The sequence below is a fragment of the Streptomyces albospinus genome (genome assembly GCF_014648695.1).
Taxonomy (GTDB): Bacteria; Actinomycetota; Actinomycetes; order Streptomycetales; family Streptomycetaceae; genus Streptomyces; species Streptomyces albospinus.
Genome location: NZ_BMRP01000045.1, coordinates 1 through 55,512 on the forward strand (window position 1 = coordinate 1; position 55,512 = coordinate 55,512).

The 55,512-nt window shown below is 68.8% G+C and carries 48 protein-coding genes and 11 pseudogenes; 34 read left to right on the top strand and 25 right to left on the bottom strand.

Translation table 11 applies throughout. The features are described 5' to 3' along the window. Positions 1-189: 189 nt before the first annotated feature. A pseudogene (locus IEZ17_RS43285) lies at positions 190-372 on the bottom strand (helix-turn-helix domain-containing protein); the annotation flags it as partial. 1 nt (position 373) lies between these two features. Here IEZ17_RS43285 and IEZ17_RS34575 point away from each other — a divergent pair. After that, a pseudogene (locus tag IEZ17_RS34575) lies at positions 374-728 on the top strand (transposase family protein); the annotation flags it as partial. A 5-nt stretch (positions 729-733) separates the two neighbouring features. On the opposite strand, the gene IEZ17_RS34580 reads toward IEZ17_RS34575, so the two are convergent. The 3 genes and pseudogenes from IEZ17_RS34580 to IEZ17_RS34590 all read right to left on the bottom strand — a co-directional run. Then, complete coding sequence (locus IEZ17_RS34580; protein WP_229852928.1) at positions 734-1,495, bottom strand: alpha/beta hydrolase family protein; 762 nt, start codon at positions 1,493-1,495, stop codon at positions 734-736. A 133-nt stretch (positions 1,496-1,628) separates the two neighbouring features. Further along, the gene (locus IEZ17_RS34585; RefSeq protein WP_189307218.1) at positions 1,629-3,173 is read right to left on the bottom strand and encodes an FMN-binding glutamate synthase family protein; all 1,545 of its coding nucleotides are present in this window, start codon (positions 3,171-3,173) and stop codon (positions 1,629-1,631) included. A 155-nt stretch (positions 3,174-3,328) separates the two neighbouring features. Beyond that, positions 3,329-3,560, bottom strand: a pseudogene (locus IEZ17_RS34590) (IS5/IS1182 family transposase); the annotation flags it as partial. 113 nt (positions 3,561-3,673) lie between these two features. Between IEZ17_RS34590 and IEZ17_RS43290 the strand changes: the two are divergent. Beyond that, positions 3,674-4,269: pseudogene (locus tag IEZ17_RS43290) on the top strand (Rossmann-fold NAD(P)-binding domain-containing protein); the annotation flags it as partial. Here the strand turns inward: IEZ17_RS43290 and IEZ17_RS44280 are convergent. From IEZ17_RS44280 to IEZ17_RS34600, 3 genes and pseudogenes are all read right to left on the bottom strand, one after another. After that, positions 4,260-4,406: pseudogene (locus IEZ17_RS44280) on the bottom strand (IS630 family transposase); the annotation flags it as partial. The pseudogenes IEZ17_RS43290 and IEZ17_RS44280 overlap by 10 nt on opposite strands. Positions 4,407-4,846: 440 nt before the next feature. Continuing rightward, positions 4,847-5,209 (bottom strand): DUF6299 family protein, encoded by a 363-nt coding sequence (locus IEZ17_RS34595; protein ID WP_229852929.1) that lies wholly within the window; start codon positions 5,207-5,209, stop codon positions 4,847-4,849. A 652-nt stretch (positions 5,210-5,861) separates the two neighbouring features. Beyond that, positions 5,862-6,029, bottom strand: coding sequence for a hypothetical protein (locus tag IEZ17_RS34600; RefSeq protein ID WP_189307222.1), 168 nt, complete (start codon positions 6,027-6,029; stop codon positions 5,862-5,864). A 398-nt stretch (positions 6,030-6,427) separates the two neighbouring features. Here IEZ17_RS34600 and IEZ17_RS34605 point away from each other — a divergent pair. The 6 genes and pseudogenes from IEZ17_RS34605 to IEZ17_RS34630 form a co-directional block, all read left to right on the top strand. Continuing rightward, positions 6,428-7,336: pseudogene (locus tag IEZ17_RS34605) on the top strand (chitinase); the annotation flags it as partial. 23 nt (positions 7,337-7,359) lie between these two features. Next, entirely contained in the window at positions 7,360-9,168 is a 1,809-nt protein-coding gene (locus IEZ17_RS34610; protein WP_189307303.1) for a pectate lyase-like domain-containing protein, read from the top strand. Positions 9,169-9,568: 400 nt separating this feature from the next. Next, a complete protein-coding gene (locus IEZ17_RS34615) occupies positions 9,569-12,034 on the top strand; it encodes a M48 family metallopeptidase (RefSeq protein ID WP_189307224.1) in 2,466 nt (821 codons plus the stop codon). A gap of 89 nt (positions 12,035-12,123) precedes the next feature. Next, positions 12,124-12,330 carry a hypothetical protein gene (locus IEZ17_RS34620; RefSeq protein WP_189307226.1) on the top strand — a complete coding sequence of 69 codons (207 nt, stop codon included), beginning with the start codon at positions 12,124-12,126 and terminating at the stop codon, positions 12,328-12,330. After that, a complete protein-coding gene (locus IEZ17_RS34625) occupies positions 12,323-13,195 on the top strand; it encodes an RNA polymerase sigma factor (protein WP_189307229.1) in 873 nt (290 codons plus the stop codon). Before IEZ17_RS34620 ends, IEZ17_RS34625 begins: the two co-directional genes overlap by 8 nt. Positions 13,196-13,261: 66 nt before the next feature. Then, positions 13,262-13,441, top strand: coding sequence for a hypothetical protein (locus IEZ17_RS34630; RefSeq protein WP_189307231.1), 180 nt, complete (start codon positions 13,262-13,264; stop codon positions 13,439-13,441). Between the two features lie 72 nt (positions 13,442-13,513). Here the strand turns inward: IEZ17_RS34630 and IEZ17_RS34635 are convergent, their stop codons facing one another. Continuing rightward, positions 13,514-13,831 carry a hypothetical protein gene (locus tag IEZ17_RS34635; protein WP_189307233.1) on the bottom strand — a complete coding sequence of 106 codons (318 nt, stop codon included), beginning with the start codon at positions 13,829-13,831 and terminating at the stop codon, positions 13,514-13,516. 376 nt (positions 13,832-14,207) lie between these two features. Here IEZ17_RS34635 and IEZ17_RS34640 point away from each other — a divergent pair, with 376 nt between their 5' ends. Beyond that, positions 14,208-16,589, top strand: coding sequence for an ATP-binding protein (locus IEZ17_RS34640; protein WP_189307235.1), 2,382 nt, complete (start codon positions 14,208-14,210; stop codon positions 16,587-16,589). Positions 16,590-17,109: 520 nt separating this feature from the next. On the opposite strand, the gene IEZ17_RS34645 is transcribed toward IEZ17_RS34640, so the two are convergent. Continuing rightward, a complete protein-coding gene (locus IEZ17_RS34645) occupies positions 17,110-17,715 on the bottom strand; it encodes a polysaccharide deacetylase family protein (RefSeq protein ID WP_189307238.1) in 606 nt (201 codons plus the stop codon). A 1-nt stretch (position 17,716) separates the two neighbouring features. On the opposite strand from IEZ17_RS34645, the gene IEZ17_RS34650 reads away from it, so the two are divergent. Further along, on the top strand, positions 17,717-18,073 hold the full coding sequence (locus IEZ17_RS34650) for a hypothetical protein (RefSeq protein ID WP_189307240.1): 357 nt from the start codon (positions 17,717-17,719) through the stop codon (positions 18,071-18,073). Between the two features lie 203 nt (positions 18,074-18,276). Beyond that, positions 18,277-18,628: pseudogene (locus IEZ17_RS43295) on the top strand (FAD-dependent monooxygenase); the annotation flags it as partial. A gap of 797 nt (positions 18,629-19,425) precedes the next feature. On the opposite strand, the gene IEZ17_RS34660 reads toward IEZ17_RS43295, so the two are convergent. The 3 genes from IEZ17_RS34660 to IEZ17_RS34670 form a co-directional block, all read right to left on the bottom strand. Next, entirely contained in the window at positions 19,426-20,340 is a 915-nt protein-coding gene (locus IEZ17_RS34660; protein ID WP_189307242.1) for an NAD(P)H-binding protein, read from the bottom strand. A 504-nt stretch (positions 20,341-20,844) separates the two neighbouring features. Beyond that, positions 20,845-20,967, bottom strand: a complete 123-nt coding sequence (locus IEZ17_RS44000) for a hypothetical protein (RefSeq protein WP_268249879.1) — start codon at positions 20,965-20,967, stop codon at positions 20,845-20,847. Between the two features lie 79 nt (positions 20,968-21,046). Continuing rightward, positions 21,047-21,235 carry a hypothetical protein gene (locus IEZ17_RS34670; RefSeq protein ID WP_189307244.1) on the bottom strand — a complete coding sequence of 63 codons (189 nt, stop codon included), beginning with the start codon at positions 21,233-21,235 and terminating at the stop codon, positions 21,047-21,049. A gap of 1,450 nt (positions 21,236-22,685) precedes the next feature. Here IEZ17_RS34670 and IEZ17_RS34675 point away from each other — a divergent pair. From IEZ17_RS34675 to IEZ17_RS34685, 3 genes are all read left to right on the top strand, one after another. Next, on the top strand, positions 22,686-22,832 hold the full coding sequence (locus IEZ17_RS34675; protein ID WP_189307246.1) for a hypothetical protein: 147 nt from the start codon (positions 22,686-22,688) through the stop codon (positions 22,830-22,832). A gap of 148 nt (positions 22,833-22,980) precedes the next feature. Continuing rightward, positions 22,981-23,058: a mycothiol transferase gene (locus IEZ17_RS34680; RefSeq protein ID WP_229852934.1), complete on the top strand. Its 78-nt coding sequence runs from the start codon at positions 22,981-22,983 to the stop codon at positions 23,056-23,058. Positions 23,059-23,384: 326 nt separating this feature from the next. Next, positions 23,385-23,744, top strand: coding sequence for a hypothetical protein (locus IEZ17_RS34685; RefSeq protein ID WP_189307248.1), 360 nt, complete (start codon positions 23,385-23,387; stop codon positions 23,742-23,744). A 397-nt stretch (positions 23,745-24,141) separates the two neighbouring features. On the opposite strand, the gene IEZ17_RS34690 is transcribed toward IEZ17_RS34685, so the two are convergent. Next, complete coding sequence (locus tag IEZ17_RS34690) at positions 24,142-24,831, bottom strand: haloacid dehalogenase type II (RefSeq protein ID WP_189307250.1); 690 nt, start codon at positions 24,829-24,831, stop codon at positions 24,142-24,144. A gap of 703 nt (positions 24,832-25,534) precedes the next feature. Between IEZ17_RS34690 and IEZ17_RS34695 the strand changes: the two genes are divergently transcribed. From IEZ17_RS34695 to IEZ17_RS34715, 5 genes are all read left to right on the top strand, one after another. Then, the gene (locus IEZ17_RS34695; protein ID WP_268249880.1) at positions 25,535-26,020 is read left to right on the top strand and encodes a sigma-70 family RNA polymerase sigma factor; all 486 of its coding nucleotides are present in this window, start codon (positions 25,535-25,537) and stop codon (positions 26,018-26,020) included. Positions 26,021-26,402: 382 nt separating this feature from the next. After that, on the top strand, positions 26,403-26,864 hold the full coding sequence (locus IEZ17_RS34700; protein ID WP_189307254.1) for a hypothetical protein: 462 nt from the start codon (positions 26,403-26,405) through the stop codon (positions 26,862-26,864). A 469-nt stretch (positions 26,865-27,333) separates the two neighbouring features. Continuing rightward, positions 27,334-27,627 carry an RNA polymerase sigma factor gene (locus tag IEZ17_RS34705; RefSeq protein ID WP_189307256.1) on the top strand — a complete coding sequence of 98 codons (294 nt, stop codon included), beginning with the start codon at positions 27,334-27,336 and terminating at the stop codon, positions 27,625-27,627. Continuing rightward, positions 27,600-28,019 (top strand): RNA polymerase sigma factor, encoded by a 420-nt coding sequence (locus IEZ17_RS34710; protein ID WP_189307258.1) that lies wholly within the window; start codon positions 27,600-27,602, stop codon positions 28,017-28,019. The genes IEZ17_RS34705 and IEZ17_RS34710 overlap by 28 nt, the downstream gene beginning before the upstream one ends. Then, complete coding sequence (locus IEZ17_RS34715) at positions 28,020-28,280, top strand: hypothetical protein (RefSeq protein WP_189307260.1); 261 nt, start codon at positions 28,020-28,022, stop codon at positions 28,278-28,280. 332 nt (positions 28,281-28,612) lie between these two features. Here IEZ17_RS34715 and IEZ17_RS34720 read toward each other — a convergent pair whose 3' ends face one another. The 6 genes and pseudogenes from IEZ17_RS34720 to IEZ17_RS34735 all read right to left on the bottom strand — a co-directional run bounded on the left by IEZ17_RS34720 (position 28,613) and on the right by IEZ17_RS34735 (position 32,237). After that, on the bottom strand, positions 28,613-29,017 hold the full coding sequence (locus IEZ17_RS34720) for a nuclear transport factor 2 family protein (RefSeq protein ID WP_189307262.1): 405 nt from the start codon (positions 29,015-29,017) through the stop codon (positions 28,613-28,615). Between the two features lie 278 nt (positions 29,018-29,295). Then, positions 29,296-29,934, bottom strand: a complete 639-nt coding sequence (locus tag IEZ17_RS34725; RefSeq protein WP_308427743.1) for a zinc-binding dehydrogenase — start codon at positions 29,932-29,934, stop codon at positions 29,296-29,298. Positions 29,935-30,025: 91 nt separating this feature from the next. Further along, a pseudogene (locus IEZ17_RS44285) lies at positions 30,026-30,253 on the bottom strand (alcohol dehydrogenase catalytic domain-containing protein); the annotation flags it as partial. Positions 30,254-30,364: 111 nt separating this feature from the next. Continuing rightward, positions 30,365-30,877 carry an SDR family NAD(P)-dependent oxidoreductase gene (locus tag IEZ17_RS34730; RefSeq protein WP_229852930.1) on the bottom strand — a complete coding sequence of 171 codons (513 nt, stop codon included), beginning with the start codon at positions 30,875-30,877 and terminating at the stop codon, positions 30,365-30,367. A 55-nt stretch (positions 30,878-30,932) separates the two neighbouring features. Continuing rightward, positions 30,933-31,121 (bottom strand): annotated as a pseudogene (locus IEZ17_RS43305) (SDR family NAD(P)-dependent oxidoreductase); the annotation flags it as partial. A gap of 18 nt (positions 31,122-31,139) precedes the next feature. Then, a complete protein-coding gene (locus IEZ17_RS34735) occupies positions 31,140-32,237 on the bottom strand; it encodes an alkene reductase (RefSeq protein WP_189307264.1) in 1,098 nt (365 codons plus the stop codon). Between the two features lie 122 nt (positions 32,238-32,359). Here IEZ17_RS34735 and IEZ17_RS34740 point away from each other — a divergent pair, with 122 nt between their 5' ends. From IEZ17_RS34740 to IEZ17_RS34750, 3 genes are all read left to right on the top strand, one after another. After that, positions 32,360-32,965, top strand: a complete 606-nt coding sequence (locus tag IEZ17_RS34740) for a TetR/AcrR family transcriptional regulator (RefSeq protein ID WP_189307266.1) — start codon at positions 32,360-32,362, stop codon at positions 32,963-32,965. Positions 32,966-34,412: 1,447 nt separating this feature from the next. Then, positions 34,413-35,888 (top strand): NAD-binding protein, encoded by a 1,476-nt coding sequence (locus tag IEZ17_RS34745; protein WP_229852931.1) that lies wholly within the window; start codon positions 34,413-34,415, stop codon positions 35,886-35,888. 33 nt (positions 35,889-35,921) lie between these two features. Next, complete coding sequence (locus IEZ17_RS34750; RefSeq protein WP_229852932.1) at positions 35,922-36,326, top strand: hypothetical protein; 405 nt, start codon at positions 35,922-35,924, stop codon at positions 36,324-36,326. Positions 36,327-36,645: 319 nt separating this feature from the next. Here the strand turns inward: IEZ17_RS34750 and putP are convergent, their stop codons facing one another. Further along, positions 36,646-40,215: a sodium/proline symporter PutP gene (gene putP / locus IEZ17_RS34755; protein WP_189307306.1), complete on the bottom strand. Its 3,570-nt coding sequence runs from the start codon at positions 40,213-40,215 to the stop codon at positions 36,646-36,648. Positions 40,216-40,776: 561 nt separating this feature from the next. Between putP and IEZ17_RS34760 the strand changes: the two genes are divergently transcribed. The 3 genes from IEZ17_RS34760 (at position 40,777) to IEZ17_RS34770 (ending at position 43,520) form a co-directional block, all read left to right on the top strand. Further along, complete coding sequence (locus IEZ17_RS34760; protein ID WP_189307273.1) at positions 40,777-41,370, top strand: TetR/AcrR family transcriptional regulator; 594 nt, start codon at positions 40,777-40,779, stop codon at positions 41,368-41,370. Next, the gene (locus IEZ17_RS34765) at positions 41,367-42,203 is read left to right on the top strand and encodes an alpha/beta fold hydrolase (RefSeq protein WP_189307275.1); all 837 of its coding nucleotides are present in this window, start codon (positions 41,367-41,369) and stop codon (positions 42,201-42,203) included. The genes IEZ17_RS34760 and IEZ17_RS34765 overlap by 4 nt, the downstream gene beginning before the upstream one ends. A gap of 441 nt (positions 42,204-42,644) precedes the next feature. Further along, entirely contained in the window at positions 42,645-43,520 is an 876-nt protein-coding gene (locus tag IEZ17_RS34770; RefSeq protein ID WP_189307277.1) for an LLM class F420-dependent oxidoreductase, read from the top strand. 60 nt (positions 43,521-43,580) lie between these two features. On the opposite strand, the gene IEZ17_RS34775 is transcribed toward IEZ17_RS34770, so the two are convergent. Further along, positions 43,581-43,859 carry an SDR family oxidoreductase gene (locus IEZ17_RS34775; protein WP_308427744.1) on the bottom strand — a complete coding sequence of 93 codons (279 nt, stop codon included), beginning with the start codon at positions 43,857-43,859 and terminating at the stop codon, positions 43,581-43,583. 467 nt (positions 43,860-44,326) lie between these two features. On the opposite strand from IEZ17_RS34775, the gene IEZ17_RS34780 reads away from it, so the two are divergent. Together IEZ17_RS34780 and IEZ17_RS34785 are read left to right on the top strand one after the other, a co-directional pair. Next, positions 44,327-45,097 (top strand): SDR family oxidoreductase, encoded by a 771-nt coding sequence (locus IEZ17_RS34780; protein ID WP_189307279.1) that lies wholly within the window; start codon positions 44,327-44,329, stop codon positions 45,095-45,097. Between the two features lie 27 nt (positions 45,098-45,124). Further along, positions 45,125-45,283 carry a hypothetical protein gene (locus IEZ17_RS34785; RefSeq protein WP_189307281.1) on the top strand — a complete coding sequence of 53 codons (159 nt, stop codon included), beginning with the start codon at positions 45,125-45,127 and terminating at the stop codon, positions 45,281-45,283. A gap of 467 nt (positions 45,284-45,750) precedes the next feature. Here IEZ17_RS34785 and mhpA read toward each other — a convergent pair whose 3' ends face one another. From mhpA to IEZ17_RS34800, 3 genes are all read right to left on the bottom strand, one after another. Then, positions 45,751-47,385, bottom strand: coding sequence for a bifunctional 3-(3-hydroxy-phenyl)propionate/3-hydroxycinnamic acid hydroxylase MhpA (mhpA, locus tag IEZ17_RS34790; protein ID WP_189307283.1), 1,635 nt, complete (start codon positions 47,383-47,385; stop codon positions 45,751-45,753). Positions 47,386-47,478: 93 nt separating this feature from the next. Then, the gene (locus IEZ17_RS34795) at positions 47,479-47,775 is read right to left on the bottom strand and encodes a GYD domain-containing protein (RefSeq protein ID WP_189307285.1); all 297 of its coding nucleotides are present in this window, start codon (positions 47,773-47,775) and stop codon (positions 47,479-47,481) included. A 1,127-nt stretch (positions 47,776-48,902) separates the two neighbouring features. Beyond that, on the bottom strand, positions 48,903-49,712 hold the full coding sequence (locus IEZ17_RS34800) for an SDR family NAD(P)-dependent oxidoreductase (RefSeq protein ID WP_189307287.1): 810 nt from the start codon (positions 49,710-49,712) through the stop codon (positions 48,903-48,905). Positions 49,713-49,832: 120 nt separating this feature from the next. Here IEZ17_RS34800 and IEZ17_RS34805 point away from each other — a divergent pair, with 120 nt between their 5' ends. Next, complete coding sequence (locus IEZ17_RS34805; protein ID WP_189307289.1) at positions 49,833-50,435, top strand: TetR/AcrR family transcriptional regulator; 603 nt, start codon at positions 49,833-49,835, stop codon at positions 50,433-50,435. A gap of 181 nt (positions 50,436-50,616) precedes the next feature. Next, positions 50,617-51,033 (top strand): hypothetical protein, encoded by a 417-nt coding sequence (locus tag IEZ17_RS34810; protein ID WP_189307291.1) that lies wholly within the window; start codon positions 50,617-50,619, stop codon positions 51,031-51,033. A 30-nt stretch (positions 51,034-51,063) separates the two neighbouring features. Here the strand turns inward: IEZ17_RS34810 and IEZ17_RS34815 are convergent. After that, positions 51,064-51,378, bottom strand: a pseudogene (locus IEZ17_RS34815) (YrdB family protein); the annotation flags it as partial. Between the two features lie 209 nt (positions 51,379-51,587). Here IEZ17_RS34815 and IEZ17_RS34820 point away from each other — a divergent pair. The 5 genes and pseudogenes from IEZ17_RS34820 to IEZ17_RS44290 all read left to right on the top strand — a co-directional run. After that, complete coding sequence (locus IEZ17_RS34820) at positions 51,588-52,517, top strand: NmrA family NAD(P)-binding protein (protein ID WP_189307293.1); 930 nt, start codon at positions 51,588-51,590, stop codon at positions 52,515-52,517. 241 nt (positions 52,518-52,758) lie between these two features. Then, positions 52,759-53,763 (top strand): zinc-binding dehydrogenase, encoded by a 1,005-nt coding sequence (locus tag IEZ17_RS34825; RefSeq protein WP_189307295.1) that lies wholly within the window; start codon positions 52,759-52,761, stop codon positions 53,761-53,763. Between the two features lie 251 nt (positions 53,764-54,014). Next, a complete protein-coding gene (locus IEZ17_RS34830; protein ID WP_189307297.1) occupies positions 54,015-54,773 on the top strand; it encodes a hypothetical protein in 759 nt (252 codons plus the stop codon). Continuing rightward, positions 54,770-55,276: a DUF302 domain-containing protein gene (locus IEZ17_RS34835; RefSeq protein WP_229852933.1), complete on the top strand. Its 507-nt coding sequence runs from the start codon at positions 54,770-54,772 to the stop codon at positions 55,274-55,276. The genes IEZ17_RS34830 and IEZ17_RS34835 overlap by 4 nt, the downstream gene beginning before the upstream one ends. Positions 55,277-55,300: 24 nt before the next feature. Beyond that, a pseudogene (locus IEZ17_RS44290) lies at positions 55,301-55,512 on the top strand (carotenoid oxygenase family protein); the annotation flags it as partial.

Consider the following 55,512-nt stretch of genomic DNA (forward strand, 5'->3'; position numbering starts at 1 on the left):
TCTTCGGACCCGGACGACTCATACCCAACCAACGACGAATCTCTGACTCAGATCACTAGGGGACGAGCGATCGTCAGCCAGGGAACTTCACCCTGGCTGACGGTTGCATATTTGATCGCCGGGATCGCCCGGCGCCCGTGGCCTGCTCTGGAACTTCCGTGAGCTGGTGCTTGACCCGGTCGAGCTGGCGGCGGATTCGATCCACATGGCGGCCCGGCTTTCGGGGACGGGAATGTGGCGGCGCATGAGCGGGCGAGCGGTTTTCAGGGCGATGCCGGCGTTTCCGAAGGCGACTGCGGCGCGGAGGGCGACGTTGGTGGGGCTGAAGCCGGCCCATGCGGCGGGTCGGTCGAGTCTGAGGTAGCGGGCGACGCTGCCCCACGACATCACCGTGTGCCTGGATGCCGGCTACGACTCGGGCAGGACCCGCACCACTCTTCCACCACGCGGATTACGAGGCGGATCGGGCACAAAGGCGAGAAGGCCCCTCGCCAGGCCCCCCAGCGCTGGCAGGCGGAGCGCAGCCACGCCTGTCAGAACGCCTTCTACCGGCTCGCACGCTGTTATGAACGCCAGCCCAGCGTCATCAACGCCTGCTTCGACCTCGCGGATGCCGTCCTCACCGTGCGTAGCCTGTTCCGACGCACCTGGACCACCACCGCTGGGACGACCGCCCCACCCGACGACCCTGCCCCCGCACCTATCCGAGCGAGCTCTTCATCACCTGAGATGTCTATCCTGCGGGCCGTGACCCGTGGATGTACTGGTCGGCCCAGGCGCTGATGATGTGGGCGGCTCGCTGCGCTTGTCCTCGTGCGGTCAGGAGATGGTCTGCTCCTTCGAGCGAGACGAAGCTTCGCGGGTGTCGTGCCTCGTTGAAGATCTCCCCGGCGTTGGAGATGTCGACGGTCTGGTCGGTAGGCGAATGCAGGACGAGAAGCGGCAGGTGCAACTCGCGGATCCGGTCGCGCAGGTGAGCATGGCGGACGTCTTCGACGAAGGCGCGCTTGAGGACCAGTGTCCTCCCGCCGACGAACCACTCGTGCGACCCTTCACTGAGAACCCGATCCATGACCGCGTCGTACTGTCGCTCGACGTGGCTGGGCTCGACAGGCGCCCCGATCGTGGCGAGCGCGCGGACGCCCGTTGCCTCGGCCGCTGCGGCGAGGGCGGCGGCGCCTCCCCATGAGTGCCCCACCAGCAGGTCTGCCGGAGTTCCTCGCTCCGCCATCAGGGCTGCTGCACGGATCGTGTCCTGGACCTTGACGGTGAAGGAACCGTCCCCCCAGTCACCGTCGGAGTCCCCGATCCCGAGGTTGTCGTAACGCAGCATTCCGATCCCTTCGCGTGCCAGCTGCTTGCTGACGCGCGAGGCGGCCGGCGAGTCCTTGCCGAGTGTGAATCCGTGCACGAAGATTCCCCAGCCGCGGATCTCGCCGTCTGGCAGGTCGATTACTCCGGCCAGTTCGGGGCCGACGATGCTTGGGAATCTCACTTTTTCGGTCATGTTGTGATCACCTAGGCAGGGACTGTTCGTGGGGCAGGGGGACGAGGGCGACACCGGCGGGTGCCACGCCCATGATCCGAGCAGGAGAGCAGTGAGCGCGGTGCTTGCCGCTGTCGGCGCGTCAGACGATCGGCTTCTGCGCGGAGGCCGGCTTGGTGGTGAGCAGTGCAGTGATCTCATCGGCGAGGTGCGGGCCGAGTTCGCCCCAGCCGTCCTTGTAGCCGTAGACGCCGGCCAGGGTGCGGGCCTCGTAGTCGCCGTTCATGATCTCGATGTCGGTGGCTGTGATGAGTGCCGGGTGGGCGACGCCGACGGCCGCCGAGACCTTCATCAGCTCCGTGCGCAGGGTGCGCAGGTAGACCGCGGCCCGGGTGGCCTTCGAGGTCGGGTCGAGGCCGCGGGCCAGCCGCGGGTTCTGGGTGGCGACGCCGGTGGGGCACTTGTCGGTGTGGCACTTCTGCGACTGGATGCAGCCGATCGACAGCATCGCCTCACGAGCCACGTTGATCATGTCGGCACCCAGAGCGAAGGCGACCGCGGCGTTCTCGGGCAGGCCGAGCTTGCCGGAGCCGATGAAGGTCAGGTCGTCGGTCAGCCCCTGCTCGGCGAAGGTGCCATAGACCCGGGAGAAGCCCATCCGGAAGGGCAGCGACATCGAGTCGCTGAAGATCAGCGGCGCCGCCCCGGTGCCGCCCTCGCCGCCGTCGATGGTGACGAAGTCGACTCCACGATCACCACGCGCCATCAGCGTGGCCAGCTCGTGCCAGAAATCCATCTCTCCCACCGCGCTCTTGATCCCGACCGGCAGACCGGTCTCGGTGGCGAGCAGTTCGACGAAGTCGAGCATCGAGTCGACGTCGCTGAACGCGGTGTGCCGCGACGGGGAGGCGCAGTCCTTGCCGAGCGGGATGCCGCGGATCTCGGCGATTTCGGGGGTCACCTTCGGGCCCGGCAGCATCCCGCCCAGTCCTGGCTTGGCGCCCTGGGAGAGCTTGATCTCTATCGCCTTGACCGGGGCGCCGGCGACCACATCCTTGAGCTTGTCGATGTTGAAGCTGCCGTCCTCGTTGCGGCAGCCGAAGTACGCCGTACCGATTTGAAGGACAAGGTCGCCGCCGCTGCGGTGGTACGGCGAGAGACCGCCCTCTCCCGTGTTGTGCATCGTGCCCGCCAGCGCCGCCCCTTTGTTGAGCGCCGTGATCGCCGCGCCGGAGAGCGATCCGAAGCTCATCGCCGAGATGTTCACCACGCTCGCCGGTCGGAACGCTTTGGCACGCCCGCGCGGCCCGCCCAGCACCTTGGCCGAGGGCAGTGGGGCCTGCGGGTCGTGCGCGTCGGGCAGCGTGCCGGCGAACGTGCGCTGCTTCAGGTACGCGTGCCCCTGCATGTGCTCGACGTCGTTGTCGGTTCCGAACCCGAAGTAGTTGTTCTCCCCCTTCGCCGATGCATAGATCCAGCTGCGCTGGTCACGACTGAACGGGCGCTCCTCGTCGTTGGATGTCACTATGTACTGCCGCAGCTCCGGCCCGATCGTCTCCAACAGGTACCGGGCGTGCCCGATCACCGGGAAGTTGCGGAGCAATGCGTGCTTCTTCTGGACAAGGTCACGAGCGGCCACCAGTGCCAATGCTGTTGCGGTGGCCGTGGCGATGCTCCGGGCGCGCATGAACGTTCCTCTCCTCGATGCTCGACTCCATCGCCAGGCGGTGGACGTCGTCGTGTCGTATCGGGCGTTGGGCGGCGGGCACGACCCAGCGGGGTCGGCGTCCGTCGGAGAACGCGAAATGATATTAGGGGCTCGCTCGGATGGGTGTGGGGGCAGGGTCGTCGGGTGGGGCGGTCGTCCCAGCGGTGGTGGTCCAGGCACGTCGGAACAGGCTCCGGACGGTGATGACGGGATCCGTGAGGTCGAAGAAGGCGTTGATGACGCTGGGGCGGCGTTCGCAGCAGCGTGCGAGCCGGTGGAAGGCGTTCTGACGGGCGTGGGTGCGCTCTACGCGCCAGCGTTGATGGTCTGGCGAGAGGCCTTCTCGCCTTGGTGTGCGATCCGGCCTCCGGGTGGGCCTCACGCCCATTACTCAGTCAGGACTTCGTATGGGGCGGGTCGGTGACAGCCGACACCGGACAGTCTTGCCGTTCACCGGACCATCGTGGTCGAGTCCGGTTATCGGTACCACGCTGATCATCGGCACCACAGGCAGCCGCGTCACCCCGCAACTGACAGCCGCCGGTCGCGCGGTCGAGGAGGCCAGTCGCAAGGCCACACCGGTGGCCGGAGCGGAGCCGGGTCGCCTTCGACGGGAACGACCCCGACAGCCATGGCGCCGCCCTCGACGGCGTCGATCGCCTCTACCCGATCTCGCCCGTGGGGGATCCCGGCCTCACAGCCGTCGTCCTGGCCTTCCTACGCCGGGCCCGCGCCGCCGGAGTGCGGCGCGCGGTTCCCCTGAGAGCCTCCTCCCTCCCGGAAGGCGGGTCGGCCGTGGGCCTGGTGCACCAGGCGCTGCCGGGCATCTTCGACGAGTTGGCGGTGCTGCGACCGTCCTGGTTCATGCAGAACTTCACCGGCACCCATCTGCACGCGCTCAGCATCCGTACGGACGGCGACCCTCCTGACCGCCACCGGGACGGGCCGGGCCGGATTCGTCGACGTCGTGGACATCGCAGCCGTGGCCGTCCACGCCCTCACCGACGTACCCGCCCCCAACGCCGATCTCGTTCTCACCGGACCCGAGGTCCTCAGCTATGACGACTTCGCCGCGGGCATGCCTTGCGCGGATAACTGCACCATCCGGGCTCGCCGCCAAGTCACCACCGAACCGGTGCCTCTGCGGATGATCCGTAGCAACCGCCTGCCCTCGTCATCCTCAATCTCCCGGAGCCGCACACGCTCAGCCACGTGATCGTTCTGGCCTCCCCGTGCCACCCCGGCGCACCAACGACAGGGCGAACGTTGCTTGATACGGCACAAGTGGCTGTACTGCGCCTGTTCGCACCGGGTCCACGTTGCTGCCCGTCGCCGCATATACAGGGCGGTTGCGAGCAGTACTCCCGGGATTGTCAAGGGCAGTGAGTGCATGACGTCCCAGCAGATCCATTCCGCGCCGACCCCGGCTATGAGGCCTCTGCCGATGGTGTCCGCCCACGCTCGTCCAGACATCGCCGCACCCTAGAAAATCGTTTGACCTGCACCAATGCCCCCGTGATGACAGTAACTTGACCCCCGTTCAGCCCAGCTCGCAGTAGCTGTCCGATCTGGCTTGAGGTTGCAGTGCTTGGTGGAGGTGCCCAGCGAGGTGAGGGTTTTCTCTGCGCAAACGGTGCCGCAGGAATGGAAATCTACCTCTCAGTCACGAGGAGGTCATCGAAGTTGAAGGTGTCTTGCTCGAAAAGCTCGACGACGTCGCGCGCGCGGTCACCCTTCTGGTAAGGCACGGCGGGATTGCTGTCGGGAACGATGACGCTCCAGGTGTGGACGATGCCGTCGCAAGTGACGCTGGTGGACGCCTCACCCGCGGCCCCGAGGTTGGTCTCGTCCGCCAGCTCGTTGATGAGGTTGCCTGAGCCACCGCCGTCGCACGAATAGGTACCCGTTGCAGTGACCGTGCCATCCGGGTTGAGTGTGGCGTTCTGGTTGATGGTGAGGCTGGAAGCGGCGTGGGCCGGAGCGGCCAGCGCCATTGTGCTGGCGATGACCGACACGACTACGGCAGCCAGACTGGTGAGGCGACGTCGTATTCTGCGCATTTCCTGCCTCCGTCGGGATGGCGGTGCCCAGAGCGCACAGTCTTCCTGATGGACACCATGTGCCCCGAGTGTCCTGGCGACAATGGAATCCAGCCACACCCTCGGCTCGGCGCACTGGGGCATACCAGGGAGCGCACACTCCGCTAAGACACCTTGCACCGCGACGCGCAACCCGGGTTGCATGAGCAAGCCTTGACACTGCTGATCCCACAGGCCCCGCTGCCGGTGAGGGGCGTTCCGGGCGCAAGTCATGCCGCGCGACCGCTGACGAAGAACGGCGGGCAGGAGTCGAGCGGGGGCGGCAGGCATGGTGGGGGTGGGCGAACCGACCCGTCCTTGGGCTCGTCGGTGCGGACCGGGCCGCCCGTGGTGACGGACTGGATGGCGGCGCGGGCGATGGTCAGGGCGGCGCGGGAGCCTTCGCCGGTGATGGCGGGGGAGCGGTCGGTGCGGAGGCGGTGAATGAAGTCGGTCAGTTCGGCGATGTAGGCGTCGTGGAAGAGGTCTTGGTCGTATGTGACGCACTCGGCCGTGGTGCCTTGGGCGCCGTAGGCAGTGAGGTGGTTGCGGCCGGGGCCGGGCGGTGCGGATCGGCGTCGACGGCCGGTCAGAGAGTGAAGGCGGCGTGGAAGCGCTCCAGGGCGAGGACGTCGTCACCGGAAGCCCATGTCTCCATCGCGACCGTTCCGCGGTGGCTGCGGTCACCCAATTGCCGTGCGATGGCTTGGTAGTTGGCCTCTCCGGCGCAGGGGCCGCTGTTGGCCAGTAGGTTCACTTTTTGAAGTGATGTCAACGGTCTTGACGCCCATCCTTACGCCCAGTTAACTCAAGCAGTGCATCAGGTCTGGACCAGCCTGAAGCTCTGGTCCCGACGTCGTTCCCGGTCGGCCGATCCGACGTGCACCGCTTCTCGGAGGGCAGCCAGCCATGCCTTGAGCGTCCAGGTATTCAACGCCCCTTCACCGCTCCGGTGTACACGCACTTCTGACGGCGGTGCGGCCGTCCCCGGGCCAACGCCTGCTCCCCCCACGGCACACAGGAGCCCTTATGAGTTCACCAGCACGGCACAGAAGAAGTTCGCGGTCACTGCACATACGCGGCGCCCACCGGAGCACGATCGGCGTGGTCGCCACTGTGCTCATCGGCGGTACCACGACCGCGGCGTCCGGCGCCGCGCCGTCCGACGGGCCCAAGGCGGCCGACGTGCCGCAGGCCGTGGCCCCTTACCTGTACAACGGGTGGGGCAACCCGCCGGATCCCGCCATGGTGATGGACGCCACCGGCGTCAAGTGGTTCACCCTGGCCTTCGTCCTCAGCGGCGGTACGTGCGATCCGAAGTGGGACGGCAGCCGTCCCCTCGTCGGCGGCGTCGATGCGCGGACCGTGGACGTGATCCGCGCCAAGGGAGGCGACGTCGTCCCCTCCTTCGGCGGGGCCGGTGGCAGCAAGCTGGAACAGACCTGCCCGGACGCCTCGGCTCTGGCCGGCGCGTACCAGAAGGTGATCGACGCCTACGGCCTGAAGGCGATCGACATCGATATCGAGGGCGATGCCTACGGCGACCCCCAGGTGCAGCAGAAGACGATCAACGCGCTGAAGCAGGTGAAGGCCCACAACTCCGGCCTGACCACGTACGTCACGTTCCCCAGCGCCAAAAACGGCCCGGACGCCAGCATGATCAAGCGGGCCGCGGGCTCCGGTCTGGAGGTGGATGGCTGGACGATCATGCCGTTCGACTTCGGCGACGCGGGCGGTCAGGACATGGGCGAGTTGACGAAGAAGGCCGCCGAGGGACTGAAGAACACGGTCAAGGACGCATACGGCTACAGCGACGACGCGGCCTACCGGCACACCGGCATCTCGTCGATGAACGGCATCACCGACGCCAACGAGCAGGTCACACCGCAGAACTTCGAGGCCATCCGCACCTACGCCCAGGAACACCACCTCGCCCGCCTCACCTACTGGTCGGCCAACCGCGATCGCCCGTGCCCCGGCGCCTATCCCAACGACGACACCTGCTCGGGCGTGGACCAGGAACCCTGGCAGTTCACCAAGATCTTCGCCGGATACACGGGTTGAGCGGGGGCATCGTGAAGCTGAACATGACCCGCGACGAGTCGGGCCTGCCGCGCCACCGCAGGCGCCGCGCCCTGCCGGCCGCTGCTGCCGCCCTCGTCCTCGCGGCCGGCACCGTGGCCCTCCTTTCCCCGCAAAGCGCGAGCGCAGGACCCGAACACATCACACCGCAGAAGCACATCACCGCAGCGGACGCCCCGGACCTCGGCCCCAACGTCGACATCTTCGACCCGTCGATGCCCAAGGACCAGATCCAGTCCCGGCTCGACACCATCTTCAAGGAGCAGGAGAAGAACCAGTTCGGCGAGGAACGACACGCGCTGCTGTTCAGGCCGGGCAAGTACGATGTGGACGCCAACATCGGCTTCTACACACAAATCGCCGGGCTCGGCCTGTCGCCCGACGACACCGACATCAACGGCGATGTGCACGCCGAGGCCGACTGGTTCGGCGACAACGCGACGCAGAACTTCTGGCGCGGCGCCGAGAACATGGCCGTGACCCCGGCGAACGGCACCAACCGGTGGGCCGTCTCGCAGGCCGCGCCGTTCCGCCGGATGCATGTGAAGGGCGATCTACAGCTGGATCCGCGGAACCACGGCTGGTCCAGCGGCGGCCTGCTCGCCGACACCAAGGTGGACGGTTCGGTCTCCTCCGGGTCGCAGCAGCAGTACCTCTCCCGCAACACCGAGTGGAGCAGCTGGAACGGCTCCAACTGGAACATGGTGTTCGTCGGAGCGACCCACCCGCCGGCCGGCAACTTCCCCCAGCCGCCGTACACCACGGTGGACAAGACCCCCAAGTCCCGGGAGAAGCCGTTCCTCTACGTCGACGACACGGACGCGTACAAGGTCTTCGTCCCCGACGTCGCCGCAGACACCCAGGGCACCACATGGTCCGGCCGTGCCCCGAAAGGCACATCCCTGCCGCTGAGTGACTTCTTCGTCGCCAAGCCCGGCATGACGGCGTCCCAGATCAACGGCGCGCTCAACCAGGGCAGGCACCTGCTGTTCACGCCCGGTGTCTACCACCTGGACGACACGATCAAGGTGACGAAGCCGGATACCGTGGTGCTCGGCCTCGGCCTGGCCACCCTCGTCCCCGACGGCGGGGTCACCGCCCTCTCGGTGGCCGATGTCGGCGGAGCGAACATCGCGGGGCTGCTGATCGACGCCGGCCGGGAGACCTCGGACACGCTGATGGAGATGGGTCCGAAGGGCGCTTCGGCGGACCACTCCGGCAATCCGTCCTCGCTGCACGACGTCTACTTCCGGGTCGGCGGCGCGGGCGTCGGCAAGGCGACCAAGAGCCTCGTCGTCAACAGCTCGGACGTCATCGGCGACCACACCTGGATCTGGCGGGCCGACCACGGCGACGGGGTCGGTTGGACGCAGAACACCGCGGACAACGGACTGACCGTCAACGGCGACGGCGTCACGATGTATGGCCTGTTCGTCGAGCACTACCAGAAGAACCAGGTGGTCTGGAACGGCAACCACGGCCGGACGTACTTCTTCCAGAACGAGATGCCCTACGACCCGCCGGACCAGTCGGCCTGGATGGACGGCGACACCAAGGGCTACGCCGCGTACAAGGTGGCCGACACTGTCACCGACCACCAGGCGTACGGGCTGGGCAGCTACTGCTACTTCGACGTCGACAAGTCCGTCGCCGCCGACCGCGCCTTCCAGGTACCCCGTGCGAACGGGGTGAAGTTCCACCACATGGTGACGGTCTCGCTCGGCGGTACGGGCACGATCAACCATGTCATCAACGACCAGGGCGGTCCGGCGAACACGGACCACCAGCAGGCCTACGTGGTGGACTACCCGTAGCCCGCACGCCCGCCCACTCCTTCCTCCCCTCCCCACAGCGAACGGCCGCCGGACCCAACGGCGGCCGTTCGCGTATTCCCGGTGGTGGTGTGCCCGGGCCGTCCCTGAGCTGAGCGGGGCGGTGCCCAGTACCGAACAGCCTTTGCCCGCGGCGAGTGGTCCGGCCGCCCTGCAGAGCCTCGCAGTCGGCGGCGTCCCGCGCCGCGGGGCTGACGGTCGCAAGGGTGATCACGGATCCACTACGGACCGTGCGTTGTCCGATGGGAGGCCGGTCGCACCGGGTATACCGGACATGCCCGGGTCGGAGGCGACTGATTGGCTGGGCGGAACGTGGGAGGGCGAAGAGTTGGGATCGACACGTGTTCCAGCCGTTCCGGTCCAGCAGCGCGCCGGGGGCGTCATGTCGGCAAGGGTGCGGGCGGGGCTTGCGGTCACGCTGCTGGCACTCTTTCTTCTGGTGGTCCTCCTTCTTGTCGGGCTGATGGTTGCAGCCACGGTGTGGAGGTTCTCGGAAGGCGACGACCTTGGCGGCCTCAAACTCACCGTTTTCACAGTGGTTGTGGTCGTCGCGGTGTGCCTCTCGTTCGTCCGGGCTTTGCGCGCGGTGAAGGAGCCCCCTGAAGGGGTCTCCGTAACAAGGGCGGATGCCCCTGAACTATGGGAGATCATGGACGACTTGGCCGAGGCGATGCAGAGCAGACCGCCGGACGAGGTTCTGCTGATTGCCAAGGCAAACGCCCATGTGGCAGAAGCGTCACCCCTGTTGGGGCTCTTCCCAGGACGAAGGTATCTCTGCCTCGGCACTCCGCTGCTCATGACGCTGACGGTCGATCAGTTCAGGTTTGTCCTCTCCCACGAGCTGGGGCACTATTCGAACAAGGACACCCGTCTGGCCGCAGTCACCTACGCTGGCGGCGAGGCGATCGCGCGCGCCATCCAGTACGTCGGCATCGGTACGCCATGGCGAGCGGTGCTGCGCGGATACTTCTGGTGCTTCGAGTCGCTGTCGCTCGCCGTGCGCCGCCGCCAGGAGTACCTGGCCGACTGCTCCTGGGTCGGGATCACCGACCGGGACACGGCGGTGACTGCTCTGCGCCAGGTGCACGCCGTGGATCGGGTGTGGACCATGTACCTCGAAACCTATGCCCGGACGCGTGTCGGCGACTACGTGCTCGGCGATGTGACCGTCGGCTTCCGCCACTTCCTCGCCTCCAGCGGCGCCGACCAGCTGGAGTACGAGGAAGCCGACACCTCACCGGACCAGGCGCAGTCGAAGTGGGACACGCACCCGCCGCTCGCACAGCGGATCGCCGCGATCGAAGCGATGGACGCTGTCCCGCCTGCTGCCCCGCCCGACCACCGGCCGGCCGATGCCCTGCTCCCGGCCCTGTCCGACAACGGCCCCCGACTCGACAAACTGATCTTCCCTGACCCCGACCAGACTGCGCGGGGCAAGGCAGCCGTGGGAGCGACGTGGCGTGGAGGCCGATGTCATGAGCCGTTCCGGCAATACGCCGTCCGGATTACCAGGGCCTGCCGCCAGGACGAGGCCGACAACCTGTACAGGGCCGTCGCGCGCCTCACCGAAACCCCCAGGGCCGGTCTGAGAGAGGTGCTGGATCTTCTCGCACGCGGCTACGCACCCGACATCGTGGCTCAGTTGAGGCGTGCTCGTCTGGACATGGAGCATCCGAATCCAACGGTCGAACTCGCCCGGAGACTCGAAGCAGCGCTGGAATGCGCGGCGGAGACGAGCGGTGCAGCACGACGGAGGTACGAAGAGGACACCGGAGTGGTCCTGATCGCTACCGATGGTCAGCCGCTGGATCTGGGGCCGCCGGCCCGTCGCGCAATCGGCAGCAGGGAGGAGGCCGCCCAGGTACGAGCGCGGCTTGTCGAACTCGGCATCGCTGAGAATTGCGGTCAACCGGCTGGCTCCGCCCAGGTGGCTGCCCCCGCCCGCGTCGTGGGTGCCATGGCCGTCCGACTCAACGGAAGCGACTACGACCTGATCGTGCGGACCACCTCCCTGGTGTTCGTACCGGTCGAACGGCTCAGCACGCGATGGGAAAATTCCCGCGAGCGGCTGGCTTACCAGGCACAGGACTTCGCCACCCTGAAGGAGCGGTCGGAGAGAAGCTTCTTGCAGGTGCGGTACGAGCAGATCCAGCAGGCGAGCCTGTTCCACGACACACGGGCCAACGTCCGTCTGGTCTTGCGGGACGGCACTTCCCTCTGCGTGGTCGATGCCGGTCCGGGGCGCGTCAAGAGGCGCCCCGGGAAGTACGAGCACAGCGCCGAGGCCCGAGAGGCACTGCGTGGGTTCGTCGGGAGCCTGCCTGAGGTTGCCTCACCCCTCGTGCCGGACCCGTCCTCGCCCACAGTGCGGCAGCTTGCCGCTATGGAGCAGGTCAAGCGAGGGACGGGGAAGACCAACTACGTCAAGTTCGTGGCGCCGACAGCCCTCCTGCTACCGGTCGGCATGCTGCTGACCGGTCTGAGCACCGGGGATGCCGCGGCCGGCTACGCATTCGCCGTGATCTTCGCGATTCCCGCCATGTTCCTGGCGGTCTACTACTGGCGGGGCATGCGCCAGAGCGGGGGAGGAGGCCGTGGCACCGCGCGGCGCGCACAGCAGCTCGCGTCCGCTGGAACTGGACTCGCACCCGTGCGGTGGGGTGTGCTCAGCCTCGTGCTGGCGGTGTGCTGCCCACCGCTGGGCGCCCTCTCCGTCGTGCTCGGTGTCCGGTCGGTCCGAGAAGCCAGAATGGCCGGCACCTCCATCGCCCTGGGCGTCGCGGCGATCGCAGCCGCACCGATCGTCTGGCTCACCGTCATCCTCATCGCGGTGACGAACACGGGTTAACGAAATGCCCTCACTCGCCTCGTACATGGTGAACGGCCAACCGCTCCTGGTCGGCTGACAACGGGGAAAGGCCGTACGCGATGAGGGACTTGACCTACCTGCTCTCGGTGCTCGTCTGCGCCCAGAGCCTGACACGGCTCAGCGAAGCCGTCGCCCAGTGGCTGATCTTGCGCGCCCGGGCGGAGCTCGCCCGCGCAACGGCCGCGGCGCCGGCTGGACGGGGCGGGCGCGAGCACACTGCTCCGGTCGCCGCTCGACAGACGCCGGAACTCTTGGTGAAGGAGAACCATGGGTGACGCAATGCCCGGCCCAGGCGACCCCGCCGCGCAGCCGACCACCGAGCCCTGGTGGAAGGACCAGGTGGAGGATGCCTATCGCGCGCATCATGAGGGGCTGCTGAGGTTCGTCCGCGCACAGGCACGGGATTTCAGGCTGGCCGAGTCGGCACTCGACAGCTCAGGAGTGGTGCAGGAGACCTTCGCGCGGGCGATGCGCAAGTGGCCGGAGATCCGCGCCCCGAAGTCGTGGCTGTACAAGGTCGCCCAGATGCGGGTTCGTGAGATCGCGCGGGAGGTTCGCAGGTCCGCCCCGGCAGACCTGGCCGAGCTGGACGAGGCGGCAGTGTCGGGCTGGTCCTCCATGAGTCGACAGGCCACGGTGGAGGACACAGCATTTGCCCGCATGGTCGTTGGCGACATGCGCGAACTGCCCGGCAAGCAGGCAGAGGCGACGTTTCTGCGGCACGCGATGGGTTTGTCGAGCGACGAGATCGGGGACCAGTTGGGCTCCTCGCCCCAAGCCATCCGGGTCCACGTCTTCCGGGGCACCAAGGCGTTGCGGGAGCAGTGGAGCGGCGTTCGTCAGACGGCCTGGTGGGCTCGCCCCCTGCCGAGCGACGCTCTCGCAGTGGCGGCGCTGGGCGCTCTGCTGTGCACGGCGGCCTCCCTCGTGCTGGCGTGGTGCGGGGTCCCGGTGGTGGCCGCGGTCCTCGGCCCTCCCACCGTCGCCACCGCGGCCGTGCTGACAGGGTGGGCCACGTGGAAGGTCGCGCAGCGAGGACGCCGTCATGGCGGCGTTGAACAGCGCATCGAGGGCGGACAGAGCGGACACGGAGGCGGTGCGGACGGTGAGATTTCGGCTCAGCGTCTCCCTGAGCAATGAAGATCCACCGTTTTGAAGTCGCTGATTGCGGGCGGTTGTCGAGGGTCGAGACCGTCTGCTGTTTCGGTGATCAACCGCGACGCGCACGCCGCCAGTGTCTGGACGCCCCTCGGCTACGGCACGTGGGAGGCGTACGGCAATGCGGAGTTCGGCATCAGCCGCGCGCCGGCATACCGGCTGCGTGACGTCGCCCGCGCCCTGGGAGCCATCCACGGAGCGGTCGCCGCCGGCACCGGAGACGTGTAGGAGCCCCGCCGCTCCGGTCCGGGAGCGGCGGGGCTCTGCTCGGCCCACGCCGTACGGGGCCTCACATCCCTGCTAGGGGTGCAGCTCGACCCAGTCGACGACCGTGTTGCCGGGTACCTGGCTGTAGTCGTCGCAAGGGTCGCTCTGGCGCTGCAGCTTGGAGTTGTGCCGCTCGCCGGGGTTGGGCGCCCAGGCATAGACCGCCCAGCCGGAGGTGACGCAGACCCTGCTGACTCCCGTGATGGGGCCTATGTCGTAGCTGCCGGGGTCGTTGAAGCAGTACCTGTTGTCGGGGGTGTAGACGGCAAAGGCGCAGTCCGATGTGGCTGCGGTTGTCTTGGTGACGCGGACCCCGTCGTCGGCCGAGGCCGGGGCGGAGGTCACCCCCATGAACCCGAGGCTCGCGGCAAGGACGGATGCGGCAGCGACGATTCTTCGCGGTGTGTTCACCGTGCTCCTTCAGATACGGGCCGTCGGCGGGGTCGCCCACCGACGGCGGATCGGCATGCGAGGAAGATGCGTCGGCCGCGTGATGACCGTGCGGCGCTTCAACATGCCTTCCCCCGTTGCGGGTTGACCGCAGTGCGGTACTCCGCGTGCCCCTGGTCGGCGGGGCACACATGATGCTGCCGTCCGTCCCGCGCCGCCGACAGGACGTCCAGCGGACGTTTAGCGGACGTTCTCCCGGGTTGGCCACAGTGCCGCATCGGAAGTGAAGCCGTGCGGCCGGGGCCGCGCGGTCGGGCCCGCGGGGCGAGGAGAGGACATGCAGGAACGGTTTGACACAGTGCTGCGCGTTTACAGACGGCGGGCCGGGCTGACCCAGGAGGAGCTGGCGGAGCGGGCGGGTTTGTCGGCCCGGACCATCCGCGCGCTGGAGTCCGGGCAGGGACGGGTGCCCCGCATGGCCTCGGTGCGGGAGGTCGCCAAGGCGCTCGGGCTGGGGGCGGACGACCAGCGGCGGCTGCTCGCCACGGCCGCGGCTGATGGGCGGGAGGGGTCGATGGAGCCCGTGTCCCAAGGGCGCCGACGGTATCTGCCTTACGGCATACCGGACTTCACCGGGCGCTCCAACGAGGTGGCCCGGCTCGTGGAGCTGGTCGGCGACGGCTCCGCGAGCGCGGTGGTGGTCTCGGCGATCGACGGCATGGCGGGCGTCGGCAAGACCACGCTGGCGGTGCACGCCGCCCATCTCGTGGCCGAGAGGTTCCCGGACGGCCAGTTCTACTGCGATCTTCATGGATTCACCCCGGGGTACGACCCGGTGGACCCGGCGTCGGCGCTGGAAGCGCTGCTGCGCATGGCCGGTGTCGACGGCGCACGCATCCCGCACTCCCTGGACGAGCGGTCGGCCCTGTGGCGTACCACGCTGTCGGACCGGCGGGCGCTGGTGGTGGTGGACAACGCCGCCGACGCGGCTCAGGTGCGTCCACTGCTGCCCGGCTCCGCCTCGTGCGCGGTGCTGGTGACCTCGCGGCGGCGGCTCCTGGCGCTGGAGGGCGCCATCCCGCTCTCACTCGATGTGCTGCCCGCGGCGGAGGCGTGCGCATTGGTGGCCCGGATCGCGGGACACCACAGGGTTGCCGACGCGCCCGAGGCCGTCTCCGAGATCGCCGAGCTGTGCGGCTACCTGCCGCTGGCCATCCGGATGGCGGCGGCCCGGCTCGCCCACCGCCCCGCCTGGACGGCACAGGACCTCGCGGCCGAGCTCCGCGCGGGCCGCCACCGGTCCGGCCTCGGCAGGAACGAGCAGGCGGTCAGCGCGGCCTTTTCCCTCTCCTATGCGCGCCTCGGCCCCGGACGTCAGCGGCTGTTCCGGTTGCTCGGCCTGCACCCCGGCGCCGATCTCGACGCGTACGCAGCCGCGGCCCTGGCGGGTACGGACGTGGCGACGGCCCGGCAGTGGCTGGAGGAACTCGTCGACGTACACCTGCTGGAGCAGTACGGACCCCGCCGCTATCAACTGCACGATCTGCTCCGCCGGCACGCGCGGGAGGTCCTGCATGAGACCGAGCCGCCCGCACGGCGCGAGGAAGCCGAGCTCCGGCTCCTCGACCACTATCTGCACACCGCGCTGAGCGCCCGCCCCCGGGTGGCGCCGGGACAGCGGCTGCTCCCGTTCGAGGTTGCGTGCCCGCCCGCCGACACCCCGGACGTGAGCGGGCGGTCCACGGCCCTGGCCTGGTACGAGGCCGAGCACGCCAACCTCGTCGCGATGATCACGCACGCCGCATCGCGGAGCAGGAACGAGCACGTCTGGCAGTACACCCATGTGCTCCAGCACTTCTTCGACATCCGGGGGCGCACCCTGGCCTGGGTCACCACCCATGAACTCGCCCTGGCCGCCACCAGGGGCCTCGACAACCGCCTGGCCCACGCTGAGACCCTGACCAGCCTCGCCGTCGCCTGCTGGCACGCCGGGCGCTACGAGGACGCCTTCAACCGGGGACTGGAGGCGCTGGCCCTGTGCCGGGAGATCGGCGATGCGTGGGGCGAGGCCGTCATCCTCACCAACTTCGGCATCGCGCAAGGGCAGTTGGGGCAGAGCGAGGAGGCCATCGACCTTCATCAGCAGGCCCTGGCCCTCTACAGGGGCATCGACGCCCCCTGGGGCGAAGCCCTGTGCCTGACCAGCCTGGGCGCGGTCTACGCCCGGCTCGGGCGGGCCGCGGAGGCCCTCGACCACCACCAGCGGGCGCTCGTCCGCTACCGGGGAATCGGAGACCCGTGGGGCGAGGCCCTCACCCTGACGAACATGGGCACCGGCTACCGGCAGCTGGGACGGTTCGGTGCGGCCGTCGACCACCACTCACAGGCGCTCACCCTCAGCCGCCGGATGGGCGACCGGCGAGCCGAGAGCGAGGTCCTCAACGACCTCGGCGCCACCTACCACGCGGCCGGCCGCCTCGACGTCGCCCGCCGTCGGCACCAGCGGGCGCTGGACATCGCCCGCGACATCGACAGCAGCCTGCAGACCGCCCGCGCCCACCAGGGCATCGCGTGGACTCTGGTCCCGGACGACCCCGAGGCCGCCCGCGCCCACGCCAAGCAGGCACTCGCGATCTACGGCGAGCTGAACGCCCCGGAAACCGCCGAACTCACCGCGTTCCTCGACACCCTCGACCAGGGCCCGGCCCCCGCTCACTGATAGCCGGGGCGGATGCCGCAGCATTGCGGCGGCATCCGCTGGTTGCCGGTGCGGCTGAGGCGGGCCGGGCCGCGTCAGGCGGGGAGGGCCAGGCATTCACCAGGATGTAAATGCCGGCTGCTCGACGTCGCCCGCGCCCTGGGCGCCATCCCAACCGCCAGATGCCCGAAGTCGCCCCGGCCTACCTGTCCGACACCGCGGCCCCCGACATCCTGGCGCTGCTGCGCGACGCGATCGGCGAGGGACTTGAGGCACGGCCTCGCGGCCCGCCGCTACGCCCTGTCCGGGGACCGCCGCACCCTGTACGGCACCGTCCCGTGACTGCCACTGCCACTGTCACTGCCCGGCATCGGTGAGGGCGAGCGCCGCCAGGTGCCAAGCCGCGGGGGAACGGCGAACAGTGCCCGCCTCCCACCCGACCGCACACCCGTGGCGTCTGCTCGACGAACGATCATGTGACGGGCAGGCTTGCGGTGCGGGTTGTCCTCGGTGCTGGGGCAGGGGGTGGTGTGGGTGGGCCTCAGCGGGTCGGGAAGGTGTAGGTGTAGCCCTGGGCGTCCAGCTGGTCCAGCAGCTCGGCGAGGGCTGCGACGCTCTGTGAGCGGTCGCCACCGGCGTCGTGCATCAGGATGATCGAGCCCGGGTGCAGGTTCCGGTTGATGTTGCGCAGGATGTTCTCGACGCCCGGCCGTTTCCAGTCGTCGGAGTCGTCGCTCCAGCCGAGCGGCCGGAGTCCGTGCTGAGCGGCGATGTTTCGGATGGTGGGTTTGAAGTCACCGCCGGGTGCCCGGTAGTACCAGAGCTTGGCCCCGGGACCGGCTGCGTCGGCTATCTCCCGCTGGGCGTCGACTATCTCGTGGACGTTGTAGTCCAGCGGCATGCTGCTCTGCCGCTCGTTGTGGTGTACGGAGTGGTCGCACAGCCGGTCACCGGCGGCGACTATCGACTTGGTGAGGTAGGGGTAGCGCTGCGCGTTCGGGCCTATCTCGCAGAACGTGGCCTTGGCATGGTGCTGGGCCAGCAGCGCCAGTACCTTCGGCGTCCAGCGCGGGTCCGGGCCGTCGTCGAAGGTCAGCGCGACCGACTTGCCGCTGGCCTGGGTGCGGAACTGGAGTGCGTTGCTCACCGTGAACCTGCTCGACGAGCCGGTGGAAGTGCTGCCCTGGCCGCTCGGCGGGGCGGCGGCCGAGGAGGAGGGGGCGGCGGGCGACGAGGATGACGGCGCGGCGCTCGGTGCCGAGGGTGACGCGCTGTGCGACGGGGTCGGGGAAGGGGAGGCCGAGCCGGTGGCGACGATGGACCGGGAAGCTGAGGCGGACGGCGGCCCGGCTGCCGACGATGTCTGCGTCGCATGCGCTCCGCACGCCGCCAGGGTGGCCCCGGTGAGCGCCACCGCAACGGCGGCTGTCGCCTTCTTTGCACTGGCCAATGTCACAGCAGATCCCTCCAACGGCACCCCGGCGGGCATGCCTGTTCAGCGGTGATGGGTGGTGGTGTGTCGCACACGGAAGGGGCGGGGGAGCGGGCTGCTCGTGGCCTCGGGTCGCGGTGACGGGCTCGGCGGCCGATCTGCCTGCTCCTGGTTCACCTACTCCTTGTGACGGACCGGATGCAAATAGTCCGTTTTATGTGCTATGTCGATAACGGTAGGGGAATCCGGAGTAACAACCCAGGGGCTCGCTGTGTGATCTGCGTCCCGTTCGGACCTGTGGTGATGCGTCGCGCGGCCTGTCGCCCAGACATTTCAGCGCGGCCATCACGGGGGTCGGCCATCGCCGGCGCCGACGTCGGCGCGCACTTGCCGCGTCGGCTCTCCCGGTCCGGCGACGCCACCCGGCAAGCCGAGCGCTACCGGATCGCCCGGGTGCTGCCGGCCGGCGACGCAGCCCACTTCCCCCCGCCGACCGGAGGGCAAGGGCTCAACCTCGGCGTGCAAGCCACTTTCAACCTCCGGTTGGAAACCGACCGTCACGGCGAGCGGCTGGGGGCCGGAGGGGCTGCTGGACGGCTACCGCGCCGAACGACACCCGGCGGGCGCCCGCGGCCGGCCCGCTCACCGACCGCCGGTCTGCCGTCGTCGTAGTCCACGTGTGCGTGCGCCGGGGCGGCGGGCCGCCGCCGACCGGCGGCCCGCGCCGGCGGGCGCTGCAAGCCCGCCAGGCGCCGCAGCTCGGTCGGCTGCCACCGGGTGGGATCGGCTACCGGTCCGGCGCGACCAAGGCGTGTCCGACCGGTCTGCTGCTTGGCCGCCGGTCTCGATCGAGGTTGGCCGTTTCGGCAGCCCCAAGTGAGTGATAGTGGCGATCCGCCCGTGTCTCCACGGCCGGACAGTCGTAGTCAGTTTCCAACGTCTCCTCAACGGAGGGAAGTTCATGCGACGCATCGCTAAGGTCGCTGTCAGTGCCGCCGCACTCCTCGCTCTTGGTGCCCCTGCTGCCAACGCCGATAGCGGCCCGGACGCACCGAGGAATTTCGGAACCGACCCAGGTAGGAGCCTGACTGACGGGCTCAATAATCTGTTCGGCGGTGAGACTTCCGGTGAGGAGGTGGATCAGGCCGTGGGCTAGGTCGAGTCCGATGGGTCAGGAGTACGAGCTGGGTTGGCTGGTGGCCTTTGCTCTCACGCCTGGCGGGATGGCGGCAGCGGTTTCAGACGGGGTGGTCAGCGGCAACCGGGGCACCCCAAGATCGCACTATCTGTAATCCCCCGACTACGTAGAGAGTCTGACGTGTCCGAGAAGCCGACTCTCAGCACAGAAGTCCGGTGAGGAACACGACCGGCACAAAACGCGCCTGCCACCACGAAGCCGGTCCGCCAACACCGCCGCCCGGCCGGCTACCTCAGGCGTGGTGCGCTCTCGACCAGGGCGTCGAGGCCGGATGGCGGGCGGCCGAGGAGAGCCGCGACGTCCCCGGTCGAGCGGTCGTAGCGGTTCTCGCTGTGCAGTTTGGCCATCGTGGCGATGTGCTCGCGCACGTGCGGTTCCAGGCCGACCGCCGCCAGTTCCTCGGCGCGCCACTGCTCGTAGGGGACGTCGACGTACTCCACCGGACGGCCCAGGATCCCGGACAATTCGGCGGCGATGGCGGCCATGTCCCGCGACACCGCCCCGGTCAGCTCGTAGACGTGCCCGACGTGCCGTCCCGGGTCGGTCAGCACCTGGACGGCGACGTCGGCCACGTCCCGGGCGGCGACCGGCGAGGTCCGCGCGGCGCCGAACGGCAGGCGGATCGTGCCGTCCCGCCGGATCGAGGCGGCGGCGAGGATCGCGAACAGCGGGTTCTCCATGAAGACTGTGGGCCTCAGGTGCGTCACCGGAAGGCCCGACCAGTCCAGGACGTGCTCGGCGAGCCAGTGCTGGTGCTGCTGGCGGGACTCGGCCGGGCTGGTGAGGTCCATCTGCGAGACCGTCATCTGCGACATGTTCACCAGCACTTCGACCCGGCCCGCCTCCAGCGCAGCCGCCGCGATCGTGGCCGTGGCCTCCAGGTAGGACGGGGACACGCTCATCGCGAAGAAGATCCGCCGACAGCCGCCCACGGCCGCCGCGACGTCAGCCCCACGTGTCAGATCGCCCACCACGACCTCGACACCATCCATCACGCGCAGCGCCCGCGCCCGCTCATCCTCGCGGTGCACCAGGGCACGCACCGGTACCCCCGACGCGCTCAGCCGATCCACCACCCGGCGACCGACGCCGCCCACGCCTCCGCCCGCACCCGTCACCAGAATCGGTCGTTGCTCGGCCATGGCCTTCCGCCTCCCACGTTGTCGCGACGGCCCGGGCCCGCCGCCGGGTATGTCCAGGTACCCCGAGAGTCAGCGTAGACAGCAACTCGACGCGTTCATCGCACCCGACCCGGCCGGAGGCGTCAGACACGCACGGGCCCGGGAGCAGCCATGACAGCCCGAGCCCGTGGCAATGGACAGCAGATCAGCCAGGTCAGCGACGCGGCGACCCCGCCGCCACGCGGTGGCCGGTTGTGGTTCCTTTGCGGGGAGCGGGGAGCGGGGAGCGGGGAGCGGGGAGCGGGGAGCGGGGAGCGGGGCAGCGGGGAGGTGGCCGCCGTGGCGTTCACGCCCCAAGAATCCGTCGGCGATCAGGCGGCGCAAAGAGCCGACATCGCGTCCTTGCCCAACGACCCGTACTCCCTGGCAAGGAGATCGCCTGCGGCATCGTCACCAACGTCATCCTGGTCCACCAACGGCACCGCGGGCCGGACCGGGACCAGGCTTCCGCAGCGGCACCTGCCCTTACCCGCGACCGGAACACCAGTCGCCGGGCGCCCGGTTGCTGGCGACGACCAGGGACCGGCCTTGCCGCTCGGAGAAGAGTGCGTAGAGGTCCTCGACCCGGGCGGCGGTGAGCCGGCGCATGGCGAAGTCGTCGAGGACGACCAGGCCGGGACGGACGATTCGCCGCCCCGCCGGGTCCGTCCGGTCTGGCGCGCCTGGCTCAGGGGTGCCGGACCTCGTTGATGCTGTTGATGTTGCCCTCGGGGTTCAGGGTGATGTCGTAGATGTTCCCGGAGCAGGTGTAAGGCGCATTCACGGCGCTGGAGTTCGTCATGCAGTCACCGGAGTGCATCCACAGCTCGCCGACCGGAACCGACTTCGTGCCGCCGGACCCGGTGGCCAGTTCCACCTTGACGTCCCGGGCGAAGAGGGGCGTCCTTGGCCGACAAGGAGCCCTTCGATGGGGGCACGGTGGGCTCACCATCATGTGCCCGGCAGACAGATTCGGCGGCGTCCCGCAGCCACCGGGGCCATCAGCTCGGTCCGTGGCCTTGTTGCTCGGGGCCGACGGGGCCGGCTTGTTCGACGGCCGAGCCGAGGCACTGGAGCCGCCGGAGCTGCCGCCCTAAGGGTCATCCTCCGGGCCGCAGAGGTGAGGCTGCTGGCGGGCGCGGCGACGAGTACAAGTGCGCCGATGTGCCGCTGAGTTGGCTTGAGATCGACAAGTCCCCCGTGAAGTGAAGAGTGACGTGATCATGATGGATCGGGAGAGTTCCACACAGGGGCCTCGCGCGAGCCGATCGCAGCGGCGACGTCCGCCTGCCGGTCCCATTCCGCCGGTACTTCGACGAGCACCAAGGTGCCGCCGCTGCCCGTGCGCACGCGTGGCGTCCGCCTGCCGACGCCTCGTACATCTCGCCTGGGCCCACCGTCACCTCAACACCGTCGACGGCCAGTTCCAGGTGCCGTCGAGCACGAGCAGCACCTCCCCGTAGGCATCGTCCGCCAGGGGAGCGCGTTCATACGGAGTACTTCGGCGACGACCGTCCACACCCCGGCCGGCAGGCAAGAAGTCCAGACACTCAACAACATCCGACCTGCCGTGACATGGGTCGACCGATTCGGCAAAGCTTCATGTCCCGCTGCTCTGCGGTGCCGCTGTCGCCCGGTCGGTGATCATTGCGGCGAGTACCAAGTGCAGATCCCGTCGGACAGCGGACGCCGGGGACGGGACAAGCGGCCGGAATAGCAGCGCCGTGGTGGTTGCGGCCGGGGTGGACGTCGTCCGTCTCCTCGATCCCTTCCTTCACGCGGGCACGCAACTCGAGCCCGGCCAGGCTCGCATCGCCGCTGCGAGGGAGCATTTCCTCGACTCCGAGCGGAGTCATCAGCTGGGTCCGTTGGGGCCGTACCTCTCGGCAAAGGGACGTCGCCCACACCCTGCACCTACGCCATGCCGCAGCCCAGGCGCCATCACTCCATCGACGGGGGAGACAACGCCGGTTTGGCGCGGTGACGCGAGAGTTTCAGCGGCCCCCGCCGGGGCCGTCGGTGCGTCGTTTCGATCCGGGCTGTGTGGGCCAGTGCCTCTCGTGTGGCCGGGGCAGAGGCTACTTTCGATCCCGGCTTGTCAGCCACCTGATCGCCCGCGCTCCGGTGCGTTCGCCAGGGCCGACAGAACCACTCTGGTGACCAGGGGGCGAGTCCTACGCGTCACCCGTCCGGCCTAACATTTCGCGCCAGGTGCTGCGCATGGGTGACACGGTGGTGGTGTTCTCGCACACGACCGAGCCGAGGAGGAGTCATGGGCCGCAGAGACCAGGCCTGAGATCCCTCTGTCCGACAAGGGCAGGAAACTCATGCGGATCGAGGTCCAAGTGTCCCACCACATCGACCTCACCGTGACGGTCGCCCTGCGTCTCTCCCGTAGGGCCACTATCTGGCTCGGCACTCTTGTCGCGAGTGCTGGCGGCAGCGGGGTGGGCTGGCTGATCCTGCGCCGCTGAGATTGAGCCCCCGCCGGCAGCCCCTGGCATTGGCCAGGGGCTGCTCCGTGGCCGGCGCGCTCACCGGCCCCGGCCCCGGACGGCCACCAGGCCGCAAAAACACCCGCCCCACGCCACGCCACGACGTCCACACAGTCCACAGAACAGCATGATCGAAGAGATGGCTCGCCATGCGGGCCATGCTGGCATTCTCCGCGAGCAGGCCGACGGGTCCATCGGCAGGTGACGCGGTGCTTCGCACTCGATCTACACGGCGGGGTGCCTCTTGAGGCGGTTGATGCCGCACTCGACTGCTGTCGGGCCTTGTAGTCCTCCGGGTGGTCGGCGTCCGCGTCCAGTTGCCACCGCCCTTGCCGGGCGCACACCCGCTCCCACCGCGGTGCATACCGAACCACCTGCACCGTCATCCCGCACCGCTGGGCCGCGCACAGGCGGCAGCGGCGGAGCCACGCGCGCCCACAGGACGTCGGACACAAGGTCGGTGTTCACGCCCGGAAGCGCGCCGGAGCAACGCGGTTGAGGTGGGCGAATGGTACCCGGCACACTCACACGATGAGCGAGAGCACACAATCGGGCAGCTGGGACGGCCCCTGGTACCGCGTCAGCACGGAGCAGTTCGAGGCCGCGTTCCTGCCGGATGCCAATGAGAACCTGGAGACCGTGGACAACGTCGAAGTCGAAGTGCGGCTACGGGACGGCTCGCGGTGGAGCGCGACCATGTTCACCGTTGCCCAGGTCGAGGTTTTGATGAAGCGTTGGGCCGCAAGCGGCGAGGCTTTGGGAGGCCGCTACTTCTGGTGCTCGGACGAGCTGATCGTCCACGACGCCGGCATCGGCAGCATGACCCAGGTACTCACCGGCTTGATGGAGAACGGCGAGTTCACGCAGGTCCTTCACCGACTCGACAACTGACAGCCTCTCACCGAGCACAGCACCTGATTCTGAAATGATCGATAAGGCAGAACGAGATGAGGTAAACGACCAGCGCTGGGCAGCCTGCCTCTGTCGGACGGCGTCGACGCTAACCATGGCCGGCCAAAGGGCGATGAATGAAATCGCTGGTGGGTTTGGTGTCTGTATCGATGTAGCGCAGGGTGTGGCCTGGTGCCCACGCTCTCGCCGCCATGTCCGTGCAGACGATCACCTGGTGGCTCGAACACGACCGCCACTCACCACGCCAGATCGCTGCCCACTGCGCTCGCCTCGCCTCGGCGGCCATCGCCGGGTGAACCCTCTCCGACCGCAGGCACAGCGCACAAACCCCCGAGGCTCTTGCCTGCGGTCGGAGAGGGGCGAGCGGGGCAGGACGTTAAGCCTTGTCGATTTGGTCGGCCAGATCGGCCAGGTCCTGGGCGTGCAGGTCGAATCGGTCCGAGGGCGTGGGCGGGTCGCCGACGGAGCGGGCGACGTAGGCGGTGCGCAGGCCGAGGTTCTGCGCAGCGCGCAGGTCCCAGGCGTGGGCGGCGACCATCAGCAGTCGCTCGGTCGGGAGTCCGGAGATGGTGACGGCCAACTGGTAGACGACTGGGTCCGGTTTGTAGGTCTGGACGTCTTCGGCAGAGAGCGCCTGGTGCCAGCGCAGTCCGGCGTGGGAGTTGATTCCCAGTAGAGCTGTCCGGCTCGCGTTGGAGAGTCCGATCAGTGGGAACCGTTCGCCGAGTCGGGCGAGCCCTGCCAGTGTGTCGGGCCATGGCGGGAGCCGACGACCTGACAGGGCCAGGGCCGTCACCGCAGCCGGGTCGTCGACTCCAACGGCGTCGGCGACGAGCTGGGCGGCTTCTTGGTCGAGGACGTCGCTGGTGCGGTAGGGCCGGACGCCGTCGAGGATGCGACGTTGCTCGCGGTCGATGTGCTCCTGCCGCAGCGACAGGAGTTGCTCGATTCTGGGATCGTCGAGCGACGAGTCGAGTTCACGTATCCCGGCGCGGATGCCGGCAGGTTCGTCGACGAGCGTGCCGAGCACGTCGAACACGACGGCATCGATCTCGAGCTCTGACATACGAGGGGTCTCCTGGACGAAGTGGGGCTGATACAGGGCCTGTTGACCCAACGCAGCAGGAGGCCACCCATATTCCGGCCCGCACAGCACACTTGGCGCCCGGCTGCTGCGCGGGATTCCGATGCTGCGGTGGTGGTCCACCTCGGGATGGCAGGCTCGCGGCAGTGACGCGAGCTGGCGGCCACGCCGGTGCCTTACCTCCGGGGTAGAACGTCGATGGGAGCCGGGCGACGTTCCTCTGCCGGAGCGGATGGCGGTCCCGAAGCGGCGGGCACGGCGCGAGCCCAGGGCAGTGTGCCGGCGGCGGCCCGCAGTGTTTCCGCACCGAAGGCAAGGGGGGCATGGGTCTCGGCATGACCATCGTGCTCGGCCAGACGGAAGTGATCGGCGCCCGTCTGACCTTGACCAAACCTGACACCGGCGGCGCACGGGCCAGCCTGAGGCTGGGATATTTCTGAAGATCTTGCGTGTGGGGTTGTCTGGCTGTGGGCCGGATGATGTTTTGCGTCCTGCGGTGGTGGTGTCGATCGTCCAGGTTCCGTCGGTGATGCCGAGTCCGAGGTTGGTCAGTTGGCGGGGGCTCAGGGAGGCAGCGCAATGGTGAAGCCCAGCATCGTTCTACCCAGGGTCTGATGGACGAGTTCGCCGTGCAGCGGCGAGGCGGTGATCGGCGGGTCGGTACAGCACCGCCATCCTGTGCTACCTGCTCACGAACGACCGCGGCCTCGCCGAGGACCTGTTGCAGACCGCTTTGGCCAACTGCTTCCGACATTGGGAGCGGGCGCTCTCCCAAGGGCGCGAGGAGACGTATGTGCGAACTGCGATCATCAACTCGCACATCAGCCGGATGCGCCGGCGCAGAGTACTGAAGATTTTTACCCGGCTCCTGCCTGAGCGCGGCGACGAAGAGGCGACGGGCGAGGTGGACGACCGCGACCTGCTACGCCGGGCGCTGGCCGAACTGGCACCACGTACAAGGGCGGTGGTGGTGCTGCGGCACTACATGGGGCTGACCGAACAGGAGGCCGCGAACACCCTCGGATGCTCGACGGGGAACGTCAACCGGTTGGCGAACCGCGGTCTGAAACAGCTCCGCCTGGCCTTGGGCGACGAGCCACAGGCGGTGGCGTCGGCGGACTGCCCGGTCGTGGACAGGTCCCGGCAGCTCACGCAGAGGAGGGCACGATGACGGAACAAACCGAAAGATTCGCAGAGGATTTGGGGAAGGCCCTGGCTGAACTGGCGGCCGAGGCCGGACCACCACCAGCAGACCTCCAGGCCCGGGTGCGGGCGCGGGTGACGGCATCCCGGCGCCGCCGCACCGGAGTGCCCGTCGGTGGCGCCGCACTGTGCGCCGCGGTGACGCTGACGTTCGGGGCGTTCCAGGGCGGCACGGTCCCCCCCCGGCACGTGCGCCGTCCACCCACCCCGCGTCCCGTATGTCGGCGGGTGCCACACTGCCCGAGCCGTCAACCGCCGCGCCCAGCCCGGCACTGCCCTCCGGCCTCCGGCCCGACTCCCTGGCGAGACTGTGGAACGCGGCGTCCGGAACCATTCACAGCGATGTGCGCGTGCCCCGCAAGGACGCCCAGGATGACCGTCTGCGCCTTGTCCAGGGACGCGAGTCGACCGGTCAGACCCACGTGGCACTGGTCCACACCGTCGGTGACGGCAGCAACAGCCCTACGGTCGTGAAGATCAGGGTTCTCATTGACAGCGAGACCAAGGGCGGGCCTTCGGCGCCTGCGGCAGTGACGTCCTTCGCCGGCTCGGCCGGCCCACGCACCATCGTGGTGCTGCCCGCGGGCTGTGCGGGAAAGTTGCTGCACACCCAGGTGCCGGGAGGCAACCGGATCGACTGGGGCAACGACTCAACCGGCGAGTTGGTCCTGGACAAGCCGATGGTGTCGAAGCGGGGCTCGGTGAAGGTCGGTTGCGGTACGGCGTCCGGCGACTCCTCGTGGGTACTGAGCTTTGCCGACTCCGCGCGCACCAGCCAGAGCGGCACGGTCGAACTGTTCACCGGAGACTGACCATGCCACGACCTGTTCATGGGCGCAGCGCCGCTAGGAAGGCCGCTCTGGTCTGTGCGGGCAGTTCGTCACCCTTGACGGCCTGGTACCCCGCGACATCGGATCGTCCGACAGCGACTCGCCGTTGTCTCCCAGTCCCGAGTCCCGAGTGCCGAGTGCCGAGTCCCCAGTCCCCAGTCCCGCCGAACGCCCACGGGGCCGACGCGTGACCGGGGGCCACCCGGCGCGCCGGCCCGGCACAGGATGGCATGGGCCTGCACGGCTCCGTGATGGCCTCGCAGCCGCTCTCTGTCATTCAGGCTCGTCCGCCTCACCACGTTCGACACAGGCAGGGAGGCCGTGCAGATAGACGACCGGCAGGGCCAGCGGTCAGACGGGGCAAGCACAGTCCGTGATCACGACGTTGTGATCAGTTGAGGGGTGGACGGCGGTGACAAGGGTTCCGAGGCAGGGGACCGGGGACCTTGGGGTGCCGGAGAAGGCACAGGGCACATCGACCGAGCGGTCCGACGCCGAACTCGTCGTGTGCGCCCGGGGCGGGGACGACGCGTCGTTCGTGGTGCTCTACGAGCGGCACTTCGCGTCGGCCCGCCGCCTGGCCGGGCTCTATGCGACCAGTCCGGCGGATGCGGAGGATCTCGCGTCCGAGGGTTTCGCCCAGGTGCTGGGCGCGATCCGGGCCGGCGGCGGCCCGCAGTGGAGGTCTACGCGCCGTTGCTCCCCGTCTAGGACCCGGTGCTGGCCGAGCTGGAGGCGTCGCTGATCGGGCGCGTCTTCGCCGCGCTGCCCGAGCGGTGGCAGACCGTGCTGTGGCACACCGAGGTGGAGGGGGAGAGCCCGGCGCAGGTGGCGCCACTGCTGGGGTTGTCGGCCAACGCGGTTGCCGCACTGGCCTGCCGTGCGCGCGAGGGACTGCGCAAGGAGTATTTCCAGGCACATCTGTCCGAGCAGGAGATGGCACGGGAGTGCTGCAAGTGCGCCAGGAAACCAGCCGCCTATGTGCGGGGCCCTCTGGGGTCGCGGAAGCGGCACCGGGGTCGAAGAACACCTCGACAGGTGCGAGCGCTGTCGCCGACTGCTGTTGGAGCTCGACCTCTTGGAATCCGCGAATCGGACACCACCTGGCTCGACCCTGCGCCGGCCTCGGGAGGCTAGATGCCAGGGACCAACGAGCAAGTCGCCGAGCGGCTCACCGTCCTCAACGCCACGATGAAAGCGATCGAAGCCAGGACCGCCGTCCTCGATGTGATCAGCGTGGCGGTATCAGCGGAGGAGGTGAGAGACGCGGTCATGCGCCTGCTCGGCGTGACGGAGATCGGGGCTCACGCCATCCATGAGATGCCGCTCATGAGGCTGACTCTCTACAACGGAGCCAGGATCGCCGCGGAGATCGAGCAACTCACCGCGCAGACCTGACGAACTGGCGGCTGCGCCGTGGGGGCGGAGTTCATCGCGGGCACCGCTGTGGATGCCGGCCGCTACCGCCACCCGGTCCGCTTCCTGCGGCTACGCGACGACCTTGCGCCGGTGCAGACGCCATGCTTCGAGGGCTGACCGCGCGGCGCGCCGGTGGTGTTTCCGGCTCGGCGACGGGCGCATGGGCCTGGCGGGCGATGTGGTCGGCGCTATGAATGAACCTGCTGTCGACGGTCAGCCAATTCTCGCAACGATCGCACCACGTATGCCGGATCGCCGTTGGCCATCCGGCATACGTGGTGCAGCGACATCCTTGGCGCTGACGGTCATCTTCACCGTTCCTCGGGGAAGGTGTCGCCGTACATCGGCAGGCCGCTCACAGACTGCTCCGGGGAGACTTCCTCTTCGATGACGTCCCAGTGCTCCATCAGAATGCCGTCTTCGATGCGGAGGAAGTCGACGGCGATCCATGGGGCGGGTTGTCCGTGTCCCGTGAAACGGCCGCGCACCATGACCATGTCCCGTTCCGCCATGATCAGCTCCCACTCGTGCTTCAGCTCCACCGGGAGGCTTTTGACCAGGTTGAACAGGCCGTCCCGGCCGGGAGCGATATGGGCGCTGTGCTGGATGTAGTCGGAGGACCAGAAGCGTTCGGCGGCGGTGTAGTCCCGCTGGTTGAACAGGGTGTCGAAAGCCTCGCGGACGACGGCCTTGTTCCTGTCTTCGATGGTGGTCATGGGTTGGTCACCTACTGTTCGATGTTGGGAGGGGATGGTGCGGACGCTGGGGCGTCGCTGGGCGGCAGGGGGCGGGGCCGCCGTGACGGGCGTTTGAACTTGGTCTGTGCGGGTTCGGTACCGGCGCGCCGGCGGCCGTTGCCGGGAGCGTTGGGGCTATGACGGCTGCGGCCCCGAGGACGAGGCTGACCAGCGCAGTCTTGAGCCTCATGTTCTTGACATGCGTGGTAAGTCCTCTCTGGTGAGGCGCGGTTCGGTGCGGCGTGGCGGGATGGCGGTCACCAGTGCGGGTTCGCGAAATCCAGCACGAGGCGTCCGCGCACGCCACCGGTGGCCAGACGCTGGTGTGCCTCGGCGGGGCGCGAGGCCGGCAGCAGGTCGCCGACGCGGAGGGTCAGCTCGCCGTTCTCCGCCTGGCGGGCGATCCGGTCGAGCAGGGCGGTGTCGGTGGCGGCGCTGTAGGAGGAGATCGGGTGGATCGTGATGCCGCGCTCGGTGGGGCCGGTCCAGCCCTTGAGGCTGACCAGCGCTCCGCCGTCGGCGATCGCCCCGAGCGCCTGCGCGTTGAGGGCGGCGCCGTCGATCAGTGCGGGCGCCCCGCCGGCCAGCGCACCGCGGATGTCGGATACGGCGTCCTGGCGCCGTGGCACGACCTGGTCGGCGCCCAGGTCCCGCACCGTCTTCTGGTCCGCGTCGGATGCGTACGCCAGCACGGTCAGCCCATCCGCCTTCGCCATCTCGACCGCGAATCCGCCGACCGCTCCCGTGGCTCCTGCGACGACGAGCGTCGTGCCGGGGGTCAGGGCGAGCGCGTTGAGGGACAGTCGCGCGGTGACCGCGTTGAGCAGCAGCGTGGCCGCCTCGGGGAAGGTGGCCTTCGCGGGAGCCGGCACCACCGATGCCTGGTGGACGACCAACTGCTCGGCGTAGGTGCCGCCGTGCGGGCCGAAGGGGGATGACGTAGGCGATCACGCGGGCTCCCACGGCCAGGCGCCCGTCGGTGCCCGGGCCGAGCTTGTCCACCACACCGGCCACGTCCATGCCGGGCACGTACGGGACAGGGCGCGCTGCGAGTTGGTCGGCTCGCCCTCCGGTGCGGAAGGTGATGTCCGTGGGGTTGACCGCGGTCGCGTGGACGCGGATGCGTACCTCCCCGTGTCCGGGCTCGGGCGCGGGCAGGTCCAACACCTGCAGAACCTCGGGCCCGCCGAACCGCGTCAGTCCGATCGTCTTCATGGTCTGATGCACCCCTGTCCTCCTGGTCGTGGGCGGTCGTGTCGGGCTTCGGGCTGTGCACGGTCCGCCGGCCGGTGCGGCAGCCGCTGGGCCGGCGCGGACGCGCGGCGTTCACTCCTGGAGCAGGGCGGCCATGGAGGTGTTCGACTCGGTGACGTAGGCGTGCTCGCCCGGTCCGGCGTTGTCGCGGTAGGTCCGGGCCTGCTCGACGACGATCTCCTCGCTGTCGGTGGCAAGTGCCTCGACGGCCTGGGCGATGAAGTCCTCCAGCGGCATCGCCTGCCCTTCGCCGTCGACGCCGCCCAGGCCGGTGGCCACCCACGGCGGCACGATCTCCTGGACCTTGACCCCGGTGTCACGCAGCAGGAATCGCTGGGACAGGGCGTAGGAGTGCAGGGCGGCCTTGGTGGCGGAGTAGACGGCGAACGGCGCGAGCGGCGTGAAGGCGAGCGCGGAGGTGTTGTAGAGGATCGTGGCGTCGGGCTGCCTCTTGAGGTGCTCGATGAAGGCCGAGGTGGTGCGGATGGTGCCGAGCAGGTTGGTGGTCATCTGCGCGGTCGTTGTGGCCTCGTCCAGCGGGGAGGCGGCGTCGTCGGGCAGCATGATGCCGGCGTTGTTGAGCAAAGACGTTGAGGTCGGGGTGGGCGGCCAGGACCTGTTCGGCGGCCTTGGTGGTGCTGTCCGGGTCGGCGATGTCGAGCTCGACCACCTCGATGCCGGGGTTGGCGGCGGCGACTTGGTCCAGGACGTCGCGTCGACGGCCGGCGACGATGACGGTGTTGCCGAGGCGGTGCAGGGCCTCGGCCAGGCCGCGGCCGATGCCGCTGCCGCCGCCGGTGATCAGGATGGTGTTTCCGGTGAGCTTCATGAGGTGCTCCTTGGGGTCTCAGACGGCGGCCAGGGCCGGGTAGTCGGTGTATCCGCGGGCGCCGGAGGCGTAGACGGTGGTCCAGTCGATGTCGGTGAGCGGGGCTCCGGTGGCGAGCCGGGCGGGCAGGTCGGGGTTGGCGATGAACGGGCGGCCGAAGGCGACCACGTCGGCAAGCCCTGATGCGATCAGGTGGGCGGCCCGCTCGGCGTCCAGCTCGACGTTGGCGATGAGCGTGCCGTCGAACAGCGGCCGGAAGTGGGCGAACATGCCGTCGCCGTCCAGTCCGTCGAGCGGGGTTGCGGTCAGGTCGTGCGTGGCGCCCATCACCAGGAGGTGTGACAGGCCGTTCAGGTGGGAGATGACGTACTCGGCGGTGGGCAGGGTTTCGTCGTTGGCCTCGAACGGGCCGGTCTCGTGCATCGGGCCGATCTTGATGCCGGTCCGTTCGGGGCCGACAGCCGCAGCCACCGCCTCGGCGATCTCCAGGGTCAGCCGGGCCCGGTTCTCGATGGAGCCGCCGTAGGCGTCGGTGCGCTGGTTGGTGGCCTTGTTGAGGAACTGGGCCGGCAGGTACAGGAAGTTGGCGAGGATCTGAACGCCGTCGAACCCGGCGGCGATGGCGTTGCGGGCGGCGGTGGCGTAGTCGGCGATGGTCTGACGGATCTCGGCCGTAGTCATCGCGCGCGGCGTGACCGTGGGCTTGCGGCCGGTCGGGGTGACGCTGCGCTGCCGCGGGTCGACCGCGGAGGCCGACAGCGGGAGTGCTCCCTCGCGCAGGTCGGGGTGCGAGATGGCCCCGGTGTGCCAGAGCTGGGCGATCATGCGACCGTCGGCCGTGTGCACGGCCTCGGTCACCTGTCGCCAGCCGTGGATCTGCTCGGGGCTCCACAGTCCGGGTGTGTCGGCCCAGCCGAAGCCGTCCGGGCTGATCGCGGTCGCCTCGCCGACGATGAGGCCGGCGGAGGCCCGCTGGGCGTAGTACTCGGCCTGTAGTGCGGTCGGCACATGACCGGGGTTGTCGGCGCGCATGCGGGTCAGGGGTGCCAGCGCGATGCGGTTGGGCAGCTCCAGGTCGCCCATCCGGACCGGTGTGAACAGCGATGCGACGTTCATCGTGTGTTCCTCTCACTCACTCACAATGTCGCTCGACATTGTTTTATGCCCGACCCGCCGCGATGTCAATGTCGAACGACATCGTGTACGGTGGGTGAGGCAGAGAGAGGGAGGTACCGGGCATGGGTGTGTCGCGGCAGAAGGCGGCGCAGAATCACGACGCGATCGTGACTGCCGCCGAGACGCTGTTCCGTCAGCGTGGAACGGAGGCGGTCGGCCTGGTGGAGCTCATGGCTGCCGCCGGGATGACCCGGGGCGGCTTCTACAACCACTTCGCTTCCAAGGGAGCACTGGTGGACGAGGTGGTCGCCAAGGCCATGGCCGACGGGCTGGCCAACTTCACCGCGGCCCTGGACGCGTCCCGCGAACGCGGGGCCGACCCGGTCGACACCCAGATCGACTGGTACCTGTCACCCGAGCACCGCGCCGACATCGACCACGGCTGCCCCAACACGGGCTTCCTCGGCGACGCCCCCCGCCTCGACGACGACGCCCGCGCCCGCTACACCACCGGGCTGAGCGCCAACCTGCACCGCTTCAGTCAGGCCGTCCAGGACGCCACTGGACTGGACGAGAAAGAAGCCTGGTCGCGCTCGCTCGCCCTCTTCAGTCAGATGGCCGGCGCGCTCCTGCTGTCCCGCGCGGTCGCCACCACCGACCCGGAACTCTCCGACCAGCTACTCGCCGCCGCCCGCCGGGACCTCCACACCCGCGCCCACCACAGCTGAGACCACGCCGTCAGCTCGCAGGTGGCCGACCCGCCGGTACGGCTCCGTCCTCCGGCGGAGGCGACGGAAGCCCTCGTGGAATGCCGGCACAGAGGAAGGCGCCGACCGGATGCCGCCCGCCGACCTCGCCCACACCCCGCGGCGCCAAGCCTCTGGTTGCCGCCCACAGTGCGCCACGCGGGTAATGTTCAGCCAGGTGTTGCTCGGCCGGGTCGGCGGCGGCATCCACGATCGCGCTGACCATGTCCTGCATCTGATGCTTGGCCCACGCGAACCGCCGGGGGGACGCCGGCGAACGGCCCGCCCCGCACCAAGCCCAGGGCGGCACGCAGGTGTGCAGCTGCCTGTGGACCAGGACTGCTGGTCGCGGCTGCGGTCAGGCGCTGGATTCGGTGCCAGTCGGAGTCGACCGTGGGGGCCGAGGCGTAACGGACATCGGTGGTGCCGGCGACGACCGGCAGGCAGGGAAGCGTGAGCGGCACGGGATACCTGGCCGTCAGAGGGCGGTGGACTGGCGGGTGCATACGCGACCGGCGATCCGGCGCACCCCTCGGGCGCGGGTGCCCGGATGATTCTTCGGCTGCACGGCTCCTTCGGCAGCCTTCAACTGAGCTGCCCGGCCAGTCCGGCAGTGATGTCCTCGGGGCCGCGGACGGTCGATCCACTGGATCGCCCCAGTTCCCAACGTGACGTTTGAGCATGTGTATGAACTCACGGCGAGGCGAGCCTGGCATCTGTCCATGGTCCGGGGGAGGAGCCGCTTCTACAGTGCACTTACTGTCGATGTACGCGAGGGAGTTCCGCTGGGCGACCCCCGGCACTCCTCGTCGGGCAGGGCGGCCCTCCTGGAGGAACGACAAGTCGTGGCTCTCGTACCGATCTTGGCGTCATGAGTCAGCGAGTCCGGTGGTCCGGGCCACCGTCTTTGCGACGGAGCGGACGTGCTGTGCGTGCCTTCGCGTCCGGTGGATTGTGCCGCCGAATTCGGTGCATACGGTGCTTCACGTCGGCCTGAGACGTCGCGCTTCTGCCGTGTGAGAGCTGCTTGTGCAGATGCCAACCCGGTCGTACGGCCCAGAAATCCTGGTGGACCGGTGTACCAGCGGAGTCGGCCCGATCTGCTCCGCCGGGCGGCACGCGCGCCGCCCACTGTTCCCACAGCGCCTCAACGCCTGCGACAGCCGGGCCCGGGTCGCCGGCAGTCGAGGCCGTCCCGTTCATGGCCTGGAGTACTGCACCAGATCCGATGGGAGTAAACCAGTGAGTGCTGCGGCCCAGCAGCCTGTTCCGCCTACCGGCATCATCCACCGCCCACCGCCCACGGGCGGTCGGCCCGCCGATCCCCGTGCCGCCGGGTGTCACTGTGGCCGGTTGCTCATCCGATGCAGCGGATGCCAGAACCTCCGCTGCCTTGACTGCGACCCCTGCACTTCCGATGACTGCATCTTTGACCTCTGAGCACTCCCACAACCGAGTCTCCCGCGACGAGAGCACGCGTAACGCGTTCGGAGCGGGCGGGGAACCGGAGCGGTATTTCGTTGTCATCGGCAGCGACGTGGCGCGCCGGGTCTGCGGATTCCTGCAAGCGGCGGGGCACCTCGTGCAGCACTTGGCGCAACCCACGGACGAGGAACTGCGCCAGACACTCGACCGGGAGGTGGCCGGCGTCGCCATCCTGCTGGACGACGACGTCGAATCCCTGCGATACGCGCTCGCCATCGAGCACATCTGCCCGGGCGTCAGACTGGTGGTGACGGTCTTCGACCGGACGGTGGCCGAGCAACTCGTACGCATGGTCCCGAACTGTCAGGTCCTGTCGCCGGCCGACGTCGCCGCTCCCATTCTGCTGGCCGCCTGTCTCCAGCCCGACCTGCTGGCCCTCAGCCCGAGCCCATCAGGCCACGTCGGCGCCCGGTGGGAGGAGGGCGCCGTGAGCCTGGAGACGTACCGGCCACCGCGCTCCCTGAAGTACCGGGCGCTGCTGGGGAAGTTCAGAGGACAGCTACGGCCGCACGACGGCAGTTCGCGGATCATGCTGGCCGGCCTCACGGGGCTGCTCGCGGTGCTGCTGGCGGACTGGACGTGGTCCGTGGTCTTGAACCACCGACCGCCGGTGGAGGCTCTCTTCGAGGCGGTGCGAACGGTGTCGGCCGTCGGTCCCGCATCGGCGCAAGGGTCAAACGCCTACCTGGTGTTCGCCAGCTTCGCGATGCTCATCACCATCGTGTTCACCGCCGTCTTCACCGCCGGCATGGTCGACCGCCTCCTGGCACCCCGCTCGGTCGGCGTGGTCGGCCCCCGGGCCCTTCCCAGGGCGGGCCACGTGGTGGTCGTCGGGCTCGGGCAGGTGGGGTTGCGGTTGTGCACTCGGTTGCAGGACCTCGGTATGGGGGTGATAGCGGTGGAACGTGACCCAGCTGCCCCGAACCTGCGATTGGCCAGAGCCCTTGGCGTCCCGGTCGTCGTCGCCGATGCCACTGACAAGTTCGTGCTGCGCAGGCTCAGTCTCCACACGGCGCAGGCCATGGCCGCCGTCGCCTCCGACGATCTGGACAACATCGCGGTCTCCGTTGCCGCCCGAGCGGTCGCGCCCGATCTGCGCGTGGTCATCCGGGCAGGCGACCACGAGGCCATCGCCGAGACCCAGTCCCTGTTCAGGATCGGCATCGTCCACGACATGGGCAGCTTGAGCGCTGCGTACACGACTGCGAGCCTGATCGGGCTGCGGCCACGCGGAGTACTCGCGCACGGTAAGCGGTTGCTTGTGGAGTGCGCGAACGGGGAGTTCGTGCCATGGCCGCTCGCGTCCCGGTGCGATCACCAGCAGGACAGGCACTCCGAGGCGGACAGCGGCGCCCGCGTAACTGCCGGAACGCGCCGACCAGACCCCGGAGAAGGAAGAGAGGACCGCAGACGCGGATGAGTGTCCCCGAAGGACTCGGGCCACCGTCCGTCCGTGATGATCGAGCAGCATATGGCGTGTCAGAGATCTCTTACTGCCTGGAATCCACGACCTTCTTCCACCGCAGAGGCCGGGGTCGGCCTGCGGCACGTGCCGACGTCGCCGGCTGAGCCGCTGGTGGAGTTGCAGGCCGCCCCGGCAGGGCTGGACGTTGAGGCGAGCGAGATCGGCATCCTGGATCCCGAGGATCCGGCGCGGGCCCGGCCCGACGGGCAGGTGCTTGCCGTCGGGGTGCGTGGCCGCGCCGTGCTGCCCGTGCTGCGGGCGGCGGGTCCGGCCGGGGCAGCGGCGGTCGCGGTCACGCTCGATGCCCCAGGACAGACCGCCATGCTCGGCGAAGCAGTCGCGGAGGCCGGTACGGCGTTGCTCTCGGTACACCGCGGGAACGGGAAGTGCTGACCCGGTCGGGCGCGGCCGGCGGATGCCGTGATCCACCTCGCGATGATCCACCTCGCGATGATCGACCTCACAAGCCGACGCCTCACCCGTGAAACCACCTCGAATTGGTGGCACACCTGCATCTGGGATCAAACGCCACCGCAGCGAAAACGCTCTTTACGTAGCGAGTTTCGGGGGAGCCGACCTCAGTGGGCCGCCCGGCAGCCGCCCGGCAGCCGTCCGGCACTTACCGGTGGGGGCCGTGCAGAAGCGCGCTCCGCCCACGATGCGGGCGCGTGGGATCCGGGTTGCCGTCTCGTCAGGCCAAGGCGGGACCCGCTCACGACCGGGTGCCCATGTCGGTGGGAATGTCCTGCTCCGTCCAGATGATCTTGCCGGTCGTCGTGTAACGGGTGCCCCATCGCCGGGTGAGTTGGGCCACGATCAGTAGGCCGCGTCCTCCCTCGTCGGTGGTCCGGGCATGGCGCAGGCGCGGCGAAGTGCTGCTGGCGTCGGAGACCTCGCAGATCAGCCCTTGGTCCCGGATCAGGCGCAGACTTACCGGTCCGGTCGCATGGCGGATGGCGTTGGTGACCAACTCGCTGACGATGAGCTCCGTGGTGAACGTCAGATCGTCCATGCCCCACTCCGCCAACTGCCGGTTGGCGAGGGCGCGGGCGTTCGCCACGGCCGCCGGGTCGCTGGGTAGGTTCCATGACACGACCCGGTCCGGAGCCAGGACGCGGGTCCGGGCGAGGAGCAGGGCCGCGTCGTCGGACGGTGGACCCGTCAGCAGGGCGTCGACCGCACCCAGGCCGATCTCCTGCAACGTCGGCCCGGGCGCCACGAGGGCGTCGCCCAGTCGGGAGAGCCCGACGTCGAGATCCCGGTCGAAGGTCTCGATGAGGCCGTCGGTGTAGAGGGCGATGAGGCTGCCTTCGGCCAGCTCCAGTTCGACGGACTCGAAGGGGAGGTACCCGAGGCCGAGGGGCGGTCCGGCGGCCAGGTCGACGACGTCGGCGGTGCCGTCGCGGCCGACGATCACCGGTGGGAGGTGACCGGCCCGGGCCAGCGTGAACCGTCTGCTGACCGGGTCGTAGACAGCGTACAGACAGGTGGCACCCATGAACGCGGCACCCGCGGTCTCGTCCTCTCCCTCCGCCGGCCCCATGAGGCCGATGACCAGGTCGTCCAGATGAGCCAGCAGTTCGTCCGGGGGGAGATCCAGATTGGCGAGCGTGCGTACCGCGGTGCGCAGACGCCCCATGGTTGCCGCCGCGTTCATGCCGTGTCCGACGACGTCCCCGACGACCAGTGCAACCCGGGCTCCGGAGAGCGGAATCACGTCGAACCAGTCGCCGCCCACACCGCTGGGGGCATCCGCCGGGAGATACCACGACGCCACCTCCAGAGCGGACCCTCCGGTGAGTTCCTGCGGCAGCAGGTAACGCTGCATGGAGCGGGCCGCTGTGCGCTCGCGCGTGAAGCGGCGCGCGTTGTCGACGCACACCGCCGCGCGGGAGACGAGTTCCTCGGCGAGACGCACGTCGTCGTCCTCGAAGGGGCCGCTACGCCGGGAGCGGGCGAATGTCGCCACACCGAGGGTGACGCCGCGCGCCCGCACCGGAATCACCATCAGCGAGCGGAAGCCGAACTTGCGGATGGAGGCGCCCAGTGACTGGTCTTCGGTCACCCAGGCGCTGGTGGAGCGGTCCAGGATGCGTTCCACGAGAGTCCTGCTTTCCAGCAGGCAGCGGGTCACGGGCGACGAGGGTGCACGCCGGACCGTTTCGCCCAGGGCCAGAGTCGCCTCCGGACAGCCCTCCCGCACCGACTGCTGCCCCGCTCGGCGGATGACGGGCGTCATGCCGACCGGTCCGGGGGTCGGCTCCTCGCCCCTCATGACCGAGTCCAGCAGGTCGACGGCGACGAACTCGGCGACGGCCGGCACGGCCTCGTCGGCCAGTTCCTGCGCGGTCCGCGTCACTTCCAGTGTGCTGCCGATTCGGGCACCGGCGTCGTTCAGCAGAGCCAGGCGTTCCTGGGCCCGCCAGCGCTCGGTGACGTCGATGACCATGTACCAGATGCCCACGTACCGGCCCTGATGGTCCTTCATGGCGAAGAAGGAAGCGGAGAAGGCGCGTGTGCGGTGGGGATCGGTGTAGCTGGGGCCGCGGAACTCGTAGTCCAGCACCGGGTTCCCGGTCTCGAGGACCCTGTGCATCCGCTCCTCGAAGGCTTCCGCCTCAAGCCTCGGCAGGACCTCCCCCACCTGCCGCCCCAGTCGTTGTTCGAGGGGGATCAGGCGGCCCAGTGGCTCGTTCACCCAGACGTAGCGCAGATCCGCGTCCAGGACGGCCATGCCGACCGGTGCGTGGGTGAGGAACGGGGTGAGCATCAGCTGGCTCACCCCGCCTCCCGGCATCCGCCAGAAGGCCCGTTTCGGCGGCCGGCCGACGAACCTGCCGAAGACCAGTGCGGCGACCGCGGCGACCAGTACACCCGGGACCATTTCGTAGATGCCCGACTCGAGCGGCCCGAGCAGTGGATTGACCTTTTTCCAGAGAAGCACCGTGGTCGCACCCGACACGATCCCGGCCATGGCCCCCGCCCAGGTCATGCGCGGCCAGTACAGCGAGAGGAGGACGACCGGCCCGAACGCGGCCCCGAAGCCCGCCCAGGCGTAGGCGACGATGCCCAGCAGCCCGCCGCCGTTGAGCGCGATCACGAAGGCCACCAGGATCACCACGACGACGGCCCCGCGACCGACCCGCACCAGCACCCTGTCCGAGGCACGCCGGTTGAGGAACGCGCGGTAGAAGTCCTCCGTGAGCGCGACGGACGACACCAGTAGCTGGCTGTCCGCGGTCGACATGATCGCGGCCAGTACGGCGATCAGCATCACCCCGGCGATCCAGGGATTGAGCAGGATGCGGCTCAGGACGATGTACACCGTCTCGGGGTCGTGGAGCGGCGTGCCGAGCAGCCCGATTCCCGCGAGGCCGACGAGGGTGGCACCGGCGAGTACGACGATGACCCACCCCGTTTCGATACGGCGGGCCGCGGGGATGGCCTGGATGCTGCGGATGCCCATGAAACGGGCCAGGATGTGCGGCTGACCGAAGTAGCCGAGGCCCCAGGCGAGCAGCGAAATGATCGCGACGGCGCCGAGCGACCCGCCTGCCGACCACCGCCCGTCGGCGTAGTTGACCTTCGCCCCCATGTCCAGCAGACCCGGCGCCTTCTTGCCGAGGGCATCGGCCAGTTCCCGGAAGCCTCCGAGGGCCCCGACACCGGCCAGGGGGACCACGAGCAGGGCGAGGAACATCAGCGTCGCCTGCATCACGTGCGTGAGGCTCACGGCGAGGAAGCCGCCCAGGCTCGAGTAGATGACCATCACCAGGGCCGTCAGAGTCACCCCGAGCCCGAAACGGATGTTGAAGGCATGCTCGAACAGCAACCCGCCGGCGACCAGACCACTGGCGACATAGACGGTGAAGAACACGAGGGTGACCGCTGCCGAGACCATCCTGAGCATCCGGGTGCGGTCCTCGAACCGCTCCTCCAGGTAGGCCGACAGGCTCAAGGCGTTCTCGGCACGCTCGGTGTAGGTGCGCAGCCTCGGCGCGACGAACCGCCAGTTGAGGTAGGTGCCGACCGCCAGGCCGACTGCGATCCAACTGGCGCCGATGCCGGTCGCGTACACCGCTCCGGGAAACGCGAGAAACAGCCAGCCGGACATGTCACTGGCCCCTGCGGACAGGGCGGCGACCAACGCGCTGAGCCTGCGGCTCCCGAGGGCGAAGTCGGCGAAGGTGTGAGTACGGGTATATGCCCAGACACCTACTCCGATCATGGCGACCGCATACACGAGGAACGTGGTCACGATCGGCGCACTCAACTCGAACATGTTCTCCTCGCCCGCGAGGTTCATGAGCACCGGGCGCGACCAGAGGCGCGCCTGGGAGCCCGGTCTACCCTGGCGGGTAAATGTACCGATTTGGGTCGCCAGGCAGCGACCGCCACCTCCACGCCGGTGTCGAACGGCCGATACGTGCCACAGCCGCGCGCCACGCCACAGCTGGGTGCGGCTCTGTAGTTGTCGCCATCGGGACGGGTTGGAGACCACGGACCGTCCACGGACCGGGGTGGAACCTGGCGCGATGGGCGAAGAGACGCTGGATCGGCCGAGCTTGACTCTGTCGGGGAACTTGGCGTTTCCCGGTGCGGCAGCGTGATCAGCGGGCCGCCACGAGCACGTCATCAGCGGGAAGGGATTCGCCGCGCAGGCCACCGAGACGTGCGTCCGGCAGCGTCAATGTGATCACGGATGTGGCCACCACCTCGGCCGCCACGAAAGACGCCCAGGGACTGCCCGATGGGTCGCCGTGGGCCGGCGAAGGCGCCCGCGTTTGAATAACCTAGGAGTCCTAGGTTACAACTAGGATCCCTAGGAAGCCGGGGAGGGCGTATGGTGCGGGCCGGGTTGACGGGGGAGCGGGTGACGATTGCGGGGGCCGAGCTGGCAGACGAGGTCAGCCTCGAACGGGTGACCATGTCGCAGGTGGCGCGGCGGCTCGGGGTGAAGGATGCGAGCCTCTACTCGCACGTCCGCAATCTGGAGGACCTGCGCGGGCGGATCGCGCTGCTGGCGGCGGACGAGAAGACGATCCGTATCGCAGGGGCGATCGCCGGGCGAGCGGGCAAGGATGCGCTGGTCGCGTACGGGAACGCCTGGCGGGAGTACGCCCACGAGCATCCGGGGCGCTACATGGCGACGCAGGTCCGGATCCAGATCGATCCTGAGCTGGCCGCACAAGCGCCCGGACCCCGGCGCGCGGTCGAGCTGACCTACGGCATGCTGCGCGGCTACGGACTGGCCGAGCCCGACCTGACCGACGCGGTCCGTTTGCTGCGCAGCACCTTCCACGGGTTCGTGGCCCTTGAGGCCGTCGGCGGGTTCGCGCACGAGCGTTCGCCGCAGCAGTCCTGGATCCGCGCCCTCGACGCCCTGCACACCCTCCTGGAGCACTGGCCACCCTCGCAAGAAGGAGACCTCACATGACCGACCCGACCATCGGCAGCCTGCGTGTTGACGGCGCGACCCTGCACTATCAAGTGCGCGGCCATGGGCCGCTGTTGCTGCTGATACCCGGAGGCGCGGGCGGCGCCGCCGCCTTCGACGGCATCGTCGACGACCTGGCCGCTGAATACACCGTCGCGAGCTACGACCCGCGCGGCATCTCCCGCAGCACGCTGGACGACCCCGACGCCGAGCAGCGCGTAGCCGAGCACGCCGACGATGCGTTGCGCATGGTGGAACTGCTGTCGCCCAGTGAGCCCGCCCGGGTGTTTGGCGCCAGCTCGGGCGCGATCGCCGCCATCCACCTGCTCACCACCCAGTCCGAACGCATCGAACGCCTCGTGGCGCACGAGCCGCCGGTTGTGGAGGCCCTCCCGGACGCTGCCGAACACCGCGCGTACCTCGCGCGCGTGCAGGAGACGTTCCGCACGCAGGGGCTCATGCCGGCGATGGCCGTGTTCGCCGCGGGACTGAAGAAGGGCGGCGACATCACCGAACCAGAGCCCGAACTCAAGCTTCCGCCGCAGGCGGCGGCGCGGGCCGAGCAGACGATGGCCAACCTGCCGTACTTCCTCGGACGCATCGTGCCCAGCTTCATGTCGTACACCCCGGACATCCACCGGTTGGAGACGCTGTCGAACCGACTCGTGCTCGCCTGCGGCCAGGACTCACACGGCGAACTGCCCAACCGTACGGCCACTTCCCTGGCCCAGCGCCTCGGCACGGAACTCCAGCACTTCCCCGGCGGGCACACCGGCACGACCACGCACCCTGCCGAGTTCGCGGAACACCTTCGCAAAGCCCTCAGCTCCTAGGTGTATTGGCCCATAGGGTTGTTTACGCGGGTGACGGGTGGCTGTCCGCGGGAAGCGGTGAGGCCAGGCACCTCGGCGGTCTCTCAGAACCCCGTCGCAGAACGCACTAGTTCTGAGAGGACATCTGCGAGTGGTGAGCTGGGCGAATGCGGGCGGTTCACGCGTGGCCGGGCGGCCCTTTCGACTGCCCCCCGTTTGTGAGAGACCCGAACCGATCTCGACGCCGCGCTCATCCTGTGGTTGATTGCCGGACCGTAGACGAGCAGCCCGACGACGCGCACGAGCCCGCTACTGAGGTGGCGGGCTCGTGCGTGGTCGACGTCTTATGAGCCGTTCGACCAACTGAGGGAACGGCGGAAACCGACCCGGGACGCCCTCCGGTCGGCAGTGGCTGGAGACGTGATGATCACGGCACAGCCCGCCACCCGGAGGGAACACCCGATGAGCGACACCACAGTCCCCCTGAAGCAGCGAGTCGGCCGGTACGGCGCCTGGAGCGTCGAACTGCGCTCGGAGGACCCGGCCCGGCGCGGCGAACTGGACGAGGCCGCTGCCGAGCTGGAGGAACTCGGGTACGGCGCCATCTGGCTCGGCAACAACAGCACCGCCGACCACGTCGCCCCGCTGATCGGGGCGACGCGCCGCATCGTCGTCGGCACCAGCGTCCTGAACATCTGGCAGCAGGAAGCCGCCACGACCGCGGCCGGCTTCGACGAGGTGGAATCGGCGCACCCCGGCCGCTATCTGGTGGGTCTCGGCGTGAGCCACGGCCCGCTGGTGAAGGACTACAGCCGCCCGTACGCGGCGATGACCGGCTACCTCGACGAGCTGGACGGGGCCGGCGTCGCCGCCGACAGTAGGGTGCTGGCCGCACTGGGCCCGAAGATGCTGAAGCTGTCCGGCGAGCGGGCGGCCGGCGCCATCCCCTACCTGGTCACGCCCGAACACACCGCCCGGGCCCGCGAGATCCTCGGCGAGGGCCCGCTGCTCGCCCCGGAGCTGAAGGTGGTCCTGGAGACCGACCCAGTCCGAGCCCGCGCCCTGGCCCGCGACGCCCTCGCCATGTACCTCACCCTGCCGAACTACACCGACAACTTCCTGCGGCACGGCTTCACCGAAGCCGACCTGGCCGAGGGCGGCAGCGACCGCCTGATCGACGCGGTCTTCGCCTGGGGCGACGAGAACCGCATCCGCGACCGCATCGACACCTTCCACCAGGCAGGCGCGGACCACGTGGCCCTCCAGATGCTCACCGGCACCCACAGGGACAAGCTCCCGAGGGAGGAATGGCGCAGGCTCGCTTCTCTATGGGGATAACGGCCTCGGGGGAACACCGGAACCGTGGTCAGCGGTAGCGCCAGTTCCGATTCGGATCGGTCAGCCGATCGCGAGCTGTCCGCCGCGTGCCTCGAGAACCGCGCCGGTGATGTTGCTGGTGCGGGAGGAGGCAAGGAACAGAACCGCTTCCGCGATTTCTTCAGGGTCTGCGACCCGCCCCAGTACGGTGGTTCGCCCGAACACCTGGAAGGGTTCACTTCCCATCTCCTCCGTCCCGGGGGTAGAGACAGGGCCCGGGGCCACGGCGTTCACGCGGACGCCCTGAGCGCCGAACCGTACCTTCGGGTTCGGCGGGCAGGCGTCGGGAGGGACACGCACCAACGGGCCGGACGCAGCTGCCCCGCGCAGCCCACCGACACCAGGGCATGCACAGGATCAGCAACACCACCAGCAGTCGACACCGGCCACAAGGGGCAGCACTCGGCGCAGGTTTCCACCTGCACGCACATGCCACCCCACCACGGTGGTTCCAGCCGATCCCGGACCCTGAGTCCGGTTCAGGATCGCTCAGCTGATGAGAGACGCTCAAGACCACCTGCACGCCGGGTCCTTGTACTTCCGTTCCTCGGGGAACGGCGCACGCACGTACTTGACCCACTGGGGTGCACGCGGCGGGGACCGGAAACGGAGCATCGGGCACCGCGCCGGTCCCCGACCCTACTCAGAGGTGTGCGCGTCCGTGGCCAAAAAGAGCCCCAAACCTCAGCGACTGAATGAATAGCAAAAGTAGGCAGGGCTAACCTTGCCTTGCTGGATCTGGGGGCTCTGCGGAACACGATCAAGGAGTGAACACGGGACACCTCAGTGGAAAGGTCGCACTGGTCACCGGCAGCAGCCGGGGCATCGGGCGAGGCATCGCAGAACGCCTGGCCCGGGACGGCGCTCTGGTAGCCGTGCACTACGGCAGTAACGAGGCGGCGGCCAAGGAGACCGCCGCGACCATCACCGAGGCCGGTGGCCGGGCGTTCATCGTGGGCGCAGAACTGGGCGTTCCCGACGACGTGGACACGCTCATGGCCGGACTGGAGGCCGGACTGCGCGCACATGGGGAAGCGACGATCGACATCCTGGTTCACAACGCGGGGCTCAACCTCATGGGGCGACCGATCGAGGTTCTCACCCCTGAGGAGTTCGACCAGATGGTCGCGGTCAACATCAAGGCACCGCTCTTCCTCACCCAGCGGCTGCTGCCACGACTGCGCGATGGTGGCCGGATCATCAACATCTCATCCGTCTCCACCCGTATCGCCTCCGCCCACGGCATCGGATATCCGCTCACCAAGGGTGCACTCGAAGTGTTCGGCCACAGCCTGGCCAAGCACCTCGGCCCCCGCGGAATTACCGTGAATTCCGTCGTCGTCGGATTCACCCGCACCGACATGACCGCCGGAGTGCTGGCCGACCCGGCGAATCTGGAGCGCAACATCAGCCTGACCGCCCTCGGCCGGATCGGCCAGGTCCCGGACATCGCCGACGCGGTCGCCTTCCTGGCCTCCGACGACGCTCGCTGGATCACCGGCACCAAGATCGACGTCACCGGCGGCGTCAACCTGTAGCAACCTCAACGCGAAGGTCACGTGCGGGTGTTCGTGAAACCGGGCCTTGATGACGGCGTCGAGCTCGGCGATCTCCTCTTCGAGGGCCGTCACCCCTTTCGCGCCGCGGGCGATCTTCGAGGCGGCCAGCTTCTCTCCAGGCAATGCGGTGTGCTGAGCCTGGGCAGCCGCGACGGCGGTTTGTGACTCGTAAGGCCCCATACACGGGCACGCCCAAAGGAGGGTCCGTACGGTCATGTGATGCGATCGATCTGGAAGGGCACCATCGCCTTCGGAATGGTCGCCCGCCCTGCGGACCTGTACGCCGCCACCGAGGAGCATGAGCCGGGCCTGCATCTTCTCCATGCCGCGGACAGAATTTCTCTGCGGTTGAGAAGTGCCGCGAACTGGGTTGGTGCAGCTCAGAGTTGGTGTGGTCGAGCCGTAGCGAGTGCATCAGGTGTGATGCTATCCGCTGGATCGGGTCAGGTTGGTGACTCTCGTTTGCAGCGGAGGATCGGGTAGCCGGCCTTCTGGCCTGGGGTGCTGCTGCGGCGTCGGCCTGAGCATTTACCTGGTCCCCCGCGAACTGTAGTTACTCCTCGCTGCCTGGACCGGCGCCTGCCCCACCTGTCACCGCAAGACGTCAGACCTCATATCAACCTGGCCAAGCGCTACTGGTCGGCCGCCTGGGTGAGGCCTGCGCGTAGTTCGTCGACGAGCGCGGGCAAGTCGGCGAGGGTGTCGCTGATGCCGTAGATGTAGAAGTCGGGTCGGATGATGGCCACCGTGCGGTCGGTGCCCTGTAGGACGTTGTCGAGGTCGCCGACCGTGACATGACCCGCCTGCGCGTCCTTGGGCACGAGCTGCTCGGACGGGACCATGCGGATCAGACGGGTGCCGATGGAGGACAGGAAAGCGCGCTGGTCAGCAGAGAGATGAGGGCCGGGGTCGGCTGTGACCAAGATGTGGAAGCCGGTTCCGACGATCTCGTCCAGCAGTCCGGTCCGGCCGTCCGGTGCGCGCACCCACCCCTGTCGGGCGACGTGTCCGGCCGGGGGTACGGGCTGCCCGTCCGGGGCGCTGTGCAGCAGGCCGGGCCCGAGGGTGGCCGGGGGGAGGGGAGGAAGGGCGAACTCGGGGCGGCCCTCGGCTTCGAGCATGGCCTGGTCGCGGGCGGCAGCGGCCTCGGGGTCGGTGACGCAGATGACCTTGCCGAGTTCGATGGACGTGCCGATGGCGTGCTGGACGTGCGCACAGCGCTCGCTGGTGTACGTGTCCAGCAGACTGGAGGACGCGGTTCCGCGCAGGACGAGGTCGAGTTTCCAGGCGAGGTTCGCCGCGTCCCGCATTCCGGAGCACATGCCCTGCCCGGCGAACGGAGGCATCTGATGGGCGGCGTCTCCGGCCAGCAGCAGACGTCCGTCGCGCCAGCGGTCGGCCCAGCGGCCTTGAAAGGTGTAGACGGTGTGGCGTTCGAGGGTGGTGTTGTCAGGGGTCAGGTTCCACGGTTTCAGCAGGCGCCATGCGGTCTCGCGCCGGTTGAGGTCGTCGAGCGTCTCCCCGGGCATACGCATGAATTCCCAGCGGCGCCGCCCGGGTCCTCCGGAGACGAGTGTGGTGGGCCGGGCTGGATCACAGATCTGAAGATTGATCTGGGGCCAGGGCTCGTGCGGGATGACGTCCACGATCAGCCAGTCGTAGAAGAACCCCAGATCGGTCACGGAGGTTTGCAGGTGCTCGCGCACGAAGCTGTTGGCACCGTCGCAGCCGATGATGTAGGCCGCGCTCAGACTGTAGTGCTGCTGGGCGGGGTCGCGAACGGTGACCTCGGCACGGTCGCCGAGATCGACCAGTTCGACCGCCTCGTGGCCTCGGCACACCTGTGTTGAGCGCAGCCCACGAACCCGGCCATCCAGAGCCTGCTCCAGATGAGGCTGGTGGAACCTGCTCACCTGGGGCCAGCCGGACGCCCCGATCCGCCGGCGGTTGTAGTACAGCAGGGTCTGGCCTGCGGCGTTGCGCCACTCGTAGTCGGGCGCGGGTTCGCTGAAGTAGGGGAACTGCCGGGCGAGTCCGGCAGCGGCGAGGACCCGCGCGATCTCGTCGTCGAAGCTCACGGCCCGGGGCCGCTTGTACGCTTCCGGCCAGCGCTCAACGACACCCACCCGCCAGCCACGTCCGCCGAGCAACAACGCCATGAGCTGCCCCACCGGACCGTAACCGACAATCACGACATCGAAATCGGGAGCGTTCTTCTTCCCCACCGAGGAGCCGGGATCGGCATCACGTCGTGTTACAGCGGACATCACATGCTCCGGATCAAGCAGAACGCAGCTGTAGTTTCGGCAGGAGGAGGAGGCGAAGCGAAGAGCCGGTCGCGCAGCTGCGGACAGGGTGCCTCAGTCCGCTGACTTGGCGATGATCCGGCCCATCTCGTCCTTGTCGAAAGCCCGCAGTGTTGTGCTGCGGATGTTGCCTGCGGAAGCGGTGGCCAGGATCGCGGCCGTGGCGGTCTCCTCGTCGGGTGCCTCGATGACGCCCACCAGGTCGTAGGGGCCCACGGTCCAGTAAAGGTTCACGAGCTTCGCCCCAAGTCTCTCCAGCCCTGCGGCGAAGGCATCCGCTCTCTCAGCAGTGTCCTTGTACCTACGGATCCCCTGGTCCGTCCAGTTCAACAGCGAGATGTAGGTCGGCATGCCCGTTTCACCTCCCGAGAGGAGAACACGCCAAACCATTGTAAATCTGCCTAATGTCGACCGCGCGCGGGCGGGACCATACCTTCACGGACTCAGAGCCTGCCTGCCTGACCTGCGTCAGCACCCTGTGGTCAGTCGACCCGGTACTCCTCCGAATCCCATCCGGCGTCCCGGTCATCGTCCTCGCTCAGCTCGGGGTTCAGGTCGCCGTCATCACGGGGGAGTTGTCGCGCGGTTTTCCATTCATCCGCTCCCCGGCCGGGCGCAGCGGCACACACTTGTGGTCCGACCCATCGGCCGCGCACGAGTTCGTGCTGTGGCCGCTGGATACCATGACGACCGGGTGACCCTCCACCCATGAGAGCCACTCCCGAGGGACCGACCGCGGCAACCGCCCGGCCCGGCCGACTGCCGCACAGGCGCGGGGAGAAGGCTCAACCTACGTGGCAACACCACTTGGAAGGGACCAGTTTCTCGCCGCGCTGAAACACGCCGGCCTCGGCGTGGTCGAGGTTGGGAACTGGCGCACCCACAACCGCAACGTTCACGGCAACTGGGGCCCCGTGAACGGGGTCGTGATCCACCACACCGGCCCTTACAGCGCCGAGTCCGACATGGTCGAGCTGTGCCGCGTCGGCCACCAGGACCTTCCAGGCCCCTGTGCCACGGCGCAATCGACCGATCCGGGACGACCCACCTGGTCGGCTGAGGCCGGACCAACCACGTCGGCATGGGCGAGAAGGGCGTCCTCACCAGGGCCTCATCGAGGACCTGTACGAGGGCCCTTACTTCGGCGGAAGCTGATCGGGCCCGGATCGCCGACCTGTGCGCGTCATCGCCCGCCCCGCCCAGCCGTACGACTGCCACTCGTCGGCCTGCGCCCTCGCCTGCTGAACCACGTACGGCACACCAAGGGCGCCGGAATCTCGCCGGCATTCTCCGGAGAAACGGGCCTCCAGCCCGAAGGACTCCAGCCCGAAGGACTCCAGCCGAGATCAGAGCCCACCGGGCGGGCCGCCAACCGCCTCTCACCGAGCCTCGGTTGGGCCGCCCCCTGGCCCAGGCGGCGAAAGACCTTGCGGACAGTCGACTCGCCGATCAGGATCTCTCCCTGTCGGCGTGCGCAGTCACCGCACCTGCCGGCGGGCGGAGGTCGTGGATCCCATGAACTGGACCGTGCGGCGTCGGCTGGCCGTGCGGCCCAGGGTCGCCATCGCGCGGTTGAGGCGGCCGGAGACGACGCTCGGCGGTGGTGTCCGGCGGTCGAGCGTCCGCAGCGCCGTGGCAACGACATCCTGGGGTGACTGGCGCTTGCTGCCGCCGTCCGCTGCATCCGTGCCGATGACGTCGAAGAACTCGGTGCTGGTCGCACCGGGCGACAGCGCGAGCACGCGCAGCCCGGTCCCGCGGGATTCGTGCCACAGGGCTTCGGTGAAGCTCAGCACGAACGCCTTGGCCGCCGCGTAGACGGCCATGTTCGGGATGGGGAAGTACGCGGCCATGCTTGCGACGTTGACCAGCACTCCGGTGCCGGCGGTCCGCAGCGGCTCGATGAATGCCCGGCTGATGTCGACGACGGCCGCGATGTCGACGCTGATCTCCTGGCCGAGCCGCTGCGGGTCCTCGGTGTGGAACGGGCCGAAGGTACCGAATCCGGCGTTGTTCACGACACTGGTCACCTCCAGGCCACGGCGCGCCACCTCTCCGGCGAGGGTCTGCCCCGCGGCGGGCAGGCTCAGGTCGAGCGGGATGACGGCGGCCCGTGCGCCGTGAGTCGCGGCGAGTTCGGCGGCCAGCGTCTCCAGCCGTTCCGCGCGGCGGGCAACGAGGATGACGTTCGATCCGCGAGCGGCCATCTGCCGGGCGAACTCGGCGCCGATGCCGGCGCTGGCGCCGGTGATGAGGGTGGTCTGGCCGTGGTAGTCGACGGTGCTCATGGGTTGCTCCCGGGAAGCGGTGGACACTCTCGGCGGTGGCACTGCATTGGCACTGTACGCTGAATCTGTCACACAGTGCCAGACTGGTACTGAGTGCGAACCGCGATAGGCTACGGAGTCATGGACCTTCGTGCGGGCAATCCGGCAGGGCTGCGGGAGCGCACCCGACGAGCTGTCCAGGCCGAGATCGTCGCCACCGCGATGCGGCTGTTCCTTGAGCGTGGATTCGAGGCCACCACCATGGAGCAGATCGCGAGCGAGATCGGCATGTCGCGACGCTCACTGTTCCGCTACTTCGGAACCAAGGAGGACATCGTGCTCGGCGACCACGCCGAGCACGGCGAGGCCCTGCGCGCCGCGCTGGAAGCCCGTCCAGCCGGCGAAACGCCCTGGGAAGCGCTCCGGGCGGCTCTCAAGGCGCTCTTCGACTCGCTCCCCTACTCACCGGAGGATTTCCTCAAGATCACCAGCATGCTGCACGCCTCGCCGTCCCTCCGGGCGCGCCAGCTGGAGAAGCGCCAGAAATGGACGGATCTCCTCGTCCCGGACATCGTGCGACGGCTGGGGGCGACCACGGACCCGATGACCGCGGTGCGGGCCCGCGCGCTCGCCGCCTGCGCCCTGGCCTGCTCGGAGACCGCAACGGATGCCTGGGTGCGCAGCGGCGGCACGATCGACATGGAGCGGGCCTTCGACGAGGCCGTCGCCGCAGTCCGCGGCTGAGGTGGCCGTCCGACTCAGTCGCGGTAGGCAGCCGTCGCGATCTGGACGAACGGCCCGATCAGCGGGTTCGTGGCGCCCTCATTTGCCGGGACCACCACGCGGTCCGGCGTCGCGTCCGTCGGCGAGAGCGGGGTGGGAACGATGGGGCGAGGCGTGCGCCCGGGCTGAGGACACTGCCGCGGTGGACCGGCTGCCCACCACCGAACCGGCCTGGAAGGACGAGGGCGTGCGGCGGCTCGTGGCGATCGTTCTGACCGCGCTCGCCACCCAGGCCATGAAGGATCCGCTGGACACCGGGCAGCCGGTGTGGCACCTCAACCAGGGCGCGGGGCACGTACGGCAGCTGGCAGCCCGGCCGGTCGGCCCGGACCTCGCAGCGGCGACGGACATTGACCCGGCCTCCGTGAGCCTGCCCGCCGAGGGCATGGCCGCCTGGGTGTGGCTGACCAAGACATGGCCCGAGGAGGGCACTTGGGACGGCATGCCCCGCGGTCTGGCCCCGGCGGTCGAGGTCCTCACCCGCGCCGCGCTCGCCGCTCTCACGCGCAAGGGCGGCGGCTACGAACGGGGCACCGTGGACACTGATGATGCTCTTTGAAAATGGCTCTGACCGGAGTTCCGTGAATCCTCAGCCGGACTCCGGCGCGCCGGTTGGGGACGCCTGCCCTGTCGGCCGGACGGGCGGGATACGGCGATAGGTCTCGGCCAACGCTGTGTTCGCGACCACGACGACGGCCATGCCTACCGCGGCAACGGGATGCCCGACTCCATACACGGCCGCTGCACCACCGCCCAGCACCACCGCCTTGACGACGAGCATGAGCGGCAGCCGCGATCGCAACCGCGCCTTCGGGGCCGCGAACAACGACCACAGCACCATCGCCAGCAGGGGCGTTCCTACGCCGAGCAGGATACGAACAACCTCATCGTGGCCAACGGTGAATCCCCACCAACCCTATGCCGCCCCATCGGCAGGGGCGATCGCCGCGTAACGGTTGTGCGGTGCCGTCGCGACAATCGTGGGGCGGCGGTCCCGTGATAGCGGCCGTCGCGCCGATCGTGGCCGTATCCGGTCACTCGACTGTTGTCGCAGCGCCGACGGCTCGTCGGGCTCCAGTTGCGCCCTGGCGGTGCGCACCGCAGGCTGCACCCATGGACCGCACCCCGGGAGCCAGTGTGCTGCCCATCCTCGTGACGGGCGCGGCGGGCAGCGTGGGCGCCGTCGGACGATCCGTGGTCGCAGGCCTTCGGCAACGGGGCCTGCCCGTCCGGGCCTTGGTGCGTCGCGAAGACGAGCGGGCGGAGGCGCTGCGCGCGACGGGCGCCGAGGTCGTCGTCGGTGACCTGACGCGCGCGGGCGACATCGCCGACGCCCTGGCCGGTTGTGAACGTATGTACTTCGGCATGGGCGTGTCGGCGCAGTATCTGGAGGCTGCCGTGACGACGGTGGCCGTCGCGCGCGCCTACGGTCGCCTGGAAGCGTTCGTGAACATGTCGCAGCTGACTGTCTCCGAGATGGACCTCACCAGCACCTCCGAGTCTGTGCAGCAGCGGCAGCAGTGGCTGGTGGAGCAGGTCCTCAGCTGGTCAGGCCTCCCCATCGTCCAGATCAGGCCCACCGTGTTCATGGAGAACCCGCTGTTCCGTGTCGGCTTCTCCTCGATCGCGAAGTACGGAAGCATCAGACTGCCCTTCGGCCGGGCGAAAACCTCCCCTGTGGCGGCCGGGGACGTCGCCGCGGTCGTGGAGGAGATCCTGGCCGATCCTGCCCCGCACATCGGCAGGATCCATGAGCTGACCGGCCCGCGCTCGGAGGACGTCGCCGCCATGGCGGCGGAGGTCTCCGCAGCTCTGGGACGACCGGTCAGTTACACCGAAGTCCCCCTGAAGGAATGGATCGACGACGATCTCAGGCCGTTGGGGCTGCCGGACCACGTCTTCCAGCACATCTCCACCATGGCTCGCCTTCACGCGGAGAATCGCTACGACCGCAAGGCGCAAGGCGTCGAGCAGGTCATCGGGCGACCTCCTTCGGGGGTGGCCGATTACGTCCGTGAGAACCCCAGCCTGTTCAGCCCCTGAAGCCGCGACCTCGTCGTGGGTTGTCCAGCGTGTTGCGGGCTGACCATGGGAGGCGCCGGCCGACCATCGTGCGCGGGTCCGGCCACCACGCGGGCACCGGATTGATTTCCCTCGCCGAAGCCGCCCCGGAAAGGCCCCGGCCTCGTTTCGCAGTGCACTCAGCGGAGAGCAACCGGGGCTGCAGGACGTCGGCTGATGCCTGGGCCAAGACCCACACAGACCAGCGCGCAGGAGGAGAGGCATGAACCGTCGTGTGGTCTACACGCGCGGCGGGTTGCCCGCCGACGTCCTGACCGTCATCGAGGAGCCGGAGCCGGCAGCGCCCGAGCGCGGCCAGGTCCTCATCCGCACCGTGGCCTTCACGGTGCATCCCGGTGATCTCCAGGCCATCGAGGCCTACCCGGGGAAGGCTGCACAGCCGGTTCCGGCTGGCCTGGAGGCCACCGGCGTGGTGGAGGCGATCGGCCCGGGAGCGGCCGTGGCGCCGGGTGTCGAGGTCGGTGGCCGCGTAACGGTCTTCCCCCAGCCGGGGGCGTGGTCCCAATGGATCGTGGCGGACGCCGAGGCGGTCGTCGCCGTACCGGACGAGTTGCCGGACGAGGTCGCCGCGCAGATGCTGGCGAACCCGCTCACCGCGCTGATGCTGCGCCGTGAGGCGCAGCATCACGTGGCCTTCGGATATGACGGTCTTCTGGTGCAGACCGCCGCGGGCTCGTCGGTCGGGCGGCTGGTGACGGGCGTGTGCCAGTCTCACAACCTGGCGCTCGTCAACGTCGTCCGCAGCGACCGCGGCGCCAGCGATCTGCGCAGGCGGTTCTCCGACGTGCCGGTCGTGTCGACAGCACATCCGGGCTGGGCCGACGAGGTCCGCAAGGCAGCCGGCGGCCGTCCGGTGAGTGTGGCCTTCGACCCGATCGGCGGGAACCTGGCGGAAGGCCTTCTGGACCTGTTGACGCCGGGCGGGAAACTGGTCAGTTACGGGTTGATCGCCGAGGAGCCGATCTCGGTGCACGCGTCGACGCTGCTGAACAAGTCGCTGACGCTGCGGGGCAAGAACGTCGGCCGGTGGCTGTCCGAGGCCTCCGCCGAGAGGCGGGCATCCGACGTCGCCACCGCGAAGCAGATCGCGCTGGGGCTCAAGGACCAGTTCGACGTGGCCGCCACGTACGGTCTCGGCGAACTGGCCGACGCCGTGGAGCACGCGGTACGGCCCGGCAAGGTCGGCCTCGTTCTCGTCCGCCCCTGACAGCCGCCGGAAGGCCTGACGGCACACGGGTTCGGTGACCGTCAGCGGATGCCGATGCGCAGAAGGTCCACGAACTGCCGTGGTCCGCACCGTCGGCACGGTCCTCAGCAGAGGCCGCCGCACCCCCCTCGCCCAGGCAGGGCCCCGCGATTCCGATGCCCGGCTGATGGCCCACGCCGCCAGCGGTTGCACGCTCTTCCCGCTCCCGGCACGCTGACCGCCATACGCATCGCGACGGAAAGTACCCGGCCATGAGTGAGGAACTCCTCGATCTCGCAATCGCCACCGCCGGTGGTCAGGCACTCTGGGGCACCCTGCGCGGCCTGAAAGTCGACATCTCCATCGGTGGCCCCATCTGGGCGAGGAAGGGCTGGCCTCCAGAGAAGACGTTCGACCAGATCCTGACGCTCGACACGGTCAGAGAGCACATCGTGTTCAGCCCGTTCACCCGTCCCGACCAGCGGATGGTCTTCGACGCCGCCGCCGACAGCGTCACCATGCAGACCCTCGACGGCGAACCGGTCGAGACCCTCGTCCCCGCACGCGCCAGCTTCAAGGGAATGCTGCGCAACAGCACCTGGGACGCTCTACACCTCGGCTACTTCCTGGGCTATGCGTGCTGGAACTACTTCACCACCCCGTTCCTCTTCACCCATCCGGACGTGCGGGTCCGCGAGATCGAACCATGGCGCGAAGCCGGGCAGACCTGGCGACGCCTGCAGGTGCACTTCCCACCCGGGATCGCCTCGCACAACCCCGACCAAGTGTTCTACTTCGACGCCCTCGGAATGCAACGCGGCATGGACTACATCGCCGAAGTCAACGGCAGCACCCTGGTGGGCCACTACACCAGCCGCTACCAGAGCTTCGACGGGCTGCTCGTGGCCACGCGCCGACGAGTCTTCCGCCGCAACCCCGACAACAGCGTCAACCTCAACCTCCCGTCCATCACGCTCGACATCCACGATGTCGAGATCGTCCACTCTGACGACGAACAGGCACAGTCATGACCACGGACACCGCCGTTATCGACCACCCCGCCCGGCGGCTGGTGGTGGCGCTTCCCCGTCCCTACGACGCAGCGCGCGAGCACTACGAAGCCCTCGTCCCCGAGATCGATCTCCACCGCTTCTTCCAGATGGCCTCCTGGCAGGCCACGCTCGAACTCGCCGAGATCAACGCCCCGCACGGGTTCATGCGCTACTACCGCAGCGACATCACCGCCGTCATGGCCGGCTCGCCGTCCTCCTGGAAGGCCACGCAGTACCTGATGGGCAACCACACCATCGCCGAACGCATGTTCCGCCACGACCCGTCGGTCATGCTGCACGCACCACTGCGGACCCTGCTCTACGCGGACCCCGACGGCGACACCAAACTCGCCGTCGACCAGCCCAGCCTCCTGTTCGCCAGCTACGACAACCCGCACATCGCCGACGTCGGCCGCGAACTCGACACCCTCCTCGCCCAGTTGATCGCCCTCCTCGGCGGCGATGCACCTCCCCACCTGTGACTCCGCCCCGACTACTGCGCGCGCTTGGGTGTCCTGCACCGAGAGGACCCCTACGGTCCGGTGCGCTGGTTCGACACCGCACCGTGCTACGTCTTCCACACCCTCAACGCCCACGAGGACGCCGACGAACAGCGCTCGACCTCGTACGCGATCCGCTACGACCACCTCGGCGAGGGCCTAGTAGGGCTTGGTCAGGTTGATTGCAGTGCGGCGTGTCTTTTGGCTTCGGCATGCGT

Bases quoted from the DNA above. Each gene is read 5' to 3' on its own strand.
- putP (WP_189307306.1), bottom strand. From the start codon at position 40,215: ATGTTCGAGTTGAGTGCGCCGATCGTGACCACGTTCCTCGTGTATGCG.
- IEZ17_RS34675 (WP_189307246.1), top strand. From the start codon at position 22,686: ATGCGGATCGAGGTCCAAGTGTCCCACCACATCGACCTCACCGTGACG.
- IEZ17_RS34660 (WP_189307242.1), bottom strand. From the start codon at position 20,340: ATGGCCGAGCAACGACCGATTCTGGTGACGGGTGCGGGCGGAGGCGTG.
- IEZ17_RS34720 (WP_189307262.1), bottom strand. From the start codon at position 29,017: ATGACCACCATCGAAGACAGGAACAAGGCCGTCGTCCGCGAGGCTTTC.
- mhpA (WP_189307283.1), bottom strand. From the start codon at position 47,385: ATGTCCGCTGTAACACGACGTGATGCCGATCCCGGCTCCTCGGTGGGG.
- IEZ17_RS34820 (WP_189307293.1), top strand. From the start codon at position 51,588: ATGGACCGCACCCCGGGAGCCAGTGTGCTGCCCATCCTCGTGACGGGC.
- IEZ17_RS34760 (WP_189307273.1), top strand. From the start codon at position 40,777: ATGGTGCGGGCCGGGTTGACGGGGGAGCGGGTGACGATTGCGGGGGCC.
- IEZ17_RS34770 (WP_189307277.1), top strand. From the start codon at position 42,645: ATGAGCGACACCACAGTCCCCCTGAAGCAGCGAGTCGGCCGGTACGGC.
- IEZ17_RS44000 (WP_268249879.1), bottom strand. From the start codon at position 20,967: ATGCGCCGGCTCACCGCCGCCCGGGTCGAGGACCTCTACGCACTCTTC.
- IEZ17_RS34635 (WP_189307233.1), bottom strand. From the start codon at position 13,831: ATGGGGGTGACCTCCGCCCCGGCCTCGGCCGACGACGGGGTCCGCGTC.
- IEZ17_RS34640 (WP_189307235.1), top strand. From the start codon at position 14,208: ATGCAGGAACGGTTTGACACAGTGCTGCGCGTTTACAGACGGCGGGCC.
- IEZ17_RS34690 (WP_189307250.1), bottom strand. From the start codon at position 24,831: ATGTCAGAGCTCGAGATCGATGCCGTCGTGTTCGACGTGCTCGGCACG.
- IEZ17_RS34800 (WP_189307287.1), bottom strand. From the start codon at position 49,712: ATGAGCACCGTCGACTACCACGGCCAGACCACCCTCATCACCGGCGCC.
- IEZ17_RS34735 (WP_189307264.1), bottom strand. From the start codon at position 32,237: ATGAACGTCGCATCGCTGTTCACACCGGTCCGGATGGGCGACCTGGAG.
- IEZ17_RS34825 (WP_189307295.1), top strand. From the start codon at position 52,759: ATGAACCGTCGTGTGGTCTACACGCGCGGCGGGTTGCCCGCCGACGTC.
- IEZ17_RS34625 (WP_189307229.1), top strand. From the start codon at position 12,323: ATGGGTGACGCAATGCCCGGCCCAGGCGACCCCGCCGCGCAGCCGACC.
- IEZ17_RS34765 (WP_189307275.1), top strand. From the start codon at position 41,367: ATGACCGACCCGACCATCGGCAGCCTGCGTGTTGACGGCGCGACCCTG.
- IEZ17_RS34795 (WP_189307285.1), bottom strand. From the start codon at position 47,775: ATGCCGACCTACATCTCGCTGTTGAACTGGACGGACCAGGGGATCCGT.
- IEZ17_RS34585 (WP_189307218.1), bottom strand. From the start codon at position 3,173: ATGCGCGCCCGGAGCATCGCCACGGCCACCGCAACAGCATTGGCACTG.
- IEZ17_RS34615 (WP_189307224.1), top strand. From the start codon at position 9,569: ATGTCGGCAAGGGTGCGGGCGGGGCTTGCGGTCACGCTGCTGGCACTC.
- IEZ17_RS34830 (WP_189307297.1), top strand. From the start codon at position 54,015: ATGAGTGAGGAACTCCTCGATCTCGCAATCGCCACCGCCGGTGGTCAG.
- IEZ17_RS34685 (WP_189307248.1), top strand. From the start codon at position 23,385: ATGAGCGAGAGCACACAATCGGGCAGCTGGGACGGCCCCTGGTACCGC.
- IEZ17_RS34680 (WP_229852934.1), top strand. From the start codon at position 22,981: ATGATCGAAGAGATGGCTCGCCATGCGGGCCATGCTGGCATTCTCCGC.
- IEZ17_RS34805 (WP_189307289.1), top strand. From the start codon at position 49,833: ATGGACCTTCGTGCGGGCAATCCGGCAGGGCTGCGGGAGCGCACCCGA.
- IEZ17_RS34740 (WP_189307266.1), top strand. From the start codon at position 32,360: ATGGGTGTGTCGCGGCAGAAGGCGGCGCAGAATCACGACGCGATCGTG.
- IEZ17_RS34715 (WP_189307260.1), top strand. From the start codon at position 28,020: ATGCCAGGGACCAACGAGCAAGTCGCCGAGCGGCTCACCGTCCTCAAC.
- IEZ17_RS34610 (WP_189307303.1), top strand. From the start codon at position 7,360: ATGACCCGCGACGAGTCGGGCCTGCCGCGCCACCGCAGGCGCCGCGCC.
- IEZ17_RS34835 (WP_229852933.1), top strand. From the start codon at position 54,770: ATGACCACGGACACCGCCGTTATCGACCACCCCGCCCGGCGGCTGGTG.